Genomic DNA, 52,219 nt, shown 5'->3' on the forward strand with positions numbered 1-52,219 from the left:
ACCCACCTTCGACCCCCCAGCACCCCCACCCCGCCCCTGGTGGCGCCGCCTACGGGGCTGAACGGCGACGGGATGCCCAGACGATTACCTCCTCAGTCACCGGACCTGACCGAACCTCGGTGCAACCAGCCAGGAGCGGCCGTACGCTGTGCGGATGGAGCGAGCTGCGGTGACTTCGTTTCGTGCGGTGGTCTTCGACTTCTTCGGCGTCCTGACGTCGAACATGGTCGAGGTCATCACGTGGTTCGAGAACCGGGAGCGGATCGCTCCGGGGACGTTCTTGCGTGCGTGGGCCGATCCCCGAGGGCAGGACCTGTTCCGAAGTCTTGAACTCGGCCGGATCAGCCAGGAGGACTGGAACACCGGGTTCGCGGCCCTGATGGGCGTGAAGCGGGACGACCTCCTGGCCAGGTACCTTCACGACGCTTTCCCGGCCTACCAGGTCCTCCAGGTCGCGCGGCAGGCCCGTGCGGCAGGGGTGCGAACCGCGGTGCTGTCCAACAGCCTCGGTCGGCAGCCATACGACCCATACGCAGGCTTCGACCTGCACCGCACGTTCGACGCGGTGGTGCTGTCGGCGGAGCTCGGTGTCCGCAAGCCCGAACCCGAGGCGTTCAGAGCTGTGCTGGAGCGCCTGGGCGTCACCGCCGAGGAGAGCCTGTTCGTGGACGACAGCGAGGAGAACCTCGCCGCCGCCCGCCGGCTCGGCTTCACTCCTGTGCTGGGGCTGGACGAGGACGTGGTCGTCCGACGGCTACGCGAACTTCTGAGGCTGCCGGGCCTCTAGGAAGTCGCGAACCCCCGCGTGGGCGGTGTGCGGGGCCAGTTTCTGGCACAGGCCCCGTAGTTGGGACGCGGAGCGGGCGGAGTCCACCGCTCCGAGGCAGGCCGCCGCGTGCCGGCCCGTTGCCACGGCCGCGTCCAGGTCGTGCAGTGCGAGGTGCGCCTCCGCGGCGCGGGCGAGGTAGATGGCGTGGCTGCGGGGGTACTGCTCGTCACCCGGATACGCCTGCATTCCGGCTTCGAATCGCCGCAGGGCCTCGGCGGGGTCTCCCAGTTCCAGGGCGGAGGAGCCGGCGATCATCTCGATCTCGCCGTAGTCCACCCAGTAGAGGAAGCTGGGGTCGTCCTCACACCGCCCCTTGTCCAGCGCCGCGCGTGCCAGGTGAAGCTGGTGCTTGGTCTCCTCCTTCGCTCCGCCCTTCGACCACGAGCGGGCGGCGCGGGCGGCAAGCATCGCCTCCATCCGTGGGGTGCTCCGGCCGCGTACCTGGGTCCGGGCAGTGTCCGTGAATGACACTGCCCGGCTGGCCAGGCCGGGGGAGGAGTAGCACTGAATGGCGGCGAAGGACAGCGTGTAGGCGCCGGCGATCACATCGCCGCACTCGGCGGAGGCCCGCAAGGAGGCGTCGAAATAGGACTGGGCGAGGCCGACACGGCCCTGGTCGAAGGCCGCCCAGCCGACCTGGCGGGCGGCCTCGGTGGTGATCGCGTACAAGCGCGCCAGGTGATCGCCCTTGTAGCGCCGGGACTTGATCGCCGCCACCGCCAGAGCAAGGTCGCTGCGCGCAGCGGTGAAGACCTCGCCGCTGCCGAGCTCGTCGTCCACGTGGCGTAGGAGGTTGAGCCGGCCCTCCAAACCCGCCAGCAGGGACGCGCCGTCCACAAATGCGGCACGCGGTTCCAGGAGAGTGCGCCCGATGGCCGTGACCCAGTTGTTCGTCGACGCGGACAGGGCAACGCCCGCAGCGAGGAACCCTCGGCGATCCACTCGTCTCCCCTCCATCAGGCTCGTGAGAACCGCCAGAGTCGCGCCGGCCTGGTTCCAAGAAACGTCCACAGGCCCGGTTGCGGCAAGAGCAGCGGCGAAGCTTCCGCCTGTCTCGAGGACCCTGTCGTAGGCGGCGGCCACCGACTCGGTCACCCTACGGTTGCCGTTCTCAACGTTGCGCAGATACGCCACACCGAACCCGCTGGCGCGAGCGAACGCGGCCCAGCCCATGCCGGAAGCACGGCGGGCTTGCCTCATATCGTGGCGCAGTTGATCGGGCATCAAGGCGCTCCTCGGATGTGGGATCGCTTCTGGATCGCGCCACACCATTGTCCCCGCGGTGCTGGCAGTGTGTGATCGATTCCGTACAGATCGCAGTCGCTGCCGTCCGGCCGCCTGGAGCCGGAGCGTTAACCCCGGCGCGCACCGGCCTGTCCGCGCCTGCCTGAGCGGTTCCCTTTCTTGCGCTCATTCCACCCTTCCCGTTCTGAGGTAGTTCGCCATGCTCGAAGCCTGCTCCGCGGCCAGCCGCCCCCGCTCGTTCGCCGCGCGCCTCGAATCTCGCACGGACTCGACGCCCCTCGCGCGGTACCTCCTCCGGGCTTACCTCGCTGGCCTCCCCGTGGGTGATCACTACCGCGACGTTGGCGAAATCCTCCTCGGCGAGCTGTTCGCCAACGCTGTCCAGCACCCCGTCGCGCCCGCGGACTGCTTCGTCGAGATCCGCTTCGCGCTCATCGGCGACCGCCTGCGCCTCGAGGTCCACGACGCCGGTGGTGGACGCCCCTCCCTCCGCCCCTCCAGCACCGACAACGAGCGCGGGCGCGGCCTCTTCCTCGTCAACGAGCTCGCCGAGCGTTGGGGCTACTGCCCCCGAGCCGGCGATATCGGGAAGTCGGTCTGGGTCCTCATCGCCCCTACCAACGCCACCCGCGAGACCGCCACGTAATCGCAGGAGGTCGCCTGCCGGGTCACCCCGGGTGTCGCGCCCGCTGCGGGCCCTCGACCCCGGACCCGCTACTTCGGCCGCTTCCCGAGTCGGCTGCACCACTGGAGGAGCGGTCCAATCCCAGATCGGAGCAAGCCCTGTGCCTGACCACTTGCTCCACGAGAGCACGTTGAGCAGGACGAAAATTCCGATGCGCACGGTACCCGAAAGGACCCCACTGACGTGACCAGTTCACTGCCCGTCCCCGCCGACCGTCTCGAAGTCCTCGAAGCCGACATGCTGCACCTGGTCGAGACGGCCGCGCCGACGCTCTCACCGGAGCACCGCGCCGCCATGGACCAGGTGTGGGCGAAGGCCGTCCAGGCGAACCCCGATCTGTTCGACGGCCCGGCGGTGCTGTGCACCGCCACCGGGTACGACGGCAACACCCTCGTCCTGTCCTGGGCCCCCGTTTCCTACCGGCGCTTCGCGCTGCGCCGCGTTCCGGGAGCGCCCCGCGTGTCGTCCGTGTTCGTGACCGTCGCGCAACCGACCGACGCGGGCGGCCTGATCGTGGGCCGCATGTCCGCCTCGACGGCGGCGCCCGGACGCTGGCAGCTGCCCGGCGGCAACGTCGAACCGCCCGTCGGAGCCGGGCTCCTGGACGAGACCGAGCTGCGCCGCCAGGCGTGCCGGGAGCTGGCCAAGGAGGTCGGCGTGGACGTGACGCCGCAGGCCCTGACGCTGTGGGCGGTGACCCGCGGTGAGCACGGCAACATCGGCGTGCACTTCGAGGCGCCTCCGCTCCCGGAGCACACCGTGCGCGAGCGGTACGAGGCGCTGGTCGCGGCGGAGACCGCTTCCGGCCGCACCCCCGAACTGGACCGGATCACCGTCGTGGACGGTCCGGCCACCGAACTCGAGGGGCCGCGCGCGGACTACCTCGAGGCCCTGCTCCACCGCCGTACAGGGAGGACACATGACTGACACCCGGGGCGATCCGCAGTGGCTGCTGGACGCGGCCGGGCAGCTGCTGGCGGCCGAGCGGTCCGGCCTGCCCACCGCTCCACCGGCCCGGAGCGGCCCCGGGCTGACGCTGGAGCAGGCGTACCGCGTCCAGGCGGCCGTGATCAGCGGCCGCCTGGACGGCGGAGCCCGTCCCGTCGGCCACAAGATCGGCCTTACCTCGGCGGCGATGCAGGAGCAGATGGGGGTGAGCGAGCCGGACTCCGGCATCCTGCTGGAGGACATGGCACTGCCGTGCGGCGGTGAACTGCCCACGACGGGACTGCTCGCCCCCCGCATCGAAGCCGAGATCGGCCTGCGGCTCGGCCGGGACCTCACCGGCCCCGCCCTCGACCACCAGGCGGCCCGCGCAGCCGTGGCCGAGGTGTTCCTCGCTCTCGAAGTGATCGACACCCGCTACGGGGACTGGGGGATCACCCTGGAGGACAGCGTCGCCGACAACGCCTCCGCGGCCCGCTTCGTCACCGGCGCCCCCGTACCGTTCCCCCTCGCCATGGACCTGGGCCGGGTCCTGGTCACCGTCCGCGTCGATGACCAGCTGGTCTGCGTCGGCCACGGCCGAGACGTCCTCGGCGACCCGATCAACGCGCTCCTGTGGCTGACCCGCCGCCTCCACGGCCTCGGCAGCGGCCTGCGCGCCGGAGACCTCGTCCTTCCCGGATCGGTGCACGCCAGCATCCCGCTGCGCCCCGGCACGATCGTCGAGGCGTCCTCTCCCCGGCTTCCCGCCGTCCTGCTGCGCGCGCTCTGACCGTCCCGCTCCCTCGCGCCAATCCCTCCCCCTGGAGCACCCCCATGCCCTCGCACCGCACGATCGGCGTCGCCGTGCTCGGCGCCGGACTGATCGGCCTCGACCTGCTGGAGAAGATCCGCCGCTCGGCCCTGCTGGAGTGCCGCCTCGTGGCGGGCCACCGCCACAACCTCGGCCTGACCCGGGCAGCCGAGATGGGCCTGCCGACCACGACCGGCGGCATCACCGCGCTGACGGACTCCGTCGACGGCATCGACGTGGTCTTCGACGCCTCCAACGCCGACTCCCACGCCGAGCACTGGCACCACCTCGAACCCACGAACGCCCGGCTCGTCGACCTGACCCCCAGCAAGCTCGGCGCGGCGACCGTCCCCACGATCAACGGGGCCGACGCGGCGACCAGGCGCCACGTCAGCCTGATCAGCTGCGGCGGCCAGGCCGCGATCCCGCTCCTGCACGCCATCGCCCAGCACCGCACGCCCCGCTACGTCGAGCTGGTCTCCACCGGTGCCAGCCGCAGCGCGGGCCGGGCGACCCGGCTGAACCTGGACGAGTACATCGACACCACGCAGCGGGCCGTCCGCCACTTCACCGGCGCCCCCACGGCGAAGGTGCTCGTCAACCTCAGCCCGCGACCCCGCCGCCGCCCTTCTGTGTCACCCTCACCGCCCTCCTCGACGCTCCCGACCCCGTGGCGATCCGCCCGCTCGTCCAGGCCGCCGCCCAGCGGGTCCAGGCGTTCGTCCCCGGCTACGCGGTGACCGCCCTGGAGACGGCCCACGACCGCGTGACCGTCACGGTGGAGGTCACCGCGGCCGGGGACCGCATCCCCGCCCACGCCGGGAACCTCGAGATCATCAACGCCGCGGCGATCCAGGTGGCCGAGCTGCGTGCAGGAGCCCTGCACCCGGAAGGAACCCGCTCATGACCGGCACCCCGACCCACGTCCAGCTCCACGACCCGACCCTTCGCGACGGACACCACGCGGTCGGCCACCGGCTCTCGCGCGAGCAACTGTCCGCCTACGCCGCTGCCGCCGACCGAGCCGGTGTACCCGTCATCGAAGTCGGACACGGCAACGGACTGGGCGCCTCCTCCCTGCAGATCGGCCCGGCCGACCTGAGCGACGCCGAGATGCTCGCCGCCGTGCGCGACGTCCTCACCAACGCCCGCATGGGCGTCTTCATGGCCCCCGGGTGGGGAACCGGCGACGACCTGCGCCTGGCCGTCAACGCGGGTGCACAGGTCGTACGCCTGGCCGCGCACTGCACCGAAGCGGACGTCACCGAACGCCACCTCGGCCTGCTCGCCGAGTGGGGCGTCGAGGCACACGGCGTCCTGCTGATGAGCCACATGGCCGGCCCGGGCCAACTCGCCGAGCAGTGCGCCCTCATGGCCCGCTACGGCGCGCAGGCGGTCGGGATCTACGACTCCGCCGGCCACTACCTCCCCGGAGACGTCGCCGAGCGCATCACCGCGATCACCGAAGCCGTCGACGTACCGGTCGTCTTCCACGGCCACAACAACCTCACCATGGCCACCGCCAACTCGGTCGCCGCCGTCCAGGCGGGCGCCAGGATCATCGACGCCTGCGCCCGCGGGTTCGGCGCCGGGGCGGGCAACACCCAGATCGAGGCGCTGGTCCCGGTCCTCGAACGTCTCGGCTACACCACCGGCATCGACCAGCACGCCCTGTTCGAGGCCGCCGACCTCGCCGAACAGCAGCTGATGACGGCCCCTCCGACCACCGACTCCGTCGCCGTGATGAGCGGCCAGGCCGGCGTCTTCTCCGGCTTCAGGACCCGCGTCCTGGACGTCGCCGCCCGCGAAGGCATCCACCCCGGCGACCTGTTCGCCGCGCTCGGCCGCCGCCAGGTGGTGGCCGGTCAGGAAGACCTGATCCCCGAAACGGCCGCCCGGCTCAAGGAACACACCATGCCCGAGCACGACCAGCCCGCCCTGGCAATCCACCCCCACCTCCACGACCTCCTGGTGCGCGAGCTGCGCATCCAGCCCGACACCCTGGACCCGGCCTCGACGCTGGAGGCGATCGGCCTGGACTCCCTGGCCGTGGTGGAACTCTCCGTGCTGCTGGCCGAGGAGTTCGAGGCGCCGGTCACCGAGGACCAGATCGCCGGTCTGCGCACCCTGGAGAACCTGAACCGCTTCTTCCTGTCGAACAGCCGGAAGGGATGACCCCGGGCATGACCCTCTCCCCGCACCGGCGCCTGGGACCGGCCTGGTTCATGACCCCCGCCACCCGGCCCGACCGCTACGCCTCCGCGCTCACCTGCGGAGCCGACGTCGTGCTGGTCGATCTCGAAGACTCCGTCGCCTCCACGGCCAAGGACCGGGCGACGCGACGCCCGGGCGTTCTTCGCCCTGGACGGCGCTCCTTGCATCCTGGGCATCCGCGTCAACACCCTGTCCACCCTCGACGGCGTCAAGGACCTCGCCGCCATCGCCGCCTACCCGCGCAAGCCCGACCTCGTCCTCCTGCCCAAGACCGAATCGACCCGCGACATCGCCCTCGTGTCCGCCATCCTCGACACCCCCGCCTACAGCCCCATCCTGTTCGCCCTGATCGAGACACCCCGCGCCGTCGACCACCTGCCCGAGATCCTGCCCGCGCCCCGCCTGTCCGGCGCCGTCTTCGGCGCCGCCGACTACGCCCTCGAACTCGGCACCCACACCGGATGGGAGGCGATGCGCCACGCCCGGCACACCATCGCCAACAGCTGCGCCGCCGCCGGCCTCGTCGCCGTCGACACCCCGTTCTTCGAACTCGACGACGCGGCGGGCCTCACCGCAGAGGCCCGCCGCGCCAAGGAGATCGGCTTCCACGGCAAGGGGGCCATCCACCCCCGCCAACTGCCGGTCATCACCGAAGCGTTCCGCCCCAGCGACGACGAGATCGCCGAAGCCCGGGCGATCGTCGCCGCCGCCGAACGAAGCGGCGACCACATCACCTCCGTCGACGGGCGCATGCGCGGCACCCCGTTCTTCACCCAGGCACGGCGCCTCCTCGCGGGCCTCGGCGAACACCCGGCGCAGCCGAAGTGAGCGCCGACCTGCCGCAGGGCTACCGCCGCGTCGCCGGGAACCGCGTGCGGGAAGTCATCGGACTCGACTACCGGGAACTGGCCCAGGGCCTGACCATCGAGCACCGCCCCGGCCGGACCGTCACCGAGGCCGACAACACGATCATCACCACCCTCAGCGGCAACGCCGCCCCGATCCACCTCGACGCCGCCTACGCCGCCCACACCGAGTGGGGCCGCATCCTCGTGTGCAGCGCCCTCACCCTCGCCGTCGTCGGCGGCATGAGCGCCCGCTCCATCAGCGCCCTCACCACCGCCAACCTCGGCCTGACCGACGTGCGGTTCACCCACCCGGTCTTCGTCGGCGACACCCTCTACGCCGAAACCGAGATCACCGGCCGACGCCCCTCCAGGAACCGCCCGGCCGACGGCGTCGTCACCTGCCGCACCCGCGGCATCAACCAGGACGGCCGACAGGTCATCTCATTCACCCGTACGTTCCTCCTCCCCATCGACCCCCACGCCATGCGCACCCTCGCCAACTACTAGACAGGCGCGCCATGAACAGCGAACCCACCTTCGTCCGGGCCGACGACAGCCTGACCCAGGAGTACGACGAGATGGCCGCCCGCAGCTTCGGCCACACCATCGACGACATCACCCACCTGCACGGCCACGCCGACGTCCGCGTCGCCCTCCGCGCCGGAAGGGTCATCGCCGGCGGACTGGGCCTGTTCGTCCCGCAGTACTTCGGCGGCGCCCCCGTCCCCAGCGCCCTCCTCGCCGCCGGCAGCGTCGCCCCCGAAGAGCGCGGCGAGCGCCTCGCCGCCCGCATGGTCCACGAACGCCTGCGCCCCCTGCGCGAACGGGGCGCCGTCATCTCCACCATCTCCACCCTCTCCAACGGCTACGCCCGGCACCTGGGCTGGCAGGCACCCGTCCCGGTACACGCCCACGCCGTACGCGCCGAGGACCTCAAACGCTCCTTCCACACCGGGGACTTCCACATCGAGCACGGCTACTCCCCGGACGCCCACGGCCTCCAGCAGGACCTCGCCCGCCGCTGGAACGGTCCCCTCCAGCGCCCCACGTGGTGGCAGGACTGGAAGACGACCGAGAACCGCCTGACCACCTACTACTTTCACCGCCCCGGTCTGCCGACCTCCGGATGGCTCTCCCTCACCACCAGCCGACGAGACCACCACGGCACCGACCTCACCGTCCACGACTTCTGGGCGGAGGACCACAACTGCGCCGCCGCGATGCTCGCCTTCCTCGCCCGCCATCACAGCCGCACCGAGACCGTCCACTTCCGCCGTGGCGTCCTCCCACCGGCACCCCTGCTGCTGCACAACCTCCACCGCTACCGGGTCGCCACCCGAGCCTGGCACCCCTGGATGCTGCGTATCCTCGACCCCCGAGGCGCGGTACGCCTACGTGGGTGGCCCCACGGCCTGGACCTGGAGCTGCCCATCGAGATCGGGCAGGAAGCCCCCCGCACAACACCCCACCGCTTCCTGCTCCGCATCCGCGCCGGTGCTGGCGCCCTCACCCCCACCCGGGACGAAGGCCACGTGTCCCTCACCACCGGCCAGTTCGCCGTTTGGTACGCCGGAGGCTGGCGAAGCCCGGAGGCCGCCCGCCTGTCCGGCGTCCGAGCCCGCTCGGACGCCTGCCTCTCCGCCTTCCTCCGAGCCACCATCCTGGAGGTCCCCTGGTTGCCCGACCACTTCTGAACCGCGCCCCCGCCCCCGACGGCGCCGACTTCCGCCACCGAGCCGCCCCTGTACGGGCGTTTGGTGTCCGGGCATTCGTTCGTGGACAGAACCGGCTTCGGATTCGGCCACCTGGTTTGCCCGGCGGCCCGCGTCGGGTTAGCTGGGCGCAGGAACGGGCCGCAGGGGGCGGCCCGTGCGTGCACCTTCGGGTGCTCTGGAGGGGATCGATGATGGTGAGCAGCAAGGGGATCAGGCGCATCGTGGCCGTGGCGGCGATGGCGGGAGCAGCCTTCCTGGCGACCGGCACGGCGCACGCCAACGGGCCCCTGCCCGGCGTCGTGCCGCCCGCGCACGACGGCGGGCCGTACCCGACCGGCGTCGCCCCCGACGGCGGGCCGTTCCCCGGCGTCGTGCCGCCCGCGCACGACGGCGGGCCGCTCCCGACCAACGTCAGCCCCGAGGGCGGCCCGATCCCGAGCAGCGTCGCCCCCGAGGGTGGCCCCATGCCCGGTGTCGTGCCGCCCGCGCGGGACAGTCTGTCGGGGATCACCGGCCGCCTCGGAGGCTGAGGGCGCGACGGCCCACCCGCGCGGCCACCGCCGGTCAGCATCCGTACTAGTGTCGTGATCACGCCGGGCGCGGCGCGGCAGGTGCTTCTCTACTGGGGGCTGAAGCGGATGAGGATGACGTTCGGGCTGCTGGGCCCCTTGACGGTCGCCGCGGACTCCGTGCCGCAGGCGCTGCCGCGTGCGACCGTCCTGCGGGGGCTGCTGGGGGCGCTGCTGCTCGCCGAGGGGGAGCGGCTGCCGGTGGGGCGGCTGCTGGAGCTGGTGTGGGCGGGGCAGGCGGACCGGGTGGGCCGGGGGGCGGTGCACACGGGGATGTCGCGGCTGCGCGCCTGGCTGGGCCGGTTCGGGGACGAGACGGTGGCGCTCGAGTCCGACGCGCAGGGGTACCGGCTGCTGACCGCGCCCGACGCCGTGGACCTCGCCCGCTTCCGCGCCCTCACCGCCGACGGGGACCTCGCCGAGGCGCTCGCCCTGCGCCGAGGCCGGGTGCTGGCCGGGCTGGAGCGGGTGCACCGGGAGGACCCGCTGGTGACGGCCGTGGAGGCCGCCGTACGCGCCGCCGCCCTGTCCCTCGCCGAAGCCTCCCTCGCCACCGGCGCACCCCGCACCGCGCTCCCCGCCGTGACGGCCCTCGCGGACGAGCACCCCTTCGACGAGCCCGTCCACGCCGCCCACCTGCGCCTCCTCGCCGCCGACGGACGGGCCGCCGAAGCCCTGCGCCGCTTCCAGTCGCTGCGCCGGCGGCTCTCCGAGGAGCTGGGCATCGAGCCCGGCGAGCAGGTGCAGTCCGTCTTCCTCGCCCTCCTCGCCCAGGACCGCGCCGGCCTCCACACCAGCGCCGGACCGTCTCGCGTCCCCTCTCAACTCCCCGGCGACATCCCGGACTTCACCGGACGCGAGGAACAGGCGCACAGCATCCTGGACGCCCTGGCCGCCGGTCTCGTCCCTGTCGTCTCCGGCATGGGCGGCATCGGCAAGACCGCGCTCGCCGTCCACACCGCCCACCGCGCCGCCGCCCACTACCCCGACGGGCGCCTCTACGCGGACCTGCGCGGCGCCGACGCGTCCCCCGCCGACCCCGCCCGCGTCCTGGCCGCCTTCCTGCGCGCCCTCGGCGCCGATGCCCGGGAGATCCCCGAGTCCCTCGACGAACGCTCCGCGCTCTACCGCACCCTGCTCGCCGGCCGCCGCGTGCTCATCCTGCTCGACAACGCCGCCGACGAGCAGCAGCTCAGACCGCTCCTCCCCAGCACCTCGGCGCGGGGCGCCCAGGGCCCCGCCGTCCTCGTCACCAGCCGCTCCGCCCTCACCGCCCTGCCCGGCGCCCGGCTGGTCGACCTCGGCGAACTCGACTCCGCCCAGGCCCAGTCGCTGCTGCGCCGCATCCTCGGCGACGCCCGAGTCGCCGCCGAGCCGATGGCCGCCGCCCGGATCGCCGAGCTGTGCGGCGGCATGCCCCTGGCCGTCCGCATCGCCGGGGCCCGCCTGGCCGCCCGCCCGCGCTGGACCCTGGCCCGCCTGGCGGACCTGCTGGCCGACGAACGCCGCCGCCTCGACGAACTGGCCGCCGGGGACCTCGCCGTACGGGCCGGATTCGCCGTCGGCTACGCCCGCCTGCGGGAGCCCACCCGCCGTACGTTCCGGCTGCTGGGCCTGCTGGACGCCCCCGACTTCGCGCCCTGGGTGGCGGCGGCGGTCACCGACACGCCCCTGGAGGAGGCGCAGCGGCGCCTGGAGGAGCTGATCGACGCGCAGCTCCTCCAGGAGACCGGCACCGAGCCCCACCTGCGCTACCGCTTCCACGACCTCGTCCGCCTCTACGCCCGCGAGCACGCCCAGGCCACGGACGAGCCGGGTGCGCGCAGCGCCGCGCTCCAGCGGGCCTTCGGCGCCTGGCTCTGGCTGGCCGAACAGGCGTCCGACCAGGTGCCCGGGCCCTGTTTCGCCCCGCTCCACGGCGACGCGCCCCGCCACCGGCTGCCGTCCGCGCTCACCGCCGCCCTGCTGGACGACCCGACGGCCTGGTTCGACGCCGAGCAGCCCGCCCTGAACGCGAGTGCCCGCCAGGCGGCCGGGCTGCGCCTGGCCTCGGTGGCCTGGGACCTGGCCGCCTGCCAGGAGAAGTACTGCGACGTGCGGGGCCTGTACGACGACTGGTACAGCACGCACCTCGCCGTCCTGAACGCCTGCCGGGCGGCCGGGGACGTCCTGGGCGAGGCCGTGCTCACCCGGGGCCTCCTCGAGGTGACCACCTGGACGACCCCGGGCGACGGCAGCCAGACGATGGTGGCCCTGCACGGCCGCGCCGAGGAGCTGCTGACCCTGTTCGAGCGGGTGGGCGAGCCGCGCGGAAGCGCCGACGCCCTCGTCCTGGCCGCCTGGAGCCTGGTGGCCCAGGGGCGCGAGCAGGAGGCCCTGGACGCCGCCCACCGCGCCCTGGAGCTGGGTGCTCTCCACGACCACCCCGGCGGCCAGGCCAAGGCCCACCAGATCATCGCCGTCGCCTACGGCGAGAGCGACCTCGACCGCACCATCGAGCACCTCACCGAGGCCCTGCGCCTGGCCCGTATGATCGGCAACACCCGCTTCGAGGCGACCGCCATCCAGTTCCTCGGCGCCGCCCACGGCCGCAACGGCCAGGTCGAGCACGGCTGCGAGCTGCTCACCCGCTCCCTCGCCATGGCCCGCTCCCTCCAGGACCGCTACGTGGAGGCGTTCTCCCTGCTCTACCTCGCCACCTTCCAGGCGGCCACCGGCGACCCCCGGGCCCGGGAGACGGCCGAGGCGGCCCTGACCATCGCCCGCCGCTTCGCCATGGGCCACCACCTCGCCCACGCCCTCGGCGTCCTCGGCGAACTGGACCTCGCCGACGGCGACCACGCCTCGGCCATCGCCCGCCTCGAGGAGTCCGTCCTCGTCTGGCGGGCCCGAGGCTGGCGCTCCTTCCTCGCGGACGCCCTGCGCACCCTCGCCCGCGCCTACCGGTCCGCTGGCCTGCCCAAGTCCGCCGCCCGCGCCCTCGACGAGGCCCGGGAACTCGGCGACACCCTCCCGGCCACCGATCGGTAAGCAATCGGTAAGACTTCCCGGCCTACGGTCGAAAAGCCACACGGCACAGGCGCCTCCACGACGCGCCGTCCGTCGGGGCGCGCCCGTGGACCCGACCACTCACCGCCGCCCCCGAGGCACCCGGTCGGGTCCGCACAGGGGACGGACCCGGCCGGACCCGTTCACCGGCTCCTCAGGCGTGGAACTACATCCGTAGTGCCACTACGGATGTAGTTCCACTGCATCCGACTACATCTGTAGTGGCACTACTGGAGTAGTGCCGGGCCGCCGTCAGCCCCGCCCGAGGACCCGTTCGACGGCGATCTCGATGACCACCCGGTCCGGGTTCTCCCGGGGCGTGCGGTAGCGCTCGGCGTAGCGGCGCTCCGCGTCGGCGACCTGCTCGGGCTCGTCGCGGACGACGGCCACGCCCTCGAGGGTGGACCAGCGCGCCCGGTCCACCTGGCAGAGCGCGACGCGCTGCCCCTTCTCCCCCGCCGCCACAACGTTGCGCGCCTTGCGGCTCGTACGGCTGGTGATCACCCGGGCCGTCCCGGTCTTCGGGTCGAAGGTGACCCCGACCGGCACCACGTGCGGCGAACCGTCCGGGCGGGCGGTGGTCAGGGTGGCGATGTGCCGCTCGCTCCAGAAGGCGAGCAGGGCGTCGTCGAGGTCGCGCGGATCGTGGGCCATGATCGCGATCGTACGGCCCCGGGAGAGGAGTCCGGTCACCCGGGGCCGCGGGAAGATCAGTGCCCGCGCGCGATCCACTCCGGCAAAGCCGGGGCCTCGGCGCCGATGGTGGTCGGGTCGCCGTGGCCGGTGCGCACCACGGTCTCCGCCGGGAGCGACAGCAGCCGCTCGCGGATGGACTCGACGATCGTCGGGAAGTGCGAGAACGACCGCCCGGTGGCGCCCGGGCCGCCCTGGAAGAGGGTGTCGCCGGTGAAGACGGTGCCCAGGCCCGGGGCGTACAGGCAGACCGCGCCGGGGGCGTGGCCCGGGGTGTGCAGCACGGTCAGTTCCGTCCCCGCCACCTCGATGACCTGCCCGTCGGAGAGTTCGCCGTCCGGCAGCCGCTCGGGGTGGGTGAGCTTCCACAGCGGCAGGTCGTCGGGGTGCAGCAGGATCGGCGCGCCGGTGCGCTCGGCGAGGGCCGGGGCGGCGTCGATGTGGTCGTTGTGGGCGTGGGTGGAGACGATCGCCAGCAGCCTCCGGCCGCCGAGCGCCGCCTCGATGGCCCCGGCGTCGTGCGCGGCGTCGATGACCACCGCCTCGGCGTCGTCGCCGACGATCCAGACGTTGTTCTCCACCTCCCAGCTGCCGCCGTCGAGGTCGAAGGTGCCGGAGGTGACGAGCCGGTCGATTCGAGCGGTCATCAGAACACCACCACCGAGCGCAGCACGTCGCCCTCGTGCATCCGCGCGAACGCCTGCTCCACGCCGTCGAGTTCGATGGTCTCGGTGACGAACGCGCCCAGGTCCAGGCGGCCCTGGAGGTAGAGGTCGATCAGCATCGGGAAGTCCCGCGAGGGCAGGCAGTCCCCGTACCAGGAGGACTTGAGCGCGCCGCCGCGGCCGAACACGTCGAGCAGCGGCAGTTCCAGCGTCATCTCCGGGGTCGGCACGCCGACCAGGACGACGGTGCCGGCGAGGTCGCGGGCGTAGAACGCCTGCTTGTACGTCTCCGGGCGGCCGACCGCCTCGACGACGACGTCCGCGCCGTTGCCGCCGGTCAGCTCGCGGATCGCCTCGACCGGGTCGGTGGTGCGGGAGTTGACGGTGTGGGTGGCGCCCAGGGCGAGGGCCTTCTCCAGCTTGCGGTCGTCGATGTCGACGGCGATGATCCTCGCCGCGCCCGCCAGCCGGGAGCCCATCACGGCCGCGCCGCCGACGCCGCCGCAGCCGATGACGGCCACCGAGTCGCCCCGGCCCACGCCGCCGGTGTTGATCGCGGCGCCGAGGCCCGCCATCACCCCGCAGCCCAGCAGGCCCGCGACGGCCGGTTCGGCCTGCGGGTCGACCTTGGTGCACTGCCCGGCGGCGACGAGGGTCTTCTCCGCGAACGCGCCGATCCCCAGCGCCGGGGACAGCTCGGTGCCGTCCAGCAGCGTCATCCGCTGCTTGGCGTTGTGGGTGTTGAAGCAGTACTGCGCGCGCCCGCGCCGACAGGCGCGACACTGGCCGCAGACCGCACGCCAGTTGAGGATCACGAAGTCGCCGGGCGCGACCTCGGTGACGCCCTCGCCGACCGTCTCGACGATGCCCGCGGCCTCGTGGCCGAGCAGGAACGGGAACTCGTCGTTGATGCCGCCCTCGCGGTAGTGGAGGTCGGTGTGACAGACCCCGCAGGCTTGGATACGGACCACCGCCTCGCCCGGGCCTGGGTCGGGCACCACGATCGTGGTGACCTCCACGGGCGCGCCCTTGGCGCGCGCGATGACTGCCTTGACCTGCTGGGCCATCCGTTCCCACCTCCGTCCACCGGGGCGCCGTCGCACCCGGCTCGACCTGCTGTGTTCCCTGCCGCGGCCCGCCGGTCCGACCCGCCGTCACCGCCGCCCCCGCAGCCTAGCGCCCGGCCGTGGAGCCGGGGCCGAGGCAGGTGGCCGCCCCTCAGCAGGCGCGAGAGCGACGTGCGTCGGCGCGGGCCCGCCACGAGGGGCGCACGGGAGGCACCGGGCGCCCGCCGCAGTGCCCCGAAGCGCCCGGATTCCATCGCCGTTGGCTGGAAGTGCCGCAGACGGACACCTCACCGTCCACGTACGGTCGTAGCGGAGGCGGACGGCCGGACCACGCTCGGCGCACCCGCCCCACGCGACGGCGCGCCACCGCGCACCGCCCGTGCCCGGGGCGTACCGACCGTACGCGCCCGTACGTCTCGCGCCACCGCTTCACGCCACGCACCCCCCTCGACCACCCCCCTCGACCGCGCACCCCATCCCACCCAGCCGCGTGCTCCACCCGGCCCGCACCACCGCCAGCCGCACGCACCATCCCGGTTCCCCCCGTCGAGCCGCAGCCCGCGGCTCACCGCCCTGGAGTCTGGAGTTCGGATGCCCGCCCAGAACAGTGCGACCGGTGCCGCGACCGGCACCGCGCCGCTCCCCCCGATGCACTGCCTGCGCCACGCGGTGCCCGGCCCGCCCCGGCTCGCCGCCCTGCGCACCGGCACCCCCGTGTGGCTGGTCAGCCGCCACGCCGACGTGCGCCAGGTCCTCACCGACCCCCGGCTGAACCGCAGCGCCCTCTACGCGACGGACGCCCCGCCGATCACCCTCGCCCCGAACATCCTCGACGACCCGCAGAGCATGCTGAACATCGACGGCACCGACCACCAGCGGCTGCGCCGCACCGTGCAGCGGGCGTTCACCCCCCGGGCCATCGCCCGCTGGCGGCCCTGGGTGGCCTCGGTGGTCGAGTCCCTGATCGACGAGCTGATCGACGCCGGCTCCCCCGCCGACATCGTCGGCGCCTACACCCGCCCGCTGCCCGTCTCCGTGATCAGCCGTCTGATGGGCCTGGACAACCTCGACTCCAAGCGCATCGGGCACTGGAGCGACCACGCGCTCTCCGCCACCGCGTACAGCGCCGAGGAGATCGCCACCGCCATGGGCGAGTTCTACGCCTTCGGCACCCAGGTGATCGTCGAGCGCCGCGCCGCCCCCGGCGACGACCTGGTCAGCAGCCTGATCACGGCCGCCGCGGACGGCAGCATGACCGAGGAGCAGTTGGTCACCCTCGTCATCGGCCTGGTGATCGCCGGCCACGAGACCACCATGACCAGCCTCGGCAACGCCCTGGTCTACCTGCTGCAGGAGGGCCGCGAAGCCTGGAGCCGGCTCGCCGCCGACGAGGCCAGCGCGAGCGCCGCCACCGAGCAGCTGCTGCGCGGCGTGCCGCTGGGCGACACCACCGACCACATGCCCGGACTGCTGCGCCGCGCCGTCGAGGAGGTGGAGATCGGCGGGGTGCTCATCCCCGCCGGCAGCGTGGTCGCTGCGGACACCAATGCCGCCAACCAGGACCCGGGCGTCTTCACCTCGGACCTGCTCACCGAGCTGTTCTCCCCCCTCGCCGCCCCCAGCCTCACCTTCGGCGCCGGGCCCCACCACTGCCTGGGCGCCTGGCTGGCCCGGATGGAACTGGAACTGGCCCTGCACCGCCTGGCCCGCCGGCTGCCCTCGCTGCGGCTGGACGAGCCGGTGGAGGGCATCGACTGGCGGCGGGGCCTGCTGACCCGCAGCCCGAACGCGCTCGGGGTCACCTGGTGACGGCGTCGCCGGAGGCCGTGGTCGTGCGGGTGGACCGCGGGCGCTGCATCGGCTCCGGGATGTGTGCCCTCGGTGCGCCCGCCGCGCTCGTCCTCGGGCCGGACGGCGTGGCCGAGCCGCTCGCCCCGTACGCGGACGGCGGCGCGGACCTGACGCCGGAGCTGGCCGACGCGGTGGACTACTGCCCGGTCGAGGCGCTGACCCTGCTGTCGGCGCGCGGCGGGTACCGGATCGCCCCGTCGGAGTGAGGATCGCCGACGGAGGGGGCCCTGGCTTACAGGCCCCCTCCCCCTCCACTCATGAGCCCAGCTAATCGATCGATGAGCCGATCGATCTTGTTCGCCCCTCCCGCCCGCTGATGAGCTGGCGGCATGTCCAACGCACAGACCGCCACCGCACAGGCCCTGGGCGCCGAGCCCGTCCCACCCCCGACCCGCTGGTCCCCCGTCCTCGCCCTCGCCCTCGCCACGTTCACCGTCGTCTCCTCCGAGATGATGCCCGTCGGCCTGCTCACCCCCATGGCCCACACCCTCGGCGTCACCGACGGCGTCACGGGCCTCTCCCTCACCGTCACGGGCCTGGTCGCCGCCGCCGTCTCCCCCTTCGCCCCGGCCCTGATCGGCCGGCACGACCGCCGCCGCGTCCTCATCGCCTTTCTGCTGCTGCTCTGCGCCGCCGACGCCCTCAGCGCGCTCGCCCCGGACTTCGCCGTCCTCGCCGCCTCCCGCGTCCTGCTCGGCGTGGCGATGGGCGTCGTCTGGGTCGTCGCCGCCGCGCTCGGCTCACGGCTCGTCCAGGGGCCGCGCGTGGCCCTCGCCACCACGCTGATCTTCTCCGGCGTCTCCATCGCCTCGGTCCTCGGCGTCCCCCTCGGCACCTACCTCGCCGCGGCGGTCGGCTGGCGCGGCGCGTTCTGGGCGCTCGCCCTGCTCGGCGCGCTCGGCGCCGCCGTCCTCGCCGCCGTGCTGCCCCCGCTGCCGGTGGCGCAGCGCGGCCGGATCGGGGGCCTCGCCGCCGCGCTGCGCCACCGGGGCGTCGCCACCGGACTCGCCGTCACCGCCCTCGTCGTCCTCGGCCACTTCACCGGCTACACCTACGTCCGCCCGGTGCTGGAGACCGACGCGGGCCTGGCCGGCGGCGTCATCGCGAGCTGCCTGCTGGTGTACGGACTCGCGGGCGTCGCCGGGAACTTCACCCTCGGACCGCTCGCCGGCCGCCGCCCCAGGACCGCCGTGGTCACCGCCCTCACCGGCGTCACCCTGGCCGCCGCGCTGCTGCCGTACGGCACCGGGAGCCTGGCCACCGTTCTGGGCGTCCTGGTGGTGTGGGGCGTCTCCTACGGCGGCGTGTCCGTCTCCACCCAGACCTGGGTGAGCGCCGCCGCCCCGGACCGTTTCGAAACCTCGGTCGCCCTCTGGTCCGGCGTCTTCAACGCGAGCATCGCCCTCGGCTCCCTGGCCGGCGGCCTCGTCATCGACCGGGCCGGCAACCACGCCGTCCTCGCCACGGCCGCCCTGTTCACCGGTGCCGGACTGCTCCTCGCCGCACTCTCCCGACCCTCCCGGCCGCAGGGCAACGTCTAACGATCACGCCGGCGCACCTGCTCGACGAGCAGCGCGGACAGCCGGTGCGGCCGGCGCTCGTTCTGCACCAGCACGAGCGTGGAGGGCAGTTCCAGGCCCTCGACCGGCAGGTACCGGATGTCCGGCCGCTGCACGTACCGGGTGCTCCCCTCGCACAGCAGCATCCCCCGGCCGGTGACCGCCACCATCGTCAGCCCCTCCTGCACGGTGGCGGCGCCCGCCGCGTACGTCAGCTCCCGCCCGCCGTCCACCTCCCGGGGGGCGTTCGCCAGCCGCCAGTACTCCGGGGCCGGACCGCGCGGCTCGATCAGCTCCAGCTCGGCCAGCCGCTCCCCGGGGATCGCGCTCTCCCCCGCCCAGCGTCCGGCCGCCGTCGCCACCCGCACCGGCTGCCTGGAGAACTCCAGCAGCACCTCCAACTCCGGTTCCCGGCACGGCCCGAGCACGATCCCCAGATCGATCTCGCCCCGGGCGAGGTGCGAGAACGGGTCCCCCCAGGGCAGCTCCACCAGCTCCACCACACCCCCCGGCAGCGCGGCGATCGCCCGCGCCACCGGCTCGTACACCGCGCACTGGAACCCCACCCGCAACGGCCGGTCCGACGCCGCCGCCCACGCCCGCGCGGCGTCGTACCCCTCCCGCAGCCGCCCGAACGCCGGCACCACCTCCCCGGCGAGCCGCCGCCCCACCTCCGTCAGCTCCACCCGCCGGCTCGTCCGCTCGAACACCGGCGCACCGATCCGGCGCTCCAGCCGCTTGACCAGCTGCGAGACCCGGCCCTGCGAGAGGCCCAGCAGCTCGGCCGTCCGCCCGAAGTGCAGCTCGTGGACGAGCACCGAGAAGCACTCCAACTCCTGCAGGGGCAGCTCGGGGAGGGGGTTCTGTTCCACCCCGGAAGTCTACGATCGGCAGCCTACGAGCGGTGCCGGGCGTGGCCGCAGGCCAGCGCGGCGCGCAGTTCGGCGGCCGGGTCGCCCTCGTGGTACGGGCGCTCGCTCGTCTCGATGTGGTCCAGGAACTCCTGGTAGCGCAGCGCGTACGCCAGGTGGTACAGCGGCTCGGCCAGTTCCAGCGCCCGCCCGGGCCGAGAGCCCGGGGCGTGGGCCTGCCAGGCCGCCGACCACACCTGCGCGTGGTGGCTCCAGGCGGCCGGGGTGAGGAAGTCGCGTGCCCGCAGGCCGTCCAGGGCGGGGTGGCCGAGGCAGGCGTCGGCGAAGTCGAGCACCACGGCCGGGCCACCGGCCTCGGCGCGCCAGTTGCCGGGGTGGAAGTCGCCGTGGAGGAGCGTCACGGGGAGCCCGCACCCCTCCAACTCCTCGATGACATCCGGGAGTTCAGCGACCAGTCGGGCCACTTCCACCCTCTCCCCCGCACTCAGGTCCGTCTCCTCCGGGAGCCGGTCGAGCAACACCTCCAGCTGCGCGAGCAGCGCCCGCGGCGTGCGGTCGCGCAACCCCGCCGAGGCCGCGCGCCCGTCGGCCGCCAGGGCCGCCTGCGCGGCGACCAGGCGCGGCACGACCTCCGCGACGGTGTCGGCGGACGGGCCCCAGCAGTCCTCCCCGGGGACGGCCTCCAGCAGCAGCCGACCGGCGGCCGCGTCGGCGGCGATCACCTTCGGGACGAGCGCGGCGTCGACGCTGCCGAACAGCGCGATGACCTCCCCCTCGGCGGCGTTGAACGCGGGAGCGGTGGTCTTCAGCCAGGCGCCGCCGGGAAGGCGGAACAGCCCGGAGAGGTTCCACGTACGCACCTGCCGCACCGGCCCGGCGCCGTCCACCCGCGCCGCCGCCCAGGCGAGCGCCTCGCGAAGCCCGTCCGGGCGGGCCCAGGGCGCCCGCCCCTCGGCGGGGCCGAGCACGGCGGCCGTCCCTGCCTCCATCGGGCGGGGCTCACGCCCGGGCGGGCGCTCCAGCGCCTCGACGTGGTAGCGGACCTCGCCGCCGTACGCACCACCCTCCGCCCCTCGACCGTCGACCAGGCGCAGCACCACGGCGGGCACCTCGACCGCCGCGAGCACCTCCTCCGTGGCCTGCCAGTACGGCCCGGCCACCTCGAAGGGGCCGAGCCTGCCGAAGTACTCGCCCCGATGCGTCAGTTCGACGGTCACCATACGTCCCATCCCCGCACCCTCCCGCACGGACGCCCCTCGGCGCGACCGTATTTCCCCGGCCGGGCCGGGCCAGCCCGAGCCGGGTCCACCCGCGGTCCCCGTTGTCCTCCACCGGCTTCTGCGGCAGGATCGGCGGCGTCCCCGATCACCGCGCCCCGGAGAGCCACCAGCCATGTTCCTGCGTCTGCCACCCCGTCGCCGCGCCCTCATCGCCGCCGCCCTCGGGGCGGCGGCCGTCGCCGCGGTGGTCGGCATCGTGCTGTCCGGCGGTGACGACGACGAAGGGGCCGCGCCCGCCGTCCACGCGAACGACGTGTCGAAGCGGGCCACGGCCTGCCTGGCGGCCGACAGTGCGACCGCCTCGGGCGGCGATCTCTTCGGCCGGGTGTGGTCGGCGATGCAGACGGCGGGGGCGCAGCACGACCGCAACGTCCAGCAGTTGGTCGTCCCGGCGGCGGGCGCCGAGCAGGCGGGGCCGTACCTGTCCGGTCTGGTGGCGCAGCGCTGCGACCTGATCGTCACCGTCGGCGCACCCTTCGGCCGGGCGAGCACGGGCGTGGCGCAGGCGTCACCGGCCGTCCGTCTCACCGCCGTGGACTCGACGCTGGGCAGTGCGCCGACGAACGTCACCCTCGTCACCGGCGCCGAGGCCGAGGGCCGCGTGGCCGAGCAGGTCGGCGGGCTCCGGCCCCGGACGTGACGCCGCCCGGCGGCCCGGGCGGGGCCGCCGGGCGGGCGCCCAGCCGTCACAGCCCAGCCGTCATAGCCCAGCCGTCGGAGCGCCGCCGTCAGGGCCCAGCCGTCAGAGGGGCAGGCTCCAGTGGCGGTAGACGTGCGGGGGCTCGTCGAAGCCGCGGGCGCTGAAGGGGCTCGCGAGGGTGCCGGTGAGGGCGCCGAGGAGGAACTCGCCGAAGCCCATGGCGAACCGGGTCCAGCGCCGCTCGCCGTGGAGAGCCTGGCGCTTGAAGACGACGATGTCCCAGCGCTGCGGGTCCGGTTCGTCGCAGAGCCAGAAGACCACGTCCCCGTGCACGGTGGTCGCCACGGGCAGCAGCCGGCCGTCCTCCAACTCCTCCTCCGAGGTGCCGGTGAGCGCGGTCGGCGCCTGCCGCGGGTCGAAGTCCAGGCCGTCGAGGAGGTCCTCGGCAGGCGAGCGGACGGCCAGGTACTCGTCCAGCTCACCGCCTCCGTACAGCTCGACGAACGCGCGGTAGTCGGCGGGCAGGCGCAGGCCCGTGGTCCGCGCCAGCTCCTCCCAGTCGACGGCGTCCCCGGCCGTGCCCGGCTCCCCGAGCACGGCCGTGAGAGCGGTGACGGCCGGGTGGGCCATGGCGGTGCTCCTCTGCTCCATGGACGTCCGGGTGTACGTCCGGATGTACGTCCGGTCAGTCACCGTACTGCCCCGCGTCCCTGCCGGTCTGGCTGTGGATCACCTTGCCGAGGTTCTTCCAGCCGCTGCCCCGGGTGTAGACCAGGTTGTCGACGTAGTCGTGGTCGGCGCCGAGCAGGTGGCCGTCCTTGTCCCAGGCGATGTAGCTCATCTCGATCCGGTACGGGACGTTGCGGTTGCCGTCGTAGAGCGGCGTCACCTGGTAGAGCACGGTGTTGCCGCCGCTGTCGCCGCCGTTGACCACCGACCTCACCTTGTCCTCGAAGTGCAGCATGCTGTCCATCGGTCCGGGGTCGTCCCCGCGTGCCTTCCTCTTGCCGACGTAGGAGTTGGCGTCGGTGCCGCAGGTGACCACGTTGGACAGGTCGGTGCCGGAGCCGGAGAGCTGCTGGCCGAGCAGGTGGCAGGCGTTGATGTCCTTCGCGCTGCCGCCCCACCAGCCGGCGGTGTTGCGGGCCCAGTCGTAGCCGGCGGGCTTGATGCCGTTCTTGACGTCCGTCGTGCTGCCCGGGTGGCTGTCCAGGTAGGCGGTGTCCAGGCAGGCCGTCACGCCCGTGGGCCGCCCGCCGTTGACGGAGTCGACCGGGCCGTTGCTGACCCAGCCGACGCCGTCCTTCTTGCAGTCCGCGCCGGTGCGCCGGTTCTTGGTCTCGCCCTCGGTGCCGCCGTCCAGGCCCTCGCCGATGGCCGCCGCGACGGCGGTGATGAACGCGGTGCCGAGCGAGACGACGGTGCTGATGACGGCCGTTCCCGCGCTGACCACGGCGTCGGTGCCGAAGCCGATCGGCGGCAGGTTGATGTGCGGACGGTCGTTGGTCGGGTGGTAGTCGGGGGCCTTGGGGCGCGGGACGGTGGGCGAGGGGCGCGGGGGCGTGGGCCGCTGCGGTCCGGGGCCGGTCTTCTTGGGGCCCGTCGGGCCGGGTCGGCGCGTGCTGGGGTGGTGGGGTGCGGGCTTTTGGCGCGGGGGCGCGTAGTGCGAGCTGCCGTCGTCATCACCACCCCCGCCGCCACCGCCGCCACCGCCGCCGCCGCCGTCCGAGCTGGTGGCGGATCCGCAGGAGGCCGGACGCCAGCTGGCGCTGACCGAGCAGTTGATCGCGCCGTTGTCCACCGGGCTCTGGGCGCAGGACGGCGGCCGCTCGTACGCGCTCACCGAGCAGTTGACGCTGTGGTCGGGCAGGCACATCATCGGCTGCGCGGTGCAGGTGTCGGAGCTGCCGATCTTCTCGTTGCTGAGCTCCCACCAGAACACGTGGCAGGCCAGCTGGTAGCCCTTCTGCCCGGTCCACTTGCAGATGTCGGTGTGGCCGCTCGGGTCCGTGCGGTCCATCGGGTCGCCGCTGGCGTAGGTGAAGCGGTTGCCCTGGACGGACGGCTCGGGGTTGAGGTTCCAGGCGTCGCGGGCGGTGAAGGTGCCGGTGCCGGGCTGGTACCAGCGGGCGTTCATGTCGACGTCGCCGGTGGTCGGGTCGGTCCAGGCGCCCTGGTAGCCGAGCGAGCCGGTGCCGGAGCCGCCGCTCGCGACGGGCTTGCCGAAGGGGTCGTAGGCGGTGGAGGAGGCCAGCGTTCCGGCGGCCGGGTCCAGCGAGGCGACGACGTCGTCGTGCTGGTCGGCGATGCCGAACCGCGCACCGGTGACCGCCCCGCCGGGGCTCACAGCGGCCGTGCCGAGCAGCCCCCCGTTGGGCGTGCGGGTGTAGCGGCCGCTGCCGTCCCCGACGATCGTCGTCGACCCGCCGTCGTAGGTGAACGTGGCGCTGTTGGACCGGGTGACCCGGTCGAGGCCGTCGTAGGCGTAGGTGACGGGGCCGCGGGCGGTCATCCGGTCGAAGCCGTCGAACTGGACGGTCGCGGGCTGCGAGTTGGGCGCCGTGGTGCTGCTGAGCGTCCCGCGGGCGGAGAAGGTGTAGGTGTTGGTGCCGTCGCCGAGCAGTTCGTTGCGCTCGTCGTAGGTGGCGTTGACCCCGCCCGCGGAGGTGCGGTTCCCGGCCGCGTCCCAGGTGTAGGCGGTGGTGGTGGAGCCGTTGTTCCAGGAGGTGAGGCGGCCGGCGAGGTCGTAGGTGTACTGGTTGGCCGCCGCGCCGGCCGTACCGGTGGTGGTCTTGGAGGTCAGCCGGCTGTCGGGGTCGTAGCCGTAGCCGATGCTGGCGAGCGTGGCGCCGGTCCTGTCCTTGACGGTGTCGGTGCTCAGGCGGCCCAGGTTGTCGAAGGCGTAGGTGCGCGTGGCTCCGGCGGCGCCGAGGCGCTCGGTCTGCAGGCGGCCGGCGGTGTCGTAGTCGTAGCCGACGGTGCTGCCGGTCAGCGGGTCGGTGGCGGCGCGCAGCTGGCCGGCCTGGTTGTAGGTGTACGCGGTGGTGCCGTTGAGGTCGGTGCGGCCGGTCATGTGGCCGTCGTTGTCGTAGGTGTAGCCGGTGGTGCCGCCGGGGCCGGCGGCGGTGAGCAGCTGGCCGCGGTCGTTGTAGGTGTACGTGTCGGGGGTGCCGCTCGGGGTGCTGACGGAGAGCAGGTGCCCGGCGGCGTCGTAGCCGAGGGTGCGGGTGGCGGTGGCGGCCTCGGCGCCGGTGGCGCTCTCCTGGACGACGTTGCCGAGCCCGTCGTAGCCGCGCTGGCGCAGGACGCCGCCGGGTTCGACGAGGGCGGTGGGCCGGCCGGCGGCGTCGTAGCCGGTGGTGAAGGTGCCCTCGGCGGCGGAGGGGTGGGCGGTGGTCGGCGCCTCGACGGTGGACTCGGGCAGGCCGAGGGTGTTGTAGGTGTAGTAGGTCGGGACGTTCCTGCCGTTGGTGAAGCGGACGCGGCGCCCGAGGGCGTCGTAGCCGGTGGTGCTGGTGATGCTCCGGCCGGCGGCGACGGGTTCGGTGAGCCTGGTCAGCTGCCCGGCCGCGTCGTAGCCGTAGGTGGTGGAGTGCGCCGGGATGTCGGCGGTGTTGGTGACGGTGTCGGTGCGGGTGAGGGGGTGGCCCTCGAGGTCGTAGGTGGTGTAGCCGGTGCCGGTGGAGGCGCCGGTGGTGTCGTAGACGGTGCCGCTGAGGGCGTTGCCGAAGGTGTCGTAGGCGGTGACGGTGGAGGTGCCGTCGGGTGAGGTGGTGCGCTGGGGGCGGCCGAGGCCGTCGTACGCGGTGGTGACGGTGCGTCCGGTGGCGTCGGTGGCCTTGACCGTCTCCCCGGCCGCGTCGTAGGCGGCGGTGGCGGTGGCGCCGAGCGGCTGGGTGGAGGCGAGCTGGTTGCCCGCGTCGTCCCAGGTGTAGGTGCTGGTGAGGGCGACGGGCGCGGGGTAGCGCTCGACGACGGTGCTGGTGATGCGGCGCCCGAGGTCGTCGTAGGTGCTCTGGGCGACGGCGCCGGTCGGGCCGGTGGCGGTGAGCAGTTCACCGTTCAGGTCGTAGCCGCGCAGGATCCTGGGCACGGTGGTGCCGGTGGCGGGCAGGTCCTGTTCGACGAGGTGGCCGAGCTGGTCGTAGCGGCTGGTGGTGGTGAGCTTCAGGCCGGCCGGGTCGACGGTGCGGGCGGTGACGCGCCCGAGCGGGTCGTAGGTGCTGCTGGTGGTCGGGGTGAGGGTGGCGCCGGTGCGCGGGTCGGTGTAGGCGCTGCCGGTGGTGGCGCTCTGGTTGCCGGCCTGGTCGTAGGTGTACGTGGTGGTGGTGCCGGCGGCGTCGCGGGTGGCGGTGAGTTCGCCGAAGGTGTCGTATCCGGCGGTGCTGACGGCGTGGACGTTCTGCGCGGTGGAGGTGCGGGCCACGGGGTCGTAGACCTCGGCGCTGGTGAGCGGCCCGGTGGAGACGGTGGGCCGGCCGGCCTCGTCGTACGCCTGGGTGGCGGTGTAGTCGGCGGGGTTGGCGCCCGCGGCGTTGCCGTTGGGGCTGACGACGGAGGTGACCAGGCCCCGGTCGTTGTAGCCGTAGGTGATGACGGAGTCGGCGCCCTGGCCGCCCTTGACGGTGCGCTTGAGCACTTCGCCCATCACGTCGTAGGCGTAGTCGGTCTCCTGCCGGTCGGCGCCGCCGGTGCGCACGACGCTGAGGACGTTGCCCGCGGCGTCGTAGGTGTAGGCGGTGGCGCGGTTCAGCCCGCCGGGGTCGGTGACGGTGCCGGTGGTGCGCCCGGCGGCGTCGTAGGCGGTGACGACGGTGGTCCTGCCGCCGCCGGTGACCTGCTCGGTGAGGTGGCCCGCGGCGTCGTAGCCGAGCTTGCCGAGGACGACGTTGCGCAGGGTGCCGTCGGCGTTGTGGTAGCCGTCGAGGTCGGTCTCGGCGACGGTGTCGTCGTCGTTGTAGTAGGTGTGCCTGGTGCGGCCCATGGCGTCGGTGACGGTGGCGAGACGCCCGGCCGGGTCGTAGGCCCGGGACTCGACGACCTGCCAGTGCGGGGCGACGGGGTTGACGCCGGTGCCGGTGAAGTTGGAGACGGCCGTCTGCTGGAGCCAGCCGGTGGGGGCGAACAGGTACTGGTAGTTGGTACCGGACGGGTCGGTCCTGCTGGTGACCTGCCCGTACACGTCGTAGCCGTAGGTGGTGGTGTGCCCGGCGGCGTCGACGGCCTTGTTCAGGCGGTCGGTGGTGCTCTCGTACGTCCAGGTGGTGGTGCGCGGCTGGTCGCCGCCGGTGGTGTCGGAGACGGTCTCGGTGAGCGGGTCCCCGTCGACGTCGTAGACGGTGGCGGTGCGCCGGGTGTGCCTGGTGCCGGTGACGGCGTCGGTGGTGTACGGGTCGGTGCGGGTGGTCAGGTTGCCCTGGCCGTCCCAGGCGTAGGTGGTGACCAGGGTGCGGGGCGCGGCGGGCGGGCCCGCGCTGCCGCCGGGGCAGTCGGCGCAGGTCTCGGAGGTGTCGAGGAGGCGGCCGAGGTTGTCCTGGTGGTGGGAGACGACGTCGCCGGCGGGGCTGGTGGTGGCGGCGAGGTCGCCGTTGTGGCGGTACTGGTAGGTGGTCAGCTGGCCGGCCGGGACGGCGGCGGCCGTCGGGTACTGCGCGGCGTCCAGCGCGACGCTGCGGCTGAGCGCCAGGCCCGCCGGGACGGTGGAGCCGTCGGCTGCGGTCTCGGTGCCGGCCGTCCAACTGGTGTAGCTGACACGGCCCTTGGGGAAGTCGGGCGTGGCCGGTGTGGTGGCCGAGAGCAGCTGGCCGGTGCTGTTGTACGTGTACGTGGTGGTGTAGGTGGTGTCCGAGGGGCCGCTGGAGCGGGCGTCGGAGGTGGTGAGCAGCTTGTCGGCGCTCGGCGTGGAGGGGCTGCCGAGGGAGTACGTGGCGTACGTGGTCTGGCAGTCGGCGGGGCTCTTGCAGGTGGTGCGGGAGACGGTGTTGCCGTGGGCGTCGTGGCCGGTGGTGACGGTGTGGCCGTCGGGGTCGGTGACGGCGTAGAGGAAGCCGCCGGTGTCGTAGGCGTAGCGGGTGGTGTTGTTCCAGGCGTCGCTGCTGGAGATCAGCTGGGAGGTGCGGGTGTCGTAGCGGTGGGTCAGGGTGTTGCCGGTGGGGTCGGTGACGGTGGCGGTGGTGACGGCCGTGGCGGTGCCGGCGTTGCCCATGGCCTTGTAGTGGGCGCCGACGGTGGCGTCGCCCAGGCGGTTCGGGTAGTAGGCGACCTCGGCGATGGAGCCGTTGAAGTAGCTGTTCCCGGCGCTGGGCCAGTTGTCGACGGTGCCGGCGCCGATGTAGGCGTAGCCGCTGCCGTTGTAGGTGATCGGCACGCCGCTGGTGTTGGTGGCGGTGGTGGTGCCGTCCAGGTAGAGGCTCTGGCCGTTCCTGTCGGCGGCGAGGACGACCTGGTGCCAGGCGTTGTCGGTGACGGTGCGGTCGGAGGTCATGGCGTACGGGGCGGCGCCGAGCCAGAACTCGCCGTGGAGCCTGTTGTCGGTGCCGACGTACAGGGCGGGGTTCCAGGCGTTGGCGCCGGGCGCGTGGGCGGTGCCGAGCGGGAAGTCCTGGTAGGCGTAGAGGACGCCGGAGGTGGAGGTGCGGAACCACAGTTCGACGGAGGCCGCGCCCTGGGCGGGTGAGGTGGTGCCGGGCAGTTGGAGCACGGTGCTGGTGCCGTTGAAGTTCACCGCCCGCTGGCTCGGGTCGGAGCTGGGGCCGCCGTTGTTGAGCCAGGCGTCGCTGTAGGTGCCGGCGTTGCCCTCGGGCAGGGCGGTGCCGAGTTCGTCGGCGGCGTAGGCGCTTCCGGCGGGGTCGTCCAGGCGCCAGTAGCCGATGGGGCCGCCCTGGACGATCATCGCGCGGTAGGCGTTCGCGGCGTCGAGGCCGTTGCCGGTGGTGGCGGTGGTGGCGCCCTGGTAGTACGCCTTGACGGTGTTCGGGTCGAGGGCGTAGCGGAAGAGCGCGAAGTCGGCGAGGCTGCCGGTGAAGCGGCCGGCGGTGTCGGCGGGGGCGGCGGGCCAGCCGCCGCCGATGGTGCCGGAGCCGAGGTAGGCGACCCCGGAGCCGTTGTAGGCCAGGGGCAGGGTGATGGGCGCACCGCTGGGGGCGCCGTCGAGGTAGAGCTGTTCGGTGTTGCCGGTGGAGATCAGGGTGGCGAGGTGCCACGCGTTGTCGGTGACGGTGGTGGCGCTGACGGTGGTGGTGGTCGTGGCGGCGAAGGCGCCGTGCAGCTTGTTGTCCGTGCCGACGTACAGGGTCGGGTTGTAGAGGCTGACGGGCTGTCCGATGGGGGCGTTCTGGTAGCTGTACAGGACGCCGGGGCCGGCGGTCCTGAACCAGAGCGTGACGCTGGTGTCGTTGTAGGGCTTGGGGACGGCGGTGGGCGGCAGCTGGATCATGGAGCCGTTGGCGCCGGTGAAGCCGGTGGCGGTGGAGGTGCCGGAGACCCAGGGGCCGGGCCGGCCGCCGACGGCGGTGTTGACCTCGGTGCCGCGGTTCTGCAGGAGGGCGGCGGAGGAGACCAGTTCGGTGGCCTGGTTGCCGGTGCGGTCGTCCAGGCGCCAGTAGCCGGTGGGGTGGGCGGAGACGATCGCGGTGTCGTAGGCGGAGGGCTGTGCTCCGCCGCCCTGGGGGGCGCTCTGGTTGAGGGCCTGGTTGTAGAGGGAGGTGACGGTGCCCGAGCCGAGGCCGTGGGGGAAGAAGGCCGCGTCGGCCATCTGGCCGGTGAAGTGGCCGAAGGGTGTGGTGGCGGCGCTGGGCCAGTTCTCGGCGTTGCCGGCGCCGAGGTAGAGGTAGCGGGTGCCGTTGACGCCGATCTGGCCGGTGGCCGGTCCGGCGCTCAACTGGCCGTCCAGGTAGAGGTTCTGGGTGTTGGCGTTGTCGGCGGAGAGCACCGCGAAGTGCCATTTGCCGTCGTTGACGGCGGCGGCGCTGGTCATCGGCGTGACGTAGCCGTTCCAGAACTCGCCGTGCAGCTTGCCGTCGGTGCCGACGTACAGGGTCGGGTTCCAGGCTTGGGTGCCGGGGGTCTGCGGCGGATCGAGCGGGGTGCTCTGGAAGCCGACGAGGGTGCCGGTTCCGGTGGTCCTGAACCACAGGGCGATCGCGGCGGGGCCCTGGGTGGGGATCATGGTGGCGGGCAGCTGGACGGCGGAGGTGGCGCCGTCGAAGGTCGCGGATCCGGCCGAGCCGGTCATGGGCCCGGCGGCGCCGAGCTGGACGTTGGCGTAGGTGCCGTTGGCCGGGTCGGGCCGGGCGGCGTAGACCTGGTTGGCGGCCGAGGTGCCGTTGCCGTCGGACAGGCGCCAGTAACCGGCGGGGTGGGCGCCCATGACCTGGCCGCGGTACTCCTCGGCGGAGCCGGAGACACTGGGCCTGGCGATCTTCCAGGTGCCGCCGTTGGCGTCGGTGACCTGCTGGGCGCGGTCGCCGGCCGCGTCGTAGGCGACGGACAGCTTGGACTTGCCCGAGGGCAGCTTGATGCCGGTGAGCTCGGCCGAGGGCCTGGCGCCGGTCTGGGCGAGGGTGGTGACGGCGGGCTGGCCGAGGGCGCGGTTGTAGAAGGCGACGTCGGAGATCGCGCCGTTGAAGTAGAGGGCGTGGCCGGTGTTGTCGCTGCCGTTCTGGAACGGCTCGTCGGGCCAGCCGCCGCCGATGAACCCGGCGCCGACGGTCTCGACGCGCTGGCCGGGGGCGATGACCTGGCCGCTCATGCTGCCCTGGGCGTTGCCGTCCAGGTAGAGGGTCTGGCTGGCGCCCGCGGCGGTGAGCAGGGCGTAGTGCCAGTTGCCGTCGTTGACGGGCGCCGCGGAGGTGATGGGGGTGGTCCAGCCGTTCCAGAACTCGCCGTAGAGCTTGCCGGAGGTGCCGACGTACAGGGCGGGCGTGTAGTAGCCGGGGGTGGTGGGGGTGTTGAACTGCCCGCTCTGGTAGCCGAAGAGCACACCGGAGGAGGTGGTCCGGAACCACAGGCCCACCGAGGTGTACGAGGAGGTGTCCAGGATGCTCTGCGGCAGGGAGACGACGCCCGACTTCCCGTCGAACTGGGCGGCGGTGGCGCCGGTGGCGGTCGGCCCGGGCACGCCGAGGGTGATGCCGCTCGCGGAGTAGGTCGCGTTGTCGGCGCCCTGGTTCTCGATGATCTCGCCGGCGGCGGTGGTGCCGCTCGCCTCGCCCAGGCGCCAGTACGAGGCGGGCGTGGAGTCGACGACGGCGGAGCGCAGGTGGGAGCCGGGGGTGTAGGTGTACGTGGTGCAGGCGGGGGCGGTGTTGCCGCCGGTCGGCGGGGCGCAGACCTGGTCGAGCTGGTCGGGGTTGGCCGCGTTGTAGCCGTACGTCCAGGTCTGGGCGGTGCCCTGGTCGGTGCCGGTGGCCGGGTCGGTGGCCACGGAGGCGACGTGCCGTCCGTCCGCCGTCCACGTGAAGTGCAGGGCGCGGCCGGAGGAGGTGTCGGTGACGGTGTCCAGCTTGCCGCCGGTGTAGTGCAGTTGCTGGCTGTGGCCGGCGGCGTCGTAGACCGCGGTCAACAGCCAGGTGCTGCCCGCCTGCGTCTTGAAGTCGTAGCGGACGCCGCCCTTGGTGGTGAGGTTGAAGCCGCCGCCGAAGCCGGCGGAGTAGGCGGCCAGGCTCTCGTACTCGCCGCTCGGGGAGACGTAGTACTGCTGGTCGTCCGGCTTCTGGCCGAAGCGGGCGGAGCGGCCGTTCTGGTCGGTGAGCACGATGTTGCCGGTGCCGTCGTTGTCCCCGACCAGCTGCATGTCCAGCGGGGTGGTCCAGCCGGCGCCGAACAGGTGGGTGGTGGCCGGGTCGAGGGAGTTGTAGGAGCGGCTGACGGCGAGCGTCGGGCCGACGGCGACGACCGAGGCGTCGGTGGCCTGGGTGGTGTAGTTGCCGACCTTGGCGTCGAAGGGCCGGCCCGCGCCGTCGCCCGCCGAGCCGCCGAGGTGGGAGGTGATCACCGGCTGCTGCACCTGGGTGGAGAAGGGCGCCATGCTCGTCCAGGGGCTGCCGGTCTGGCCGTCGCCGATCTCGGCGTTCCACAGGTAGTCGGTGTTCCAGGCGAGCTTGCCCGCGGGCACGGCCCAGGAGGTGCCGGACTGCCAGCCGGAGTCGGCGACGACCTGGGGGCTGCCGGAGGCGGTGGAGTAGACGCGGAAGTCGTAGGACAGGCCCGTTCCGGGGTAGTTGTCCGGGTCGTGGCCGGTGGCGTACAGCTGCGGGGTCAGGGTGCCGACCACGGTGTTGCCGGGCGGGGCGGTCGCGTCGATCTGCGGCGCCGCGTTGACGGCGGAGACGTTGCCGGTGCAGTTGCCGAAGGGCACGTTGTACGAGTCGTGCAGCGAGGTGGTGCCGTTGACGTAGCCGTCCCAGCAGACGGTGTAGCCGGTGCCCGGGCGCATCGCGGGCAGGGTGGCGTTGAAGGTGGTGGTCTCCCCGGTCTTCACCAGCCCGGGCACGCCGGTGCGCGGGGCGTTGCCGGCGGGCCACTGCTCGTGCCAGGCGCTGTCGAAGTAGCGCGGCAGCACCTGCATGCTGGAGGAGTTCCACCAGTTGGCGGCGAGGTTGGTCAGGTGCAGCGTCTGGTAGCCGGCGGTGGTGTTGGTCGGCGGGGTGTAGCTGTTGTCCGGGTTGTAGGCGGCGGCCCAGTCGCTGTAGACGATGGACAGGTAGGGCGGCCAGGGGCTGTTGACGCTGGCGAACTTCTTCCAGGCGTAGGAGTCGGTGCTGCTGCTGGTCACCGACAGGCCGTAGTTCCAGCCGCCGTGGGCCCAGCTCTCGATCAGCTGGGAGCCGGCGTCGTTGTGGGACTGGCCGAGGTGGACGGTCTTCCACTGGGCGCCGCCGCAGGTGTCTCCGGCGGCGAAGCTGTCCGAGCCGAGCTGCTGGCCGATGCTCACGCCCGGGAAGGAGTTGATCCCCGAGGGGTTCCAGGCGGAGGTGATCTGGTTGATGGTGACCTGGCGGGCGTCGCAGGAGAACGAGTGGACGTTGTCCATCGTCAGGTCGACGGCCTCGATGTAGTTCTGGCCGATGTTGGCGACGCTCGGGAAGTACAGGTAGGAGTTGGCGACGTCCGCGCCGCCGTCCCAGGTGCCGACCTTGAGGACGGAGTCGGTGGAGTAGTTCGCCGAGTCGTTGGTCATCACGTAGGTGGACTGGCCGACGTTGACACCGCTCTGCGTCGTCGGGTCGACCTGGATCGGGAAGACGCGGCGGGGGTCGTGCACCCACGCCTCGTCGAGGTCGAGCTGGATCGCCTGCCCGCCGCCGTCGTTCACCAGGTGGTAGGTGATGCCGCCGCTGCGGGCGCCGTCGCCGGAGGCCGGGTCGACGGCGGAGTCCATCATGAAGCCGCGCGGGATGGACATCCGCACGGCGCCGGAGGCGTCCTTGAACTGGATCTCGCCGCCCTCGCCGAGCACGGCGCTCAGGCCGGTGGTGTGCAGGGGGAAGGTCCAGCGGGTGGGGGCGGAGGCGTCGCGCAGGACGAGGGTCTCCTTGATGCCCTGGGCGAGGCCGTTGTACGTGACGTCGGCTCCGGGGCGGGCGCCGGCGTAGGTGAGCAGGTCGCCCTTGGCGGTGCCCTGGGCGGCGGTGGCGTCCTTGAGGCCGTAGGAGACCTTGTGGTCGGCGTCGAGGGTCCAGGTGAGGAGGGCCTGGTCGTCGGCGCGGGCGGCGAAGCTCGCCTGGAGGTCGTTGGCGCCCTCCGTCCAGCGGCCGTCCTTGCCCGGGGTGAGCGCCGTGTCGATGTCGGCCCAGGTGCCGTCGGGCTTCTTGTAGTGCACCGGGCGGGGGTAGACGCGGACGGTGTGGGTGCCGTCGGGGTTCTGGTACGTGGACGTGGTGCCGGTGCGGGCGGAGGGGACCTCGGTGCCGCCCTTGTCCTGCGGGGCGGCGTCGTGGTGGCCCGCCGACTGCGGAGCCTTGACGGCCTTGCCCTCGACGGGTGCCTGGGCGGCGCCGGAGTGCTTCGGGCCGGTGTCCGTCTCCCCGGGGCGGCGCTCGCCCAGCTCGCCGGCGGCGGGCGTGTGGCCGGCGCCGGGCCCCTTGGGGGTGCGGCTGGTCTCGTCGGCGCCGACGCGGTGGCCGCGGCCCTCGGCGCTGCCGGTGCGCTGCTCGGGGGTGGTGACCCTGCCCTGCGGCGTGGGCGCGTGGGCGGCGGCGAAGGCGTCCGCGTCCTGGAGGCCGAGGGTGAAGCTGACGGCCAGTGCGCTGGCCAGGGCCACCGCGCGGACACGGGCCCCCAGCCGTGAGGTCCCGCCACGGGTGTCGTGGACGGACGTGACGGATCTGCGCATGCGAGGCCCCTCCAGGCTGCGTCGACCGAGCCTGGACGGTTGCCCGATCAGCGCATTTCCTACCGGTGGGGGCCCGCGGGCGTACAGGGTCGTCGTGATCGCCGGGAAGGGCTTTGAGCCTATTTGATCATGATCATCCACATCTGAAAGGTGAAAGTTTTACCAGTTGATTGCCGGGGACACCGCAACCGGGCGGCGGGGGGCGAAGGTGGGGGTGAGGGCGCGGGGCGTTACGGGATCGCCACCGCCGCGCCCGACACCCGCACCCGGGCGTCCCCGCCCCGCAGCTCCACCCGCAGCACCCCGGGACGGCCCAGGTCATCGCCCTGGTGGAGGGTCAGCACCGCCGGGGCCTCCACCGCTCCCAGCTCGCGCAGGTACGCGCCGAAGGCCGCCGCGGCGGCGCCCGTCGCCGGGTCCTCCACCACCCCGCCGACCGGGAACGGATCGCGGACGTGGAACACCTCGGGGCCCTGCCTCCAGGCGAGTTGAAGGGTCGTCAGATCACGCGCCCGCATGTAGGCCGCCAGCCCGTCGAAGTCGTAGTCCAGGCGCGCCAGCCGCTCCCGGGTGGCCGCCGCCAGCACCAGGTGCCGGGCGCCCGCGTAGGCGATCCTCGGCGGCAGCCCCCCGTCCAGGTCCCCGGCCGACCAGCCCAGCAGGGCGAGCGCCTGCGCCACGTCCTCCTGCGACACCGCCTCGGTGTGCGGCTCCACGCTGGTGAGGGTCGCGCGCAGCACGCCGTCCTCGCCGCGCTCGATCTCGACGGGCACCGGGCCGGCCGCCGTCTCGAAGAGGTACGCGCCCGGCCCGCGCCGGTCGGCGAGCGCGACGGCGGAGGCGACGGTGGCGTGGCCGCAGAACGGCACCTCGGCGAGCGGGCTGAAGTACCGGACGCGGTAGGTCCGTTCGCCGTCCCCCGGGGTGAGGAAGGCCGTCTCCGAGTACCCGAGCTCGGCGGCGATGGCGAGTTGGCGCTCGTCCGCCAGCCCGGTGGCGTCCAGCACCACCCCGGCGGGGTTGCCGCCCTCGGGGCGGGTGGCGAAGGCGGCGTAGCGCAGGATCTCGGGTGCGGCGGCGTCAGCGGTCATGCCCGGACGAACGTGTTCCGCCCGGCGGCTGTTCCCGGCTCGGCGCAGGCCGACCGCCGGACGGGCGGGGCGACTGTTCCCGGGTCGGCGCAGAACCATCGCCGGACGCGCGGGGCCACCGGTCCCGGCTCGGCGCAGGACCGCCGCCGGACCAGCGGGGCCGCCGTTCCCGGCTCAGCGCAGGACCGCCTCCAGCAGGTCCGAGCCCAGCCGGGCACCGGCGGCGAGGTCCAGCTGGTACAGCACGTACCGTCCGCGCCGACGCGTCGTCAGCAGCCCGGCCCGGCGCAGCACCGCCAGGTGCCGGGACACCTCGGGCGCGGTGAGCTGCCAGGCCGCCGCCAGTTCGCCCGTGGTGTGCGGGCCGCGCGCCATCGTCCGCGCCAGGCGCAGCCGGACGGGGTGGGCGAGCGCCTCCAGCCGCTGCTGGACCATCGCGAGCGAGACGGGCTCCGGCACGCCCGCCTCGGCGACCGGGTACTGGACCACGGGCCGCCAGCCGCGCGCGTGCACCACCAGCAGGTGCGGGCGGCCGAAGGCGGTGGGGATGAAGGTGACGCCCCCGCTCCTCGCGGCGTCGGTGGAGTTGTCCTGCAGCTTGTCGATGACGATCCGCCGCCGCCCGTCATCGTCCCCTTCGAGGCTCACGGACCGCGAGACGCCCGCCAGCGTCTCGGCCAGCCCGTGCCGGGCGAGCAGGTCGGCCTTGCGCCGGGCGTCTGCCGCGAGGTCGGGCAGCACCCGCTGCCAGGCGTCCGCGAAGAACGCCGCCCCGCAGTCCTCCAGCATCCGCCGCACCAGGGCCCGGACGGCGGGCGGGTCGGCGAGCAGCCGGTCGGCGAAGGCCGCCTGCCGGGGGCCCCGGGCGAGGGCGAGGTCCCTGGCCCGCTCGCCCGCGACCGGGTCGGTGAGCGGGGACCCGAGGCGGCGGGTGAGCCGCGAGGAGCCGCAGGTGGTGATGAGGGCGGCGGCCACGTACGGCTCGTCGTCGATCCGGTCGACGGCGTCGAGTTCCTCGGCGAGGTTCGCCCCGGGCAGCCCGGGCACGAGGAAGTCGGCCCGGGAGGAGCGCCAGAGGAAGTCCGCCTCCAGCAGCCGTTCGGACAGCTCGGGCGGGATCGCGGCGGTGGTGCTCGCCGCCCAGCCGTGCAGCCCCGGGTGGTGCGCGGGCTCGGCGAGCACGTGCAGCATGGAGGTCAGCTCGGCGAGCGGGGACGGGGTGAACAGCAGGCGCTCCTCGGGGAGGCCCGTGATGTCGATGGTCAAGCTCACGGGGCCGATCCTCCCACCCGGGAGTGACCCCACCGCCGTCGATTGACGGTGAACGTCAATCCACGTGCCAAGCCCTGCGACCAGGGCGGACGGTACCGGCCATGACCCTGATCCAGGAGAAGTCCGCCCACACCACCGAAGCCGACGACGGCGCCGACGCCGACGCCCGCCGCCCCGGCCCGCTGCGCCTCCTCACCTCCGCCGGCGGCCCCCGCTACGCCGCCGCCCTGGCGGTGGACGCCGTCGGCGGCGGCCTGCTGCGCCCGTTCCTGCTGCTGTACGGCGTCGGCGTGCTGCACCTGCACGCCGGCGCGGTCGGGCTGGCACTGTCCGCCGGGATGGTCGCGGGCCTGCTGGTCGTCCCGCTCACCGGCCGCTGGATCGACCGCGGCGCCCGCACCCTGCCCGCCGCCGTCACCCTAGCCCTGCGCGGGGCCGGCGCGCTGACCCTGCTCTCCGCCGGGTCGCTGCCGCTGTTCGTCCTCGCCGCCGTGCTGTTCGGCGTGGGCAGCCAGTCCTGGCCGACCACGCACGCGGCGGTGGTCAGCACCCTCACCGAGGGCCGGCTGCGCGACGCCGCCCTCGCCGCCGGGCGCTCCCTGCGCAATGCGGGCCTCGGCGCGGGCGCGCTGCTGGCCACCGTCGCCGTCGCCGGCGGCACGGGCGCCCTGCGCCTGCTCGCCGGCGTGACGGGCGCGGCCTGCCTGACCGCCGCCGCCCTGGTCGCCTCCCTCCGCGTCCGCGCGCCGCAGCGCCCCGCCGCCGCCGTCACCGCACACGCCGACGGGCAGGGCGAGCCGCTGCGCCGCCTCACCCTGCTCAGCCTCGCCAACCTGCCGTACGCCTTCTGCTTCGACGTGCTGGAGGTGGCCCTGCCCGCGCTCCTCGTCCTCCAGTTGCAGGTCTCGCCCGCCTGGTCCTCGGGCATCTTCGTCGGCAACACCGTGCTGGTGATCTCCCTGCAACTGTTCCTCGTGCTGCGCCTCGCGAAGCGCTCCCGCCGCAGCGTGCTGTCCGCCGCCGGCGCCGTCCTCGCGGCGTCCTACCTGGGCTTCTGGGCGGCCGGCGCCCTGGGTGGCACGACGGGCGCCGTCGGGATCGCCCTCGTCTCCGTCCTCTACACCCTCGGCGAGATCCTCTACACCGGCTCCGGCATCGCCCTGGTCACCGCCACCGCCCCGCCGCACCTGCTCGGCCGCGCCCTCGCGCGCTGGGAGTTCTCCTCGGGCGTGGGCCGCGCCGCCGCCCCGGCGACCCTGACCGCCCTCCTCGGCGCCGACCCGGCCTACCTGTGGCCCGCCCTCGCCCTCACCACCGCCCTCGCCGCGCTGGCCGTCCGCCGCCTGGCGCCCCGCACGTGAGCCGCCGCCGGAAAGCCCCCACGCTCCGGATGCGGGCGCGGCCCGCAGCGCCGATCCTGACGACGAGGCGTGCCCGGCCCGAGGAAGGATGCCCCCGCATGAGTGCGCTCGACTTCGAGATCGTCGACAGCCCCGACAGCTCGCTCAACAAGACCTCCGTCCTGGTCACCGGCCCGCAGGACGCCCTGCTGGTCGACGCCGGGTTCACCCGCTCGGACGGGCGGCGGCTGGTGGAGCGGGTCCGCGCGAGCGGCAGGCGGCTGACCACGGTGTTCGTCAGCCACGGGGACCCGGACTTCTACTTCGGCGCCCAGGAGATCCAGGACGCCTTCCCGCAGGCCCGGTTCCTGGCCACCGCCTCCACCGTCGAGCACATCCAGGAGACGTACGAGGCCAAGCTCCGCGCCTGGGAGCACCTCGGGCCCGAACTGCCCACCCGCCTGGTGCGCCCCGACGTGCTGCCCGGCGACGAACTCGTCTTCGAGGGCCACCGGTTCGAGCTGCGCGGCGCCGACTTCCACCTCCCCGACCGGCACTACCTGTGGCAGCACCACCACCGCACGGTCCTCGGCGGGGTGCTGCTCTTCGAGGGCCTGCACGTGTGGACGGCCGACACCCCCGATCCCGCCCAACGCGCCGCCTGGATCGACCTGTTGGACGGCATCGAGGCCCTGGAACCCCAGTGGGTCGCCGCCGGCCACCGCCGGGCGGACGCCCCCACCGACCTCACCTCCCTCCAGCAGACCCGCGACTACCTGCGCGCCTTCGAGACCGAGATCGGCCGCGCCTCCGACGCCGCCGCCGCGAAGGCCGCCCTCGAGCACCGCTTCCCCGGTTTCGGGCTGGGGATCGCCGTCGACATCGGCACCAAGGTCGCCATGGGCGAGATGAGTTGGGGCTGAGAGCACGATGATCGAGATCCCCCGGGACGTCGCCGGCTTCGCCGATTCCCCCGCCCCCGCCGACGTCGTCCGCCGCCAGTACCTCGCCTCCGCCCGGGGCGACCTCGCCGCCCTGCGCGCCACCCTCGCCGAGGACGTCGAATGGACGGAGATGGCCGGCTTCCCCCTCGCCGGCACCTACCGCACCCCCAAGGGCGTCACCTCGGGCGTCATGGAACGCCTCGCCGCCGAGTGGACCGACTGGACGGCCCACGACGACACCTACGTGGTCGAGGGCGAGGACGTCGTGGTCCTCGCCCGCTACACCGCCGTCCACCGGGCCACCGGCAAGCCGCTCGCCGTCCGCGTCGCCCACCACTTCACGGTGCGCGGCGGCCGGATCGTCCGCTTCGAGCAGTTCACCGACACCGCCCTCGTCCGCGAGGCGATGACCCCCTAGGCCGCCCGGCAGGCAGCCCCGCAGGCCGCCCCCGGGGCCCGTCGTTCACTCGAACGGGCGGGCCGGGCGCGCCGCGCCCGGTGCGGTCTCGACAGAGCATCGGCCCGGCGGCAGGCTGGCCCCGAAATCCCAGCGCAGAGCGAGGAGTCGAGCATGTCGGGCACCGAGGGCAGGGAGCGTCCGGTCGTCATCGTCGGCGCGTCCCTGGGCGGCGCGAAGGCCGCCGAGGCACTGCGCGCGGCCGGGTACGAGGGCGGCATCGTGCTGATCGGCGAGGAGCACGAGCGCCCGTACGAGCGGCCGCCGCTGTCCAAGGGCTACCTGATGGGCAAGGAGCCCCGGGAGAAGATCTACGTCCACCCGCCGCAGTGGTACGCCGAGCAGGACGTCACCCTGCGCCTGGGCACGGCGATCACCTCGATCGACCCGGCCGCCCGCACCGTGACCCTCGCCGACGACGGCCAGGTCGAGTACGCCAAGCTCCTGCTCACCACCGGCTCCGTCCCGCGCCGCCTGCCCGTCCCCGGCGCCGACCAGGACGGCGTGCTCTACCTGCGCCGCGTCGAGGACAGCGACCGCATCAAGGAGGCGCTGCGCCCCGGCTCCCGCCTCGCGGTGATCGGCGCGGGCTGGATCGGCCTGGAGGTGGCCGCCGCCGCCCGTACCGCCGGGGTGGAGGTGACCGTCCTGGAGGCCGCCGAACTGCCCCTGCTGCGGGTGCTCGGCCGCGAGGTCTCCCAGGTCTTCGCCGACCTCCACCGCGACCACGGCGTGGACCTGCGCTTCGGCGTCCAGGTCGCCGAACTCACCGGCGACGGACGCAGGGTGAGCGGCGTGCGCCTCGCCGACGGCACGGTCGTCGACGCCGACGCGGTGGTCGTCGGCATCGGCATCTCCCCCGCCACCGCCCTCGCCGAGGCCGCCGGCCTGGACGTCGACAACGGCATCAGGACCGACGAGCACCTGCGCACCTCCGACCCCGACATCTACGCCGCCGGCGACGTCGCCAACGCCTACCACCCCCTCTTCGCCACCCACATCCGCGTCGAACACTGGGCCAACGCCCTCAACCAGCCCCAGACCGCCGCCCGCGCCCTCCTCGGCCACCCGGACGCCGTCTACGACCGCGTCCCGTACTTCTTCAGCGACCAGTACGACCTCGGCCTGGAGTACGTCGGCTACGTCGCCCCCGACGGCTACGACCGGGTCGTCTTCCGCGGCGACCCGGCCACCCGCGAGTTCATCGCCTTCTGGCTCTCCGGCGGCAAGGTCCTCGCCGGAATGAACGTCAACGTCTGGGACGTCGTCGACCCCATCCGCCAACTCATCACCTCCCAGCGCCCGGTGGACCCCGCCCGCCTCACCGACCCCTCCGTGCCGCTCGACGAGGTCTGACCCCGGCCGGACCCGAACACCGTCACCCTTCAGACCCGGTACCACGTGGGGCTCTACTGGACCCCCATGGCCGCCGATCTGTTCAAGGACGGCAACGCGCGCGACATGTCCCCCGGCGACAACGTCGGCATCGACTGCTGGACCACCGGCACACATCAGGCACCCACCCTGCGTCCCGGCCGACTTGTACGTCGGACAGCGCACCCCAGCCGGGCCCGCCCCAACTCCTGGGGCGGGCCCGGCTGTTCTCGTCCAAGGAAAGGGCGCTACGCCTCCCGGGCCGCGCGCAGGCCCGCCGGGGTGACGCCCGTGTGCAGGCGCATGGTGCGGGTGAGGTGGCTCTGGTCGGCGAAGCCGCAGAGCTGGGCGACGGCGGCGATGGGGGTGTCGGTGGTGAGCAGCACCCGGCGGGCGCGTTCCAGGCGCAGCCTGACCAGGTACCGGTGCGGGGACTGGCCGGTGGAGGCGCGGAAGGCGCGGGTGAAGTGGGACGGGCTGACGCCCGCGACGGCGGCGAGTTCGGGGAGGGCGAGCCGGCCGTCGAGGTAGCCGTTCATGTGGTCGATGACCCGGTTCAGCCGCTTCGGTGTGAGCCCGCCCTCCGGTTCGGGCCCGGTGGGGCGGCGGGTGGCGGCGGTGCGGATGAGGTGGGCGGCGAGCGCCTGGAGCATCGACTGGGCGTAGAGCGGGTCGGCGGGCTGCGCGCCCTCGTACTCGGCGACGAGGCGTTCGACGAGCATGCCGAGGAACGGGTCGGTGAGGTGGTAGCGCGGGGCGAGTTCGAGCGGGCCCGGCAGGTCGCTCTCGGTGGCGAGCTTCTCCAGCCAGGCCGGTTCGAGGGCGACGAGCAGCAGTTCGGTGTCCTGCTCCCAGCGCGGGCGCACGGCCAGGCCCGCCGGGTTGATCAGGGCCTGCCCGGGGTGGAAGCGCTCCCGGCGCGGCCGCCCGTCCACGGACCAGTGCAGGTCGGCCGAGCGGCCGGTGTGCACCACGACGACGTGCCGCGAGGGCCCGTCCACCGCCCCGCCGCCGGCACGCTCCATTCCTCTCTCGACCACGCCCTCGTCGAGGTCGGCGCCACTGCCGGAGAGGCGGACGAGGCGCGGCTTGATCGCGGAGGCGGAAGCGGTGGAGGTGGAAGCGGTGGGGTTCGCCATGGTGTCGATTCTTCTCCGTCCGACGCTCGAACGACGAACCGAAGGAACGGATCATGGTCGATTCGTTCCAGGCCCGGCCGATTGTTCAAGCCCCGGGCCGCCCCCGGACAGGAAGGTGATCAGGCGAACATCCCCTTCGATCTGGCGAGGAGCCGAAAATCATGAGCAACACCCACTCCCTGGCGGGCAAGGTCGTCCTGGTCGGCGCGGGCGCGAAGAACCTCGGCGGGCTGATCAGCCGCAGTGCGGGCGCGGACGGCGCGAAGGTCGTCGTGCACTACCACTCGGACGCCACCGCGCCCGACGCCGAGGCGACGGTCGCGGCCGTCAAGGAGGCCGGCGGCGAGGCCGTGGCCGTCCAGGGCGACCTGACGAAGCCGGCCGAGGTGGAGCGCGTCTTCGCCGTGGCCACGGAGACCTTCGGCGGCGTGGACGTCGCGGTGAACACGGCCGGCATGGTGCTGCGCAAGCCGATCGTGGAGACCACGGAGGAGGAGTACGACGTCATGCACGCGGTGAACGCCAAGGCCGCGTACTTCTTCATCCGCGAGGCCGGCCGCCGCCTCAACGACGGCGGCCGGGTGATCACCGTCGTGACCTCCCTGCTGGCCGCGTTCACCGACGGCTACTCCACGTACGCCGGGGCGAAGGCCCCGGTGGAGCACTACACCCGGGCGGCGGCCAAGGAGTTCGCCGCGCGCGGGATCTCCGTCAACACCGTGGCGCCGGGCCCGATGGACACCCCGTTCTTCTACGGCCAGGAGACCCCGGAGCGCGTCGGCTTCCTCAAGTCGCAGGCGATGGGCGGCCGGCTGACCCGGATCGAGGACATCGCCCCGATCGTCACCTTCCTCGCCACCGAGGGCGGCTGGATCAACGGTCAGACGATCTTCGCCAACGGCGGTTTCACCACCCGGTAGCGGTCACATCGTCGCGGCGGTGGTCGCGGTCGTCGCCGCCGTCACGGCGATGACGGCGGCGAGCACCGCCCGCGCGTTCCGGATCGCCTCCCGCACGGACCGGTCGGCCCACTCGCCCTCGGCGATCTCGGCGAAGCGCGGCGCGACCGCCTTGCGCGGCACGTCCGGGAAGGCCGACCGGTGCAGGTCGGAGGCGTGCAGCAGCGCGATCAGGGCGCCGGTGCGCGCGTCCGGCTCGGCGCCGTGCAGCACCACGGCGGCCAGGCGCTCGCGCAGGGCGCGCTCCACGCTGCCGTCAGCCTCCGGGTAGCGGCGGACGGGGAAGATGCCGAGGGCCTTGTGCCGTTCCTCGGTCACCAGGCCGCGCTCGACCAGGCGCGCGAGGGTGTCGGAGGGCGCGGTGGCGCGGTCCTTGAGGAGCCAGTCGGACGCCTTGGCGGTGCGCCGCCCCTCCGCCCAGGCCACCAGCCGGCCGAGGCACCCGTCCAGCAGCGGTTCGCCGACCGGCTCCCGGCCGACGGCACTGACCTTCCCGTCCTCGAGGACCACCCGCCCGGCCAGCGCCAGCTCGGCCAGCAGCGCGCCCGGGATCGCCCAGGCCGCCCCGGCGCGCTCCTTCGCCACCCCGGACTCGTCGTCCAGCGTGAGCAGCAGGACCTCCTCGGCGAGCGTGACCTGCGTGTCCATCTACTCTTCCCCTCCACCGTTCAGTGCCTCGGCGAGCCGCCGGGCCCTGGTGTCATCATCCAGCAACGAGTGCACCAGCGCCCCGGTGTCGGTGATCGCCAGGTACTCCTCGACGGAACGCGGGTCGGAGGGCAGGGCCACGGTCTCGGTGGCGAGGGCCGCGCGGGCCCGCGCGTAGTCGAGGCCGAGGGCGGTCAGCCGCGCACCGCCCCGCTCGTCGAGGACGCCCTCGACGCCGCCGCCCTCGCGCGCCGCGAGCAGCGCCAGCAGCACGTGTTCCGTCCCGGGGGCGCTGCGGCCGAGGCGCTCGGCCTCGCGGTCGACCTGCCTGCGCAGCCGTCCGCCCGGGCGCAGCAGGCGTTTCCAGCGCTTGGCGTCCATCCGTCCCCTCCCACACCCCGCGGATTTCCTCGAACCATACCCTCCCTTTGCCTCTTCTTTATGGTCTTCTGCCCACAGGGGTCACGCCGCCGCCGAACTACCGCTCGACGGAGGCGAGTTCGCGATCGGCGCCGAGTGGCAGGTGCCAGCGGGCGCGTCGGCGCAGCGCCTCCAGGTCCTGGAGCAGCGCGGGCCCGGGCACCGCGAGCACCGGGCAGGCGGCCCTGCGTACGCAGTACGCCGTGACGGGGCGCCGGAACCCGCGGCGCAGCAGCCCGCCACTGCGCCCGAGGACGAGCAGGTCCCCGGGCCGGTCGGCGAGGCCCACCAGCGCCGGGCCGCTCTCGCCCCGGACGACCACGGCCCGCAGCGCGACGCCGGGGTCCACCCCGCCGAAGGCCGCGTCCAGCGCCTCGCAAAGCCGCCGCTCGGCGTCCTCCCGGACGGCGGCGAGCAGGGGCGGGCAGGGCGAGCGGCGGTAGCCGTACTCCCCGCCGGGCGGCTCCCAGGCGAGGACGGCCCACAGTTCGGCGCCCCGCTCCCGCGCCTCGGCGACGCCCCGGTGGAGCGCCGCCAGACTGCCGAGCGAGCCGCTGACCCCCACCATCACCCTGCCGTCCATGCGCCCGTCCTCACGTGCTTGCGTCCTACTCCGGGCCCCCAGCCAACCGCCCCTCCGGCCGTCTCCCGCCCGCGCCTGACGCCCCCTTGACGCCCCGCGCCGCGTTCCGTACGGAGTCCATACGCCTCACCCGTTCGGCCCGTTCGGCCCGGTCAGCGGGCCGGCGCACGGCGAAGCCCCGGGACGGTCCTCGGGTTCCGACGGCCGTCCCGGGGCTTCATGCCGTGCTCAGTGCTTCGCGGCCGCTTCCGGGAGGCGGCGCGAGAGGTTCATCTCCTCGACCGTGGCGACGAGGGGGGCCAGCTCGGGATTCCTGGCGGCCTCGTCCAGGGCCTCCCGCAGGGCCGCCTCGTTGGTCGGGCGGGCCGCTTCCAGGAGGGTGAGGCCGTCGGGGGTGACGTCGGTGTAGATGCCACGGCGGTCGGTGACGCAGAGGTAGCGCGAGAGCAGGCCCCGGTCCTCGAGGCGGGTGACCAGGCGGGTGGTGGCGCTCTGGCTGAGGACGACCGCGTCGGCGACCTGCTTCATCTGCAGGTGGCCGCCCTCGCCGTCGTGCTGGCGGCTGAGCACGTCGAGCAGCGAGTACTCGCGCACGCTCAGGTCGTGCCGGGCCTGGAGGGTGCGCTCGAGGTGCGCCTCGATCCGGCCGGCCAGGAGGTAGAGGGCGGCCCAGCCGTTGGCGAGGGCGGTCAGCGCGGGGTCCGTGGCGGGCATGGGCGCGGGTCTCCTTCCGGGTGCGGTGCCGTGCGGTGTCGTGCGGTTGCCGTGCGGTGCTGTGCGGCGCCTCCAGGGTACGCCGCACAGCAAATGCCCGCTCTTGCACATAGCGCGCGTCTGCAACTATTGTCGAAGCCTGTAAGGCGCACCAGCAATCACATGGAGGGCGGCACCCATGCCTCTCGCGCTCCTCGCCCTGGCCATCGGGGCCTTCGGGATCGGCACGACCGAGTTCGTGGTCATGGGCCTGCTGCCCGAGATCGCCGGCGACTACGGGGTCTCCATCCCCTCCGCCGGGCTCCTGGTCACCGGGTACGCGATCGGCGTCGTCCTCGGCGCCCCGCTGATGACCGTGCTCGGCACCCGGATCAGCCGCAAGAGGATGCTCATGATCCTCATGGGCCTGTTCGTGGCGGGCAACCTGCTCTCCGCCGCGGCGCCCACCATGGGCGTCATGCTCGCCGGCCGCGTCCTGGCCTCCCTGGCCCACGGCGCGTTCTTCGGCATCGGCTCGGTCGTCGCCGCCGACCTCGTCGCCCCCGACAGGAAGGCCGGCGCCATCGCCACCATGTTCACCGGGCTGACCGTCGCCAACATCGTCGGCGTTCCGCTGGGCACCTTCATCGGCCAGGCCGTCGGCTGGCGCGTCACCTTCACCGTCGTCGCCGCGCTCGGCGTGGCCGGACTGCTGGGGATCGCCAGGCTCGTCCCCGCCCTGCCGAGTCCCGAAGGCGCCAACCTGCGCGGCGAGTTGAAGGCGTTCCGCAACCCGCAGGTCCTGCTCGCCATGGCGATGACCGTCCTCGGCTTCGGCGGGGTCTTCGCCGCGATCACCTACATCGCCCCGATGATGACCCAGGTCGCCGGCTACTCCGACGGCGCCGTCACCTGGCTGCTGGTCCTGTTCGGCGTCGGCATGTTCCTCGGCAACCTCCTCGGCGGCCGGTTCGCCGACCGAAGGCTGATGCCGATGCTCTACGCCTCCCTCGGCGGACTGGCCGTCGTCCTGGCCCTGTTCACCCTCACCGCCCACGACAAGGTCCTGGCCGCCGTCACCATCCTGCTCGTCGGCGCGCTCGGCTTCGCCACCGTCCCGCCGCTGCAGAAGCGCGTCCTGGACCAGGCGCACGGCGCGCCCACCCTGGCCTCCGCCGTCAACATCGGCGCCTTCAACCTCGGCAACGCCCTCGCCGCCTGGCTCGGCGGCCAGGTGATCGCCGCCGGCCTCGGCTACACGGCGCCCAACTGGGTCGGCGCACTGCTCGCCGGCGCCGCCCTCCTGCTGGCCCTCCTGTCGGCCCTGCTGGAGCGCCGCACCCCCGTACGGGAGGGCGCCCTCGCCGCCCCCGTCCCCGCCCACCACTGACCAGCCGCCACTGACCGCCCGCCACCGACCGGCCCCTCCCCCGAGCCGCCGCGCGGGCGGCGGTGGCACCATCGGCAGATGGTGCTACTGTCGCTAGCATCATGTTGCTGAAGCTGGACATCGGAGACGCCCGGCCGCTGCACGAACAGGTCGCGGGCGCCATCAGACGCGCCGTCGCCGAGGGCGAGTGCGCCCCCGGGGACAAACTGCCGCCCGCCCGCGAGCTGTCGCAGGCCCTGGGGGTCAACACCAACACCGTCCTGCGCGGGCTGCGCGCCCTGCGGGACGAAGGGGTGCTGGAGTTCCGCCGGGGCCGGGGCATCACGGTCGCGGCGGAGGCCGGCGCCAGGTCGGAACTGGCCGAACGCGTACGGCAGTTGATCGCCGACGCGGCCAGGGCCGGGTACAGCAGGAACGATCTCGTGGATCTGATCAGGGGGATGTCATGAACGTCGCGAAGGACCCGAAGGACCCGATAGACCCGAAGGACCCGAAGGACCCGAAGGACGAGGAGCCCGCTTCCCGCCGGCCGGTCAGCCGGGGGGCGCTCTGGGGCGCGGTCGCCTGGACGCTGGGCGTCATGGCGCTGCTGCTCGCCATGCCGCTGGCCGCCCGCGACCGGCTGCCGGAGCAGGTGGCCACCCACTGGAGCGGGAGCGACCCGGACGGTTCGATGTCCGTGACGGCGGCGGCCCTGTTCCCGGCCGGGATCTGGCTGCTGGTGACGCTCTTCGTCGCGGCCGCCTTCCGGTTCCGGCTCGGCCAGGCCCGCGCCGTGTTCGCGGCGGTGCTGGCCTGCACCGGCGTCCTGCTGACGGGCGCCCAGGCGAGCATCGTGCACGCCAACCTGGACCGCGCCCGCTGGCAGGACGCCGAGCCGATGGGCCTCCAGGTGGTCCTGATCATCCTCGCCTCGGGCACCGCCGGCGCACTGGCCTGGCTCGCCACCCGCCGGACCGCCGCCGCGCCCGCCGGACCCACCCCACCCACCGCCCTCGTGCCCGGCGCGCCGGTGCTGCGACTGCCGGCCGGCGAACGGGCGGTGTGGCTCTCGCACGCGGCCAACGTCCCGCTGCAGGTGGCCGCCACCGTCCTCGGACTGGGCGCGCTCGCCCTCCTGCTCACCTCGGCGACCGGCCTGACGGACGGGCCCTGGCCGGCCGTCGTCTGCCTGGCGCTGCTCGCGGTGACGCTGATGCTCGGCGCCTCCGCCCAGGTCCGGGTGACCGCGCAGGGCCTGCACGTCGGCTTCGGCCCGTTCGGCCTGCCCGCCCGCCACTGGGCGCTCGCCGACCTGGAATCGGCCCGGGTCGAGGTGCGCACCGCCCGCCAGGCCGGCGGCTGGGGGTACCGGATCAACGACCGGGGCACCACGGTGATGCTGCGCCGGGGCGAGTGCCTGGTGGTGCGCACCCGGCGCGGCGCGGACTTCGCGGTCAGTGTGGACGACGCCGAGCGGGGCGCGGGCCTGCTCAACTCTCTGCTCGCCACGGCGGCCGACGCGAAACGTTAACCGTACGGACGGCGGGAGTTGAGGGCGAAACCGCTCGATCCGGTGGTGACTGTTCGACAGTCAGCGGGTACACCAGGTGACAGCAGTCCGTGCAGGGAGGCCCCCATGACCCGTCCACAGGAACCGTCCGAGTCCGTCCGTGAAACCGCCGCCGCCGAGACACCGTCGGCCGCCGGCACCCCCCAGGACGAACGCACCGTCACCTTCCTACGCCTGGGCGTCGGGCTGATCGGCATCCTGCTGCCGATCGCCCTGCCCCTGGGCAACTGGCTGTTCGCCGAGCTGCGCGGGCAGAGCACGTCCGGCTTCTGGCCCCCGTCCATGAGCGGCTCGTACTACACCAGCACCCGCAACCTCTTCGTCGGCGGCCTGTGCGCACTCGGGGTCTTCCTGATCTGCTACCGCTTCGACCGCCGCGACGACCGCTGGAGCAGCGCCGCCGGGTTCTTCGCCCTCGGCGTCGCCCTCTGCCCGACGGCGCCGAACTCCGCCACCACCTTCCAGGCCACGATCGGCGCGCTGCACCTGGTCTTCGCCGCGCTGCTGCTCCTCCTGCTGGCGATGTTCTGCCTGCACTCCTTCCGCAACCAGAGCCACGCCCAGCCCGGCTGGGTGGACCGCGCCTACCTGGCGGCCGGGGTGCTGATCCTGGCGCTGCTGGCGCTGGCCGTCCTGGCCGGGGTGACGGGCATCGGCAAGAGCTGGCCGATCCGCCCGCTCTACCTGTGCGAGTGGTTCTGCACCTGGGCCTTCGGCGCGGCCTGGATGGGCGCGGCGATCGAACTGGCCGCCGCCAACGGCCGGTTCACCGGGCCCTCGGCCCTGCTCCCCCGCCAGTCCGCCGCCTCGCACTAGCCCTCCGGCCCGCGCCCGAACCCCCTGCCTGGACCCGCGCCCGAACCCCCGCCCGGACGTCGGCCAGGGCGATCAGCAGTGCCACCAGCACCAGGCCCGCCGCGACGGTGACGCCCAGCTGGAAGGCGTGGGCCCAGTCCGGGCGGGGGCCGGCGGCGTGGGCGAAGAAGACCGAGCCGACCACCGCAATGCCCACCGCGGAGCCGACGCGCTGCGCCGTCTGCAGCACCCCGCCCGCGCTGCCCGCCCGGGCCAGCGGCACCTGCTGGAGCGTCAGGGTCTGGTTCGGCGAGATGACCAGCCCGCTGCCCGCCCCCGCGACCAGCAGCGGCAGCGCCGTCGTCCAGCCCACCCGGGGCCCCGACCACAGCTGCACCGCCAGCGCCGAGGCCAGCAGGCCCAGCAGCACCAGGACCAGCCCGAACACCACGAGCCCGCGCCCCATCCGGCTCACCAGCCGCCCGCCCACGGCGGCGGCCACGCCCGAGCCGACCGCGAACGGGGTGATCGCCAGGCCCGCCGTCAGCGCGGCGTAGTGCAGGCCCGCCTGGAGGTAGAGCGTGAAAATGAAGAAGATCGCCGTGAACCCGGCGAAGTACACCAGGGACAGCAGCACCCCCGCCGCGTAGGAGCGCACGCCGAACAGCGCCATGCTCACCAGCGGCTCGCGCCGCCGCCCGTAAACCCGCTCCCAGGCGACGAAGGCGACCAGCAGCGCCGCCGCCAGCGGCAGCAGCAGCCAGCGCCGGGCGCCGTGCCACTGCTGCTCCTGGACGAAGGGCAGCAGCAGGGCCACCGTTCCCGCGCCGAGCAGCAGCACGCCGACGGGGTCGAAGTCGCGGTGCCCGACCCGCTCGCGGGCGGGCGGGGGCGGGGGCAGCAGCCGGTAGGCGACGGGCAGCGCGGCGAGGCCGATCGGCAGGTTGACCAGGAAGACCCAGCGCCAGCCGTCCCGCGCCCCGGCCAGATGGATCAGCAGGCCGCCCAGGAGCGGGCCGACGGCCGTGGACAGCCCGATGACGGCGCCCAGGGCGCCGAAGGCCCGGCCGCGGTCGGGCCCCTGGAAGAGGGTCTGGATGAACCCGGAGACCTGCGGCACCAGCACGCCGCCGGCCGCGCCCTGGAACAGCCGGGCCAGCACCAGCCACTCCTGGTTCTGCGCCGCCCCGGCCAGGGCGCTCGCGGCGGTGAACAGGGCGAGCCCGGTCAGGAAGACGGCCCGGCGGCTGCGCGCGTCGCCGAGGCGTCCGGCGGGGACGAGCACCAGGCCGAAGGCGAGGGCGTAGCCGCTGAGCACCCACTGCAGGCCGCTGTCGGACATGTGCAGCCCGGAGCGGACGGTCGGCAGGGCGACGTTGACGATGCTGACGTCCAGCAGGGTCATGAACCCGGCGACCAGGCAGACCGCGAGGGCCCGCCAGCGCCGCGCCCCGGCCCGTCCGCCCACGGCCGTGGCGCCGGGCGGCGGCTCTTCGGTGTCGCGAGTGGTCATCCGTGCCTCGTCGCCTCGTCGTGGGCGCTGCGGTCCGGTCATCCTCGCCCGGGCCGCAGGTCAGCGCCACCGGGCGCCCGCACCCGCCCCGCCCTCACCCGTACGGCCGAACCGGATCGCGACCGGCGCGCCCGCCCCGGAGGCTGAGCCCATGACAGTCGCCACCGAGCCCCAGCCCTCCGCCCCACCGGTCCTGGACGTACGGCAGCGCAACGTCGTCTTCGCCACCATCGTCCTCGGCATGCTGCTCGCCGCCCTGGACCAGACGATCGTCGGCACCGCGCTGCCGACCATCGTCTCGGACCTCGGCGGGGCCGCCCACATGTCCTGGGTGGTCACCGCGTACCTGCTCGCCGAGACCGTCGCCACCGTCCTCGCGGGCAAGTTCGGCGACCTGTACGGGCGCAAGCTGATCTTCCAGATGTCGGCGATCGTCTTCATCACCGGCTCGTTCCTGTGCGGCCTCTCGACCAACATGACCCTGCTGATCGCCTGGCGGGCCGTACAGGGGATCGGCGCCGGCGGCCTGATGGTCACCGCGATGGCGCTGATCGCCGACGTCATCCCGCTGCGCGAGCGGGGCAAGTACCAGGGCGCGATCGGCGCGGTGTTCGGCCTGGCGACGGTGATCGGGCCGCTGCTGGGCGGGGTGTTCACCGACCACCTGTCCTGGCGCTGGGCCTTCTACGTCAACGTGCCGATCGCGATCGTGGTCGTCATCGCCGCCGCCCGGACCATCCCCGCCGTACGGGCGGCCGTGCGCCCGGTCATCGACTACCTGGGCATCGCACTGGTCTCGGTCGGCGCCAGCGCCCTGATCCTGGCGACCAGTTGGGGCGGCAACCAGTACGCCTGGGGCTCCGGGGTGATCATCGCCCTGTTCGCGGGCGGCGCCGTCGCCCTCGCCCTGTTCTGCTGGGTGGAGACCAGGGCGGCCCAGCCGATGCTGCCGATGCGGCTGTTCCGCAACCCGGTGTTCGCGGTCTGCTCGGTCCTCAGCTTCATCGTCGGCTTCGCGATGCTGGGCGCGCTCACCTTCCTGCCGACCTTCCTGCAGTACGTGGACGGCGACTCGGCGACCGTCTCCGGGGTGCGGATGCTGCCGATGGTCATCGGCCTGCTGATCGCCTCCATCGCCAGCGGCAACATCGTCAGCAAGACCGGGCAGTACCGGATCTTCCCCATCGTCGGCACCGCCGTGATGGCCCTGGGCCTGTACCTGCTGTCCCGGCTGGAGCCCGGCACCGGCACCGCGCTCGCCTCGCTGTACATGTTCGTGCTGGGCGTCGGCATCGGGCTGAGCATGCAGGTGCTCACCATCGCCGTACAGAACACCGTCGACTACGCGGACCTCGGCACCGCCACCTCCGGCGTGACGTTCTTCCGCACCATCGGCAGCTCCTTCGGCACCGCCGTGTTCGGCACCATCTACGCCAACAGCCTCAAGACCGAGCTCACCAAGGGCGTCGGCGCCTCCGCCCGCCTCACCGGCGCCGACCCGACCGTCCTGACCCGGGCCGCCGAGAGCCCCCAGGGGCTGCACCACCTGCCCGCCGAGCAGGCCGCGCCGATCGTCCAGGCGTACTCGGACGCGCTGCACACCGTCTACCTGTGGACGATCCCGGTGGCGGCGATCGGGTTCGTGGTCGCGCTGTTCCTCAAGCAGGTGCAGCTGCGCGACACCGCCCGGGCGGGCTCCACCGACATGGGCGAGGGCTTCGCCCAACCGACCACCAGCGACTCCGACCCACACCTGGAGTACGCGGTCGGCAAGATCGTGCGCGGGGTGGACCTCACCACCGTCCGCTCGATCGTCGGCTCCGCCGGAGCGGGCGTGGACCTCGCGGGCGCCTGGGCGCTGATGGAGGTCGCCGGACACACCAAGGCCCTCGGGCACGCCTCCCTCGAACTCGTCGCCGCCCGCAAGCGCATCCCGCCCGAGGTCCTGGAACCGGTCTTCGACCGGATGGCCGCCGAGGGCCACCTCACCCGCGACGGCGACCGCCTCGCCCTCACCGAGGCCGGCTCCCGCGAGGTCCGCACCCTCGCCGCCGCCTGGTCCGACTGGCTCAACGCCCGCCTCGACGCCGACGCCGGCCGCCCCCGCAGCCCCCAACTGCGCACCGCCGCCACCGCCATCGCCTGGCGCCTCCTCACCGAAGACCTCGCCAACGGCCTCCCCACCCACCCCCCCCCC

40 protein-coding genes and 2 pseudogenes are annotated in these 52,219 nt (G+C 73.6%); 26 read left to right on the top strand and 16 right to left on the bottom strand.

Annotated elements, in window-relative coordinates:
* Window positions 1–154: 154 nt before the first annotated feature.
* Window positions 155–787, top strand: coding sequence for an HAD family hydrolase (locus tag IH61_RS0128180; protein ID WP_234327370.1), 633 nt, complete (start codon window positions 155–157; stop codon window positions 785–787).
* Here IH61_RS0128180 and IH61_RS0128185 read toward each other — a convergent pair.
* Complete coding sequence (locus tag IH61_RS0128185) at window positions 755–2,053, bottom strand: helix-turn-helix domain-containing protein (protein ID WP_031074860.1); 1,299 nt, start codon at window positions 2,051–2,053, stop codon at window positions 755–757. The genes IH61_RS0128180 and IH61_RS0128185 overlap by 33 nt on opposite strands.
* A 220-nt stretch (window positions 2,054–2,273) precedes the next feature.
* Here IH61_RS0128185 and IH61_RS41525 point away from each other — a divergent pair, with 220 nt between their 5' ends.
* The 11 genes and pseudogenes from IH61_RS41525 to IH61_RS0128235 all read left to right on the top strand — a co-directional run bounded on the left by IH61_RS41525 (window position 2,274) and on the right by IH61_RS0128235 (window position 12,873).
* Window positions 2,274–2,720 (top strand): ATP-binding protein, encoded by a 447-nt coding sequence (locus IH61_RS41525; protein ID WP_051838172.1) that lies wholly within the window; start codon window positions 2,274–2,276, stop codon window positions 2,718–2,720.
* 222 nt (window positions 2,721–2,942) lie between these two features.
* On the top strand, window positions 2,943–3,686 hold the full coding sequence (locus IH61_RS0128195) for an NUDIX hydrolase (protein WP_234327368.1): 744 nt from the start codon (window positions 2,943–2,945) through the stop codon (window positions 3,684–3,686).
* The gene (locus tag IH61_RS0128200; protein WP_051838173.1) at window positions 3,679–4,476 is read left to right on the top strand and encodes a 2-keto-4-pentenoate hydratase; all 798 of its coding nucleotides are present in this window, start codon (window positions 3,679–3,681) and stop codon (window positions 4,474–4,476) included. Before IH61_RS0128195 ends, IH61_RS0128200 begins: the two co-directional genes overlap by 8 nt.
* Window positions 4,477–4,520: 44 nt before the next feature.
* Window positions 4,521–5,404, top strand: a pseudogene (locus IH61_RS41530) (acetylating acetaldehyde dehydrogenase).
* A pseudogene (dmpG, locus tag IH61_RS0128210) lies at window positions 5,401–6,399 on the top strand (4-hydroxy-2-oxovalerate aldolase); the annotation flags it as partial. The pseudogenes IH61_RS41530 and dmpG, both read left to right, overlap by 4 nt.
* Window positions 6,400–6,411: 12 nt before the next feature.
* Window positions 6,412–6,672, top strand: coding sequence for an acyl carrier protein (locus tag IH61_RS48950; RefSeq protein ID WP_234327371.1), 261 nt, complete (start codon window positions 6,412–6,414; stop codon window positions 6,670–6,672).
* A 228-nt stretch (window positions 6,673–6,900) separates the two neighbouring features.
* Window positions 6,901–7,539 carry an aldolase/citrate lyase family protein gene (locus IH61_RS41535; RefSeq protein ID WP_234327372.1) on the top strand — a complete coding sequence of 213 codons (639 nt, stop codon included), beginning with the start codon at window positions 6,901–6,903 and terminating at the stop codon, window positions 7,537–7,539.
* A complete protein-coding gene (locus IH61_RS0128220) occupies window positions 7,536–8,066 on the top strand; it encodes a MaoC/PaaZ C-terminal domain-containing protein (protein WP_031074866.1) in 531 nt (176 codons plus the stop codon). The genes IH61_RS41535 and IH61_RS0128220 overlap by 4 nt, the downstream gene beginning before the upstream one ends.
* An 11-nt stretch (window positions 8,067–8,077) precedes the next feature.
* On the top strand, window positions 8,078–9,253 hold the full coding sequence (locus IH61_RS0128225) for a GNAT family N-acetyltransferase (protein WP_031074867.1): 1,176 nt from the start codon (window positions 8,078–8,080) through the stop codon (window positions 9,251–9,253).
* A gap of 209 nt (window positions 9,254–9,462) precedes the next feature.
* Complete coding sequence (locus IH61_RS0128230) at window positions 9,463–9,804, top strand: hypothetical protein (RefSeq protein WP_051838177.1); 342 nt, start codon at window positions 9,463–9,465, stop codon at window positions 9,802–9,804.
* A gap of 108 nt (window positions 9,805–9,912) precedes the next feature.
* On the top strand, window positions 9,913–12,873 hold the full coding sequence (locus IH61_RS0128235) for an ATP-binding protein (RefSeq protein WP_199823401.1): 2,961 nt from the start codon (window positions 9,913–9,915) through the stop codon (window positions 12,871–12,873).
* A 270-nt stretch (window positions 12,874–13,143) separates the two neighbouring features.
* Here IH61_RS0128235 and IH61_RS0128240 read toward each other — a convergent pair whose 3' ends face one another.
* Genes IH61_RS0128240 through IH61_RS0128250 form a run of 3 tightly spaced genes read right to left on the bottom strand, consistent with a single transcriptional unit; the run spans window position 13,144 to window position 15,316 of the window.
* On the bottom strand, window positions 13,144–13,545 hold the full coding sequence (locus IH61_RS0128240; protein ID WP_031074870.1) for a pyridoxamine 5'-phosphate oxidase family protein: 402 nt from the start codon (window positions 13,543–13,545) through the stop codon (window positions 13,144–13,146).
* 56 nt (window positions 13,546–13,601) lie between these two features.
* The gene (locus tag IH61_RS0128245) at window positions 13,602–14,231 is read right to left on the bottom strand and encodes an MBL fold metallo-hydrolase (RefSeq protein WP_031074871.1); all 630 of its coding nucleotides are present in this window, start codon (window positions 14,229–14,231) and stop codon (window positions 13,602–13,604) included.
* Window positions 14,231–15,316, bottom strand: a complete 1,086-nt coding sequence (locus IH61_RS0128250; RefSeq protein WP_031074873.1) for an S-(hydroxymethyl)mycothiol dehydrogenase — start codon at window positions 15,314–15,316, stop codon at window positions 14,231–14,233. The genes IH61_RS0128245 and IH61_RS0128250 overlap by 1 nt, the downstream gene beginning before the upstream one ends.
* A 591-nt stretch (window positions 15,317–15,907) precedes the next feature.
* On the opposite strand from IH61_RS0128250, the gene IH61_RS0128255 reads away from it, so the two are divergent.
* The 3 genes from IH61_RS0128255 (at window position 15,908) to IH61_RS0128265 (ending at window position 18,708) form a co-directional block, all read left to right on the top strand.
* Entirely contained in the window at window positions 15,908–17,125 is a 1,218-nt protein-coding gene (locus tag IH61_RS0128255) for a cytochrome P450 (RefSeq protein ID WP_037973462.1), read from the top strand.
* Window positions 17,122–17,373: a ferredoxin gene (locus IH61_RS0128260; RefSeq protein ID WP_107057248.1), complete on the top strand. Its 252-nt coding sequence runs from the start codon at window positions 17,122–17,124 to the stop codon at window positions 17,371–17,373. The genes IH61_RS0128255 and IH61_RS0128260 overlap by 4 nt, the downstream gene beginning before the upstream one ends.
* Before the next feature lie 123 nt (window positions 17,374–17,496).
* On the top strand, window positions 17,497–18,708 hold the full coding sequence (locus tag IH61_RS0128265; protein WP_037973463.1) for an MFS transporter: 1,212 nt from the start codon (window positions 17,497–17,499) through the stop codon (window positions 18,706–18,708).
* On the opposite strand, the gene IH61_RS0128270 is transcribed toward IH61_RS0128265, so the two are convergent.
* Both IH61_RS0128270 and IH61_RS0128275 read right to left on the bottom strand, forming a co-directional pair.
* Entirely contained in the window at window positions 18,705–19,598 is an 894-nt protein-coding gene (locus IH61_RS0128270) for a LysR family transcriptional regulator (protein WP_031074882.1), read from the bottom strand. The genes IH61_RS0128265 and IH61_RS0128270 overlap by 4 nt on opposite strands.
* Window positions 19,599–19,621: 23 nt before the next feature.
* Window positions 19,622–20,827 carry an aminoglycoside phosphotransferase family protein gene (locus IH61_RS0128275; RefSeq protein ID WP_031074885.1) on the bottom strand — a complete coding sequence of 402 codons (1,206 nt, stop codon included), beginning with the start codon at window positions 20,825–20,827 and terminating at the stop codon, window positions 19,622–19,624.
* Window positions 20,828–20,990: 163 nt separating this feature from the next.
* Between IH61_RS0128275 and IH61_RS0128280 the strand changes: the two genes are divergently transcribed.
* Window positions 20,991–21,518 carry a hypothetical protein gene (locus IH61_RS0128280; RefSeq protein WP_031074886.1) on the top strand — a complete coding sequence of 176 codons (528 nt, stop codon included), beginning with the start codon at window positions 20,991–20,993 and terminating at the stop codon, window positions 21,516–21,518.
* 102 nt (window positions 21,519–21,620) lie between these two features.
* Here the strand turns inward: IH61_RS0128280 and IH61_RS0128285 are convergent, their stop codons facing one another.
* From IH61_RS0128285 to IH61_RS0128300, 4 genes are all read right to left on the bottom strand, one after another.
* Entirely contained in the window at window positions 21,621–22,169 is a 549-nt protein-coding gene (locus IH61_RS0128285) for an SMI1/KNR4 family protein (RefSeq protein ID WP_234327369.1), read from the bottom strand.
* Window positions 22,170–22,203: 34 nt separating this feature from the next.
* Window positions 22,204–33,852 (bottom strand): LamG-like jellyroll fold domain-containing protein, encoded by an 11,649-nt coding sequence (locus IH61_RS49710; protein WP_051838181.1) that lies wholly within the window; start codon window positions 33,850–33,852, stop codon window positions 22,204–22,206.
* 230 nt (window positions 33,853–34,082) lie between these two features.
* Window positions 34,083–34,943 (bottom strand): PhzF family phenazine biosynthesis protein, encoded by an 861-nt coding sequence (locus tag IH61_RS0128295; protein ID WP_031074892.1) that lies wholly within the window; start codon window positions 34,941–34,943, stop codon window positions 34,083–34,085.
* Between the two features lie 174 nt (window positions 34,944–35,117).
* A complete protein-coding gene (locus tag IH61_RS0128300) occupies window positions 35,118–36,215 on the bottom strand; it encodes a DUF5937 family protein (protein ID WP_031074894.1) in 1,098 nt (365 codons plus the stop codon).
* A gap of 101 nt (window positions 36,216–36,316) precedes the next feature.
* On the opposite strand from IH61_RS0128300, the gene IH61_RS0128305 reads away from it, so the two are divergent.
* The 4 genes from IH61_RS0128305 to IH61_RS0128320 all read left to right on the top strand — a co-directional run bounded on the left by IH61_RS0128305 (window position 36,317) and on the right by IH61_RS0128320 (window position 40,312).
* The gene (locus IH61_RS0128305; RefSeq protein ID WP_078911454.1) at window positions 36,317–37,576 is read left to right on the top strand and encodes an MFS transporter; all 1,260 of its coding nucleotides are present in this window, start codon (window positions 36,317–36,319) and stop codon (window positions 37,574–37,576) included.
* A 98-nt stretch (window positions 37,577–37,674) separates the two neighbouring features.
* Entirely contained in the window at window positions 37,675–38,478 is an 804-nt protein-coding gene (locus tag IH61_RS0128310) for an MBL fold metallo-hydrolase (protein ID WP_031074897.1), read from the top strand.
* 7 nt (window positions 38,479–38,485) lie between these two features.
* On the top strand, window positions 38,486–38,917 hold the full coding sequence (locus IH61_RS0128315; protein WP_031074899.1) for a nuclear transport factor 2 family protein: 432 nt from the start codon (window positions 38,486–38,488) through the stop codon (window positions 38,915–38,917).
* Window positions 38,918–39,070: 153 nt separating this feature from the next.
* Window positions 39,071–40,312, top strand: coding sequence for an NAD(P)/FAD-dependent oxidoreductase (locus tag IH61_RS0128320; protein WP_031074901.1), 1,242 nt, complete (start codon window positions 39,071–39,073; stop codon window positions 40,310–40,312).
* A 266-nt stretch (window positions 40,313–40,578) separates the two neighbouring features.
* Here the strand turns inward: IH61_RS0128320 and IH61_RS0128330 are convergent, their stop codons facing one another.
* Window positions 40,579–41,469: a helix-turn-helix domain-containing protein gene (locus tag IH61_RS0128330; protein WP_031074903.1), complete on the bottom strand. Its 891-nt coding sequence runs from the start codon at window positions 41,467–41,469 to the stop codon at window positions 40,579–40,581.
* A gap of 161 nt (window positions 41,470–41,630) precedes the next feature.
* Here IH61_RS0128330 and IH61_RS0128335 point away from each other — a divergent pair, with 161 nt between their 5' ends.
* Window positions 41,631–42,389, top strand: a complete 759-nt coding sequence (locus IH61_RS0128335) for an SDR family oxidoreductase (RefSeq protein ID WP_031074905.1) — start codon at window positions 41,631–41,633, stop codon at window positions 42,387–42,389.
* A 3-nt stretch (window positions 42,390–42,392) separates the two neighbouring features.
* Here IH61_RS0128335 and IH61_RS0128340 read toward each other — a convergent pair whose 3' ends face one another.
* From IH61_RS0128340 to IH61_RS0128355, 4 genes are all read right to left on the bottom strand, one after another.
* The gene (locus tag IH61_RS0128340) at window positions 42,393–43,076 is read right to left on the bottom strand and encodes a GOLPH3/VPS74 family protein (RefSeq protein ID WP_031074908.1); all 684 of its coding nucleotides are present in this window, start codon (window positions 43,074–43,076) and stop codon (window positions 42,393–42,395) included.
* Window positions 43,077–43,457, bottom strand: coding sequence for a Clp protease N-terminal domain-containing protein (locus tag IH61_RS0128345; protein WP_031074910.1), 381 nt, complete (start codon window positions 43,455–43,457; stop codon window positions 43,077–43,079).
* 97 nt (window positions 43,458–43,554) lie between these two features.
* A complete protein-coding gene (locus tag IH61_RS0128350) occupies window positions 43,555–44,079 on the bottom strand; it encodes a universal stress protein (protein ID WP_031074912.1) in 525 nt (174 codons plus the stop codon).
* Between the two features lie 228 nt (window positions 44,080–44,307).
* On the bottom strand, window positions 44,308–44,793 hold the full coding sequence (locus IH61_RS0128355) for a MarR family winged helix-turn-helix transcriptional regulator (protein WP_031074914.1): 486 nt from the start codon (window positions 44,791–44,793) through the stop codon (window positions 44,308–44,310).
* A 178-nt stretch (window positions 44,794–44,971) separates the two neighbouring features.
* Here IH61_RS0128355 and IH61_RS0128360 point away from each other — a divergent pair, with 178 nt between their 5' ends.
* From IH61_RS0128360 to IH61_RS41540, 4 genes are all read left to right on the top strand, one after another.
* A complete protein-coding gene (locus tag IH61_RS0128360) occupies window positions 44,972–46,162 on the top strand; it encodes an MFS transporter (RefSeq protein WP_031074917.1) in 1,191 nt (396 codons plus the stop codon).
* A 101-nt stretch (window positions 46,163–46,263) separates the two neighbouring features.
* Window positions 46,264–46,611 (top strand): GntR family transcriptional regulator, encoded by a 348-nt coding sequence (locus IH61_RS0128365; RefSeq protein ID WP_031074920.1) that lies wholly within the window; start codon window positions 46,264–46,266, stop codon window positions 46,609–46,611.
* Window positions 46,608–47,675 carry a DUF1648 domain-containing protein gene (locus tag IH61_RS47230; RefSeq protein WP_158845366.1) on the top strand — a complete coding sequence of 356 codons (1,068 nt, stop codon included), beginning with the start codon at window positions 46,608–46,610 and terminating at the stop codon, window positions 47,673–47,675. The genes IH61_RS0128365 and IH61_RS47230 overlap by 4 nt, the downstream gene beginning before the upstream one ends.
* A gap of 105 nt (window positions 47,676–47,780) precedes the next feature.
* Window positions 47,781–48,530 carry a hypothetical protein gene (locus IH61_RS41540; protein ID WP_051838184.1) on the top strand — a complete coding sequence of 250 codons (750 nt, stop codon included), beginning with the start codon at window positions 47,781–47,783 and terminating at the stop codon, window positions 48,528–48,530.
* On the opposite strand, the gene IH61_RS0128380 is transcribed toward IH61_RS41540, so the two are convergent.
* Window positions 48,481–50,022 (bottom strand): MFS transporter, encoded by a 1,542-nt coding sequence (locus tag IH61_RS0128380; RefSeq protein WP_078911455.1) that lies wholly within the window; start codon window positions 50,020–50,022, stop codon window positions 48,481–48,483. The genes IH61_RS41540 and IH61_RS0128380 overlap by 50 nt on opposite strands.
* 151 nt (window positions 50,023–50,173) lie before the next feature.
* On the opposite strand from IH61_RS0128380, the gene IH61_RS0128385 reads away from it, so the two are divergent.
* Window positions 50,174–52,219, top strand: a 2,046-nt coding sequence (locus IH61_RS0128385) for an MDR family MFS transporter (RefSeq protein WP_031074929.1), incomplete at its 3' end; no start/stop codon positions are given.

The organism is Streptomyces sp. NRRL WC-3742, from assembly GCF_000720635.1.
In the GTDB taxonomy this organism is placed as follows: Bacteria; Actinomycetota; Actinomycetes; order Streptomycetales; family Streptomycetaceae; genus Kitasatospora.

Excerpts from the sequence above, each read along its gene's own strand:
- IH61_RS0128180 (WP_234327370.1), top strand. The coding sequence starts at position 155 with ATGGAGCGAGCTGCGGTGACTTCGTTTCGTGCGGTGGTCTTCGACTTC.
- IH61_RS0128185 (WP_031074860.1), bottom strand. The coding sequence starts at position 2,053 with ATGCCCGATCAACTGCGCCACGATATGAGGCAAGCCCGCCGTGCTTCC.
- IH61_RS41525 (WP_051838172.1), top strand. The coding sequence starts at position 2,274 with ATGCTCGAAGCCTGCTCCGCGGCCAGCCGCCCCCGCTCGTTCGCCGCG.
- IH61_RS0128200 (WP_051838173.1), top strand. The coding sequence starts at position 3,679 with ATGACTGACACCCGGGGCGATCCGCAGTGGCTGCTGGACGCGGCCGGG.
- IH61_RS48950 (WP_234327371.1), top strand. The coding sequence starts at position 6,412 with ATGCCCGAGCACGACCAGCCCGCCCTGGCAATCCACCCCCACCTCCAC.
- IH61_RS0128225 (WP_031074867.1), top strand. The coding sequence starts at position 8,078 with ATGAACAGCGAACCCACCTTCGTCCGGGCCGACGACAGCCTGACCCAG.
- IH61_RS0128230 (WP_051838177.1), top strand. The coding sequence starts at position 9,463 with ATGATGGTGAGCAGCAAGGGGATCAGGCGCATCGTGGCCGTGGCGGCG.
- IH61_RS0128235 (WP_199823401.1), top strand. The coding sequence starts at position 9,913 with ATGAGGATGACGTTCGGGCTGCTGGGCCCCTTGACGGTCGCCGCGGAC.
- IH61_RS0128240 (WP_031074870.1), bottom strand. The coding sequence starts at position 13,545 with ATGGCCCACGATCCGCGCGACCTCGACGACGCCCTGCTCGCCTTCTGG.
- IH61_RS0128245 (WP_031074871.1), bottom strand. The coding sequence starts at position 14,231 with ATGACCGCTCGAATCGACCGGCTCGTCACCTCCGGCACCTTCGACCTC.
- IH61_RS0128250 (WP_031074873.1), bottom strand. The coding sequence starts at position 15,316 with ATGGCCCAGCAGGTCAAGGCAGTCATCGCGCGCGCCAAGGGCGCGCCC.
- IH61_RS0128255 (WP_037973462.1), top strand. The coding sequence starts at position 15,908 with ATGCCCGCCCAGAACAGTGCGACCGGTGCCGCGACCGGCACCGCGCCG.
- IH61_RS0128265 (WP_037973463.1), top strand. The coding sequence starts at position 17,497 with ATGTCCAACGCACAGACCGCCACCGCACAGGCCCTGGGCGCCGAGCCC.
- IH61_RS0128275 (WP_031074885.1), bottom strand. The coding sequence starts at position 20,827 with ATGGGACGTATGGTGACCGTCGAACTGACGCATCGGGGCGAGTACTTC.
- IH61_RS0128280 (WP_031074886.1), top strand. The coding sequence starts at position 20,991 with ATGTTCCTGCGTCTGCCACCCCGTCGCCGCGCCCTCATCGCCGCCGCC.
- IH61_RS0128285 (WP_234327369.1), bottom strand. The coding sequence starts at position 22,169 with ATGGAGCAGAGGAGCACCGCCATGGCCCACCCGGCCGTCACCGCTCTC.
- IH61_RS49710 (WP_051838181.1), bottom strand. The coding sequence starts at position 33,852 with ATGCGCAGATCCGTCACGTCCGTCCACGACACCCGTGGCGGGACCTCA.
- IH61_RS0128295 (WP_031074892.1), bottom strand. The coding sequence starts at position 34,943 with ATGACCGCTGACGCCGCCGCACCCGAGATCCTGCGCTACGCCGCCTTC.
- IH61_RS0128305 (WP_078911454.1), top strand. The coding sequence starts at position 36,317 with ATGACCCTGATCCAGGAGAAGTCCGCCCACACCACCGAAGCCGACGAC.
- IH61_RS0128310 (WP_031074897.1), top strand. The coding sequence starts at position 37,675 with ATGAGTGCGCTCGACTTCGAGATCGTCGACAGCCCCGACAGCTCGCTC.
- IH61_RS0128315 (WP_031074899.1), top strand. The coding sequence starts at position 38,486 with ATGATCGAGATCCCCCGGGACGTCGCCGGCTTCGCCGATTCCCCCGCC.
- IH61_RS0128320 (WP_031074901.1), top strand. The coding sequence starts at position 39,071 with ATGTCGGGCACCGAGGGCAGGGAGCGTCCGGTCGTCATCGTCGGCGCG.
- IH61_RS0128330 (WP_031074903.1), bottom strand. The coding sequence starts at position 41,469 with ATGGCGAACCCCACCGCTTCCACCTCCACCGCTTCCGCCTCCGCGATC.
- IH61_RS0128335 (WP_031074905.1), top strand. The coding sequence starts at position 41,631 with ATGAGCAACACCCACTCCCTGGCGGGCAAGGTCGTCCTGGTCGGCGCG.
- IH61_RS0128340 (WP_031074908.1), bottom strand. The coding sequence starts at position 43,076 with ATGGACACGCAGGTCACGCTCGCCGAGGAGGTCCTGCTGCTCACGCTG.
- IH61_RS0128345 (WP_031074910.1), bottom strand. The coding sequence starts at position 43,457 with ATGGACGCCAAGCGCTGGAAACGCCTGCTGCGCCCGGGCGGACGGCTG.
- IH61_RS0128350 (WP_031074912.1), bottom strand. The coding sequence starts at position 44,079 with ATGGACGGCAGGGTGATGGTGGGGGTCAGCGGCTCGCTCGGCAGTCTG.
- IH61_RS0128355 (WP_031074914.1), bottom strand. The coding sequence starts at position 44,793 with ATGCCCGCCACGGACCCCGCGCTGACCGCCCTCGCCAACGGCTGGGCC.
- IH61_RS0128360 (WP_031074917.1), top strand. The coding sequence starts at position 44,972 with ATGCCTCTCGCGCTCCTCGCCCTGGCCATCGGGGCCTTCGGGATCGGC.
- IH61_RS0128365 (WP_031074920.1), top strand. The coding sequence starts at position 46,264 with ATGTTGCTGAAGCTGGACATCGGAGACGCCCGGCCGCTGCACGAACAG.
- IH61_RS47230 (WP_158845366.1), top strand. The coding sequence starts at position 46,608 with ATGAACGTCGCGAAGGACCCGAAGGACCCGATAGACCCGAAGGACCCG.
- IH61_RS41540 (WP_051838184.1), top strand. The coding sequence starts at position 47,781 with ATGACCCGTCCACAGGAACCGTCCGAGTCCGTCCGTGAAACCGCCGCC.
- IH61_RS0128380 (WP_078911455.1), bottom strand. The coding sequence starts at position 50,022 with ATGACCACTCGCGACACCGAAGAGCCGCCGCCCGGCGCCACGGCCGTG.